Below are 55,503 nucleotides of genomic sequence, written 5' to 3'. Positions count from 1 at the left end.
ACTTTATTCTTTACTCGCAAGAAAAATTTAAAGTTTTTTTTCGATTGTTTTTCGAAGCTAAACTCCTTTTCTCTTAACCAGTATTCCAAATAACTTTACGCATTTTGCGGGGTGCAAATGTAAAACATTTTTTATCCAACTTCCAAACTTTATTTTTAAAAATTTCTTCTTAAATCTTAATTCGTTTCTCAGTATGTTTCTCTGAACGTTTTCGCTGTTGCGGGTGCAAAAATAGCACCTTTATTCAATTACACAACACCTTTTGCAAACTATTTTTAAACTTATTTTTTAATACCCTGATAACAAAGCTTTTCTATTTTAAACCTTTTTTTAGTTTGTAGGAATTTGGAAGGGTTTGAGTCGATTAAGCTCAAAGGACGCAAAGAAGTCACGAAGCAAACTAAGGTTATTCACTATATATAAGTAGCTTTTACCACATACCCCAATAGCTACCAGGATGCTTCTAATAAAAAAAGAGACAAAAACAGTTTTTCAACCATTAAAGTCTCTTAATCTATTTAAATAAAACTCACCTAATCGAAACGTATCGCTTTAACCGGAGTAATTTTAGTAACAATATAAGAAGGAATCAATAAAACAAAAAAACAAACAGCAACCGTCAAGACATTCAACAATATTATATAAAAGACATTTATATAGACCGGCGCCTCGTTTACATAATAATTTTCAGGATTAAGATGAACAACTCCAAAATACTTTTGGATTAACAAAATACTTATACCTATTAAATTCCCCCAAAACAATCCGCGATAAATTAAATATGAAGCATTATACAAAAACGTTTTTCTAATTGACCAATTGCTCGCGCCCAAAGCTTTTAGAATTCCAATCATTTGTGTTCGTTCCAAAATAAGCACCAATAAAGCTACTACCATATTTATGGTTGCCACCAAAATCATCACAATAAGAATTACCACAATATTAAAGTCAAACAACTGAAGCCACTCAAATATATAACTGTATTTTTCTACAATTGTTTGAGAATCCAAAGTTGAACCGGAATACTGATAAACCTGTTCGCCAACCGTTTTTATATTATCAAAATCATTTACAAAAACCTCAAAAGCCCCTACCTGATCCGATTTCCACTTATTAATTCGCTGAATATGCCTAATATCTCCCAAAACAAAAGAAGCATCAAATTCCTGGAAACCGGAATTAAAAATACCCACAATTTTAAATCGTCTAACATTTGGCAATTTACTTTGCCCCTCTTTCATAAAAAAGGTATTAAAACCGTCTCCGACTTTTAATTTTAACCTATTAGCCAAATATTGAGAAATAACCACTTCCGGATTTAATTTTCCCGACAAATCAGGCAGTCTTCCGGAAACCAAATATTCTTTGATGTTATCCCACTTATAATCTGTCCCAACACCTTTAAAAATAATTCCTTCAAAAGCTTCGGCAGTTCTTATAATTCCTGCTTTACTGGCAACAGCCTGAATATGACTTACCTCAGGAACCGAATTAAACTTAGGGTAAAATTTTTGATTTTTAGCAACAGGAACCAAAGTAGCATCCGACTGATTATTGTCATAATTAGCAATAATAATATGTCCGTTAAATGCCGATATTTTTTCTCTAATCTTTTGCTGAAGACCAATTCCTGTAGCTACAGAAACGATCATCATAACCATACCGATGGAAATTGCCGATATAGCAATTTTTATAATAGGCGCCGAGATACTACTTTTATTAGCTTTAGCAGTAATGAGACGTTTCGCTATGAAGTATTCTAAATTCAAGTGACTTTATTTGAAAGTTGGAGCTCAAAAATACAGTTTTATTATTGCTTTTACCAACAAGCCTTTACTACTTATTCTAAAAAGACAATATACCATTTAATTACAATGGCAATTTTCGCTTCATTTCCTCAACAATATTATAAACCGCCGGACAAACAGGAATGTTTTTTAATGTAATATTAGTAATCTGCTGAAACTTTTTTCTGTCGGTATGCGGAAACTCTCTACAGGCTTTTGGTCTGACATCATAAATAAAACAAGCATTATCAGTATCTAAAAAAGTGCAGGGTAATTTTTGTAAAACATAATCATTATCTTCATCAATGCGCAAATACTGATCAATAAATTGCTGTGGTTTTTGTCGTAAATGTTTTGAAATCCGTTCAATATCGGCTGAAGTAAACAACGGACCGGTCGTTTTACAACAATTTGCACATGATAAACAATCTGTTTTTTTAAATTCGGCATCATGCAAATCCTGCATGATGTAATCTAAATTCTTTGGCGTCTTCTTTTTAAGCTTATCAAAATACTTTTTGTTTTCAACTTGCTTATCTTTGGCTAACTTTTGTAGTATGTTCAGTTGTGGATTTGTCAATTCTATTATCTGATAAATGAATTGCAAAATTACACAAAACGATTTTACAAATAACCGAAAACCTAACAAAACACCATGAAAGACCTTTTTGGAAAAGCAATTTTAGATTATCAAACCCATAATTCTCCCGAAAACATCATTACCGAAACTACAATTTCAGAAGAAGATGAAATGGATGTTGCTTATTTGTTTCGCCCTTTTGATGAAATGCCTAATATCGAACAAAAGGCACTGGAATTAGCCAAAGGTAAAATTCTGGATGTGGGTTGTGGAGCTGGAAGCCATAGCTTGTATTTACAAAATCAAAAAAAACTGGAAGTAACTGCGATTGATATTTCTGCAAATGCAGTCAAAGCCTGCAAACTTCGCGGTTTAAAAAATGCTTTTGTTCAGGATATTTTGACTTTAGAAAACGAAACATTCGACAGCATTATACTTTTAATGAATGGAACCGGAATCTTTGGAACTTTAAAAAACACTCCAAAATTTCTTCAAAAACTAAAATCATTATTGAATCCCGGCGGTCAAATTTTGATTGACAGCTCAGACATTATCTATATGTTTGACGAAGATGAGGATGGTGCCTTTGAAGTTCCGGCAAATTCTTATTACGGAGAGTTAGAATTCATAATTCAGTACAAAGGCGAAACCGAAGACAGTTTTTCCTGGCTTTATTTAGATTACAACACTTTACAAAATGCCGCCATTGCCAATGGATTTCAATGCGAATTGATTTTAGAAGGCGAACATTATGATTATTTAGTCCGGCTTTCTATATAAAATATCTTAAAAACAAAAATCCCAAACAATAAAAACTTGTTTGGGATTCTTATTATGGTATATTCAAATATTTATGTGTTTGTAACGAAACCCTCCATTTTGGATTATTCATCACATAATCTACAATTAACGGAGTCATTTCTTCTTTTTTACTCCATTCCGGCTGCAAAAACAATTTAGCGTTTTTATTTACTTTTTCAGCTTGTTCTTCCGCAAAAATAAAATCATGCTTGTTATAAATAATCACTTTTAACTCATCCGCATTTGCATAAACGGTATCAGTAGGTAATTTATTTTTTTTAGGCGAAAGACAAATCCAATCCCAGATTCCCGACAAAGGATAAGCTCCGGAAGTTTCAATATGCACCTTTAAATTTTTCTCTTTCAAACTTGAAGTTAACAGCCCCATATCCCACATCAAAGGCTCACCACCGGTAATCACAATCGTATCGGCATATTTAACTGCATTATCAACAATCTCATTAATTTTTGTAGGCGGATGCAATTCGGCATTCCAGCTTTCTTTGACATCGCACCAATGACAGCCCACATCGCAACCTCCAATTCTAATAAAATAAGCAGCGGTTCCTGTATGAAAGCCTTCACCCTGAATCGTATAAAACTCTTCCATCAAAGGCAACATAGCCCCTTTATTTACTTCTAATTGAATTTCTTTTGCTAACATTTTGATAATTTAGGCTGCAAAGATAACTAATTTGTAAAGAGATTACTCAATTTATCATTAGCTTAACAAAAGCCCATAAAAAAAAGCCGGCAAAAACCGGCTTTTTATTCTATTTTATCCATTCAATTATTGAAGTGTTTTCAATGCCTGAATTGCATATTGATTGGCAGGATCGATAGCAAGAGCTTTATTAAAATGTTCAATCGCTTTTGCTTTATCAAAGTTAGCGTAACCAGCACCCATAGTACTATAAGCCTCAACTAATTTAGCTTTTACATTAGGTTTAGCTAACTCTTCAGGTCCTTTAGCAGTAACATGATCAATGTATTCCTGATAGTATTTAATCATTGCCTGATCATCTTCTAACAAACTATTTGTTCTTGCACGTGAAATATAAGCATCAACTGTCTCAGGAGAAGCTTCTAATACATTTCCATAAGCAATATCAGCTTTTTTCAATGCAATAGTATCTCTTTCAGCTACAGGTTTACCAGCATTAGCAAAATAAATTGAATTCCCTAAATAGTAGTTATCAATTAAGAAAGTTCTGCTCTCTTTGTAAGAAGTTGCAATTTCTAAGATTGCTGCAGCTGCTTTAAACATTTTTTTCTCATAATATTCTTTTCCTAAATCACCTAAACCATCAGCAACAGAAGGCTCTAATTCAACCGCTTTTTTAATAAGTTCAATACCCTCGGCAAATAAAACAGGGTCAATTGCTGTTCCATCATCAATAGTTCCTTTTTTGATTTTAGCCTCACCTAAATACAAATAATCTAATGAAATAACTTTATTTTCCGGATTATCAATAAATTTTTGCAAAGAGGTTATAGCATCCTCATTATGTCCATTTTCAAAAGCAGCATAACCTAAATAACGTAAGATTCTAGGATTAACATTATCCAATTCTTTCATTTTGTTAGCCTCAATTTCTAATGCTTTATAATCTTTAGCCAAGATTAAGAAATCCGCATGACGCATACGCGAAGCCAAAGAATAATCTGTCTTTGTCATGTATTTTTCATAATAAGACAAGGCCTCCTTGATATATTGATCATAACGTCCAGGAACATTTAATGCCCAGTAATAATAGGTTTCAGCTAATTCTCTGTAAACCGGTGCATAATTTGGATTTAAAGCAATTACCTCATTGTAAGCATCAACAGCTTCTTTATAAGCTTTTGCTCCTTTCAATAAAACTCCTAACTGCACTTTCGCTCTAAGCAAAGAATTGTCAGCCTGAAATGCATTACGATATGAGATAAATGCCTGATTTTGATTTTTATCACCATAGTAAGCATCTCCAAAAGCCAAAAGCACCTGTGGTTCAGAACCATTCTTCTCTTTTGCTAATTCTAAAGTTGCCAAAGCTGCTTTGTAATCAGGATGAGAATTATTCATATAAGCTCTTGCAATATATACATATTCCTCGAAATCTTTCTTACGCATTTCACTTTTCACTGATTCAAACTTAGCTTTTGCAGCCGCTAAATCATTTTTCTCTAAATCAATTTGCCCTAATCCAATGTTATTAAAATAAGCATCGTCCTTAGCTTTTAAACCTTGATCGTAGGTAATTTTAGCCGAATCAATTACACTTTGATTCAAATAAATATTACCTAAAAGAAAATAAGCTTTTCCCTCAGAAGGGTTTGATTTTATAATTGATTTTAAAGAAGTCTTAGCATTTTGAAATTGTTCTGCATCAATTTGCTTCTTAACTTCATCAATACTTTGCGCCTGCAAAACAGAAGCGGAAGCAAAAAATGCAACACTTAAAATTTTAAATTTGTTCATTGTAACTTTATTTAATTGATTCATTTTCATTAATTCGTTTCTCGTAACTATTTTATCCTGCTTTTAATCATGATTTTTCTACTTGGCATTGTCGAAGGCAACATTCCCGATTTCAAAACAATTCTTTGACCAATTTCGCCGGCTAAAAAAGAAGAGAATCCCATCCCTAAACCGGAAGACCCCTGACAATTTATAATAAACAAATCACGTGCCAAAGGGTATGTTCCCTCAGCCAGGTTGTTCTGAGTTGGCGCAAAATAAGCATTTTTATCCAAACCTTCAACGCTTAATACGTTAATATTAGTTAAATATTTTCTAATATTTTCCGTAGGCTGCAACAACCAATTAACACCTACTACCCCAATCATCCCTTCATTTTCCGAAACGAACTTAACCACTTCTTCATTCGATTTAAAAGAATAAACTCCGGTTTGAGGCAACTCGCTAATTTTTGCAAGCTGTGTCAAATAACGAACCGTACTTGAATTAGGATTATCAAATACTAAAGCTTTTATTTTCGAATCAGCTCCTCCCTTTAAAAAAGAAATCACTTCTTTTAAAGCAACCAAAGTATCCGAATCTTTCTTGTTCGAAATAAAGGTTATTGCATCGGTAGCAAATTTGGTAATTCGCGGCTTGATTTTAGATTGCTCAAAATATTTTGTCTCACTTTCATCCAAAGGCCTTGACAAAACCACTACACCCGAAGTATCTTTTAAAAACGATTGCAACAATTCTTTTTCGGATTTTGCGACAAGCGTAATTTTAGCATTATATGTACTTTCAAAAACAGCAATCTGATCTTCAATTAAAGGTTTTACGGTTTCATCTACTAAAAGAGTAACCTTCCCTTTAAGAATAGTTTCCTTATCCTTTTTTAGGTTTGAATCTTTGCAGGAAATAAAAAAAATAACTGCAAAAAAACTAAAGACAAACGAGAACAAAACTATTTTTTTCATAACTATTCTTTATTATCATTAATGATTCTAACACAACGAATGAAAGCATACACAATTAAAAGAATTCCAAAAGCAATTCTGTAATTCATTGGCATACGGATTGGGAAATTTTTCATAAAGATGACAATTAACCCCAAAACAAAATAGAGCATAAAAAACAATATGCCTATAAAAAGAAGAAATCGCTCTTTAAGCGATTTCTTCTGAATATTTGTAATAAATTTTCTTAGCATTAGTCTGCACTTTGAATTGAAATCGGCAAAGAGTAAAGTACCCTTACTGGTTTTCCGTTTTGAATACCCGGATTCCATTTTGGACATTTCTGCAATACTCTTATCGCTTCTTTTCCGGTTCCGTAACCAATATCTCTTAATACTTTAATATCAGTTAATGATCCATCTTTTTCAACTACGAAGGTAACATATACTTTTCCTTTCAAACCTTCTTCTTCAGGTGTACGGTAGTTTTTACCCACAAACGAATAAAACTTCTCCATACCTCCAGGGAATTCCGGTTTTACTTCGATACCGGCAGTGTTGTAAACCTGATCATCAGATTCTTCAACTACCTGACTAGTTTTAGGACCTGTTCCAGCTGGTGCTACAGTTAACACCGCATCCGGATCACCTTTGATAGTTTGAGCTCCGATCTTTTTATCCTTGATTTCTTCAATCTTAGGCGGTTCTTCAACTACCTCTTCCGCTTTTGCTACCACCGGTTTTACAAATTTCACCTGATCCACTTTTGGAGGTGGTGGCGGTGGTGGCGGAGCATATTTTTTAGGCTCTTCCAGTTTCTTAGGAGGCAACTTAATTTTAGTAAGCTTTACTTCTCTAATAGCATTGTCTTCCTCGTTTTCTGCTTTAGGAATCAAACTGATTATCAGAGGAGCGCTAACTGCCAAACTAAAAAAGAAAGCACCAATAAGGAGCGCCTTAATTGTAGTTTTACGGTTAGATTTTCTCAACTCGTAAGCGCCATATAGCTTATTACGACCTTCGAAAACAATATCAACCCATTGATTTTTTAATATGTCTAATTTCATTTCTCTTAATTATTAAGTTATTAAGAAAACAAGAATACTCTTATTTTCCTTCTAACAATTTCTCCTCTTCAGGCAAGAAATCATTAACGATTGTATAAGTAGGAATAGCATTAATCGCCATCTCATCTAATATATCAACTACGTTTTTATAATTAGACTTCTTACTTGGTTTGATAATTACAATCATTCCCTGATCAGGTCTCCCTTTTGCAGCAGTATAGGCAGCAACTTCTTTTTTTCTTTTCAATAGTTCTTTACGAATACCGTCTTTTCCGTAGGCAATCTTTTTAGGACCTGCAATAGGATTGTAAATCAATCCCATATAGAAAGTCAACTGATCATTGTCACCTAATATAATGGTCATCGTACGATTTTCATCTACCTTCAAATCCTCAGTTTTATCCTTAGGATCTTTATCTGGCAACCCCAAACTCATCGCTTGTGGCTTAGACAATGAAGTAGTAAGCATAAAGAAAGTAATCAAAAGGAAAGCTAAATCCACCATCGCAGTTAAATCTACCTTAGAATTCTGCTTCTTACTTCTTACCTTGCCGCCTTTGTCACCGCCACTGTCGGTATTTAATTCAGCCATTTTAGTATATTTTTTTTAATTAAAAATCTTTTCCTCTTAATCCGGTAACTAAACTAAAAGTATTAACATTTTGATCTTGCAAAATATCCATAACTTTTCTGATAACCGGATACTCTTCCTTAGCATCACCTTTAATTGCCACTTGTAATTCTCTATCGTTAACTTCGATATTTGCTTTACGGGCATTATAAATCCACTCTTTTAATTGATTATCAAGCGAATCCATTGGCACACCTGGCTGATCTGCTTTCACACGATCAGAAGCTTTCATGTCGATAATTTGTTTAAGACTTCCAATTGGCACACCAAAATCAGTCATTAAAGCAAACTTTTCTTTATCTTCATCTGAAAAGCTCACACCATATTTTTCTGCCATCAACTCAAGTGTTTTTTTACGAACCTCACGGCCTTTTAAGTCAAAAAACACTTTATTCACACCATCTTTCTTACCAATAGAAACAGTAGCCAAATCATTATCCGGCAATTTTACCTGTACTGTTGAAGCTGGCGTATCCACTGGCAATGCCTCCGGAATTTTAGCTGTAGCTGTCAAAATAAAGAAGGTAAGCAAAAGAAACGCAACATCACACATCGCAGTCATATCTGTCGATGTTGACTTCTTTTTCATTTTTATTTTAGCCATTCTTTTTGTTTTTTATTTTGATACAGTAATATCAAAAATGATTATTGTCTCAAACTTCCTCTGAATTTTCTGTATGTATTAACGATAGTTGTACCTGCCTCATCGATAGAGTAAGTCAAATCGTCAATTTTAGAAGTAAAGAAGTTGTAAGCAACAATAGCTAAGATAGAAGTAGAGATACCTGTTGCAGTATTGATAAGTGCCTCAGAAATACCTGTTGCAAGTGCAGCCTGGTCTGGAGTTCCAGCAGATGCTAACGCACCAAACGCTTTAATCATCCCCGATACAGTTCCTAATAATCCTCCAAGAGTTCCTAATGATACTAATGAAGAAATGATAGTCATGTTTTTCTCTAACATTGGCATTTCAAGAGAAGTCACCTCTTCGATTTCTTTATGAATAGTTTCAGAAGCTTCTTCACTGTTAAATCCTTCTTTTTTAACATCTTGATATTTCACTAAAGCTGATTTAATTGCATTTGCAACTGAACCTTGTTGTTTATCACAAGTAGCAATTGCTTCTTCAATGTGTCCTCCTTTAATACTTGCCTGAACGTTTGCCATAAAAGCATCTAAGTTTGCTTTTCCAGCAGCTTTAGAAATTACAAAAAATCTCTCGATAGAAAAAGTAATAACCATTAACAACATCCCTAACAAAACAGGCACAATAAACCCTCCTTTATAAACTTGTCCTAATGTATTAATTGGGTGTCCAGTTTCTGGATTTCCTCCCTCAAAGTTAGCAGGTGATCCCATGATGAATTTCCAAATCACAACTCCTACCGCCACGCATAATAAAATGATGATTCCTGAAATCATTCCTCCTCCTTTTGAACTGCTTTCTTTTTTAACGTTTGCCATTTTTTTTTAAATTTTAATAGTTTTAAATAATTTATATTAGTTATAATTTAACTTGTAGTCCCGCAAATTTATACGTTTCGTTCAAATAAAAAAATTTTTTTTCGTTATATTCAGATTAATCATTTGTAAATTGCCGTTTAAAAAACTTAAACATTGTTTTTTTATCAATAATGCTATAAAAAATCAAAGGTTTTGATAAAATAATTTATTCATTTGCCCTTTTAAACAGCAATATTTCAAGAACCAAAAATATTATTTTAAAAAGATTTTTTTTAGATATTTAACAAAAAAAAAGCGCTAAAATTACAGTAAAAGCTATTTTAACCACATTAAAAAACAATAACACTATAATTTCCAACTTATAAAAACACTCTTTTTATGAACAGAAATGAAAAATTTATCGAAGAAATCAACCAGGGATATGCCTCTAAAGGAGCAAGCATTTTACTTGGAGGAGCTATTTTAGACAAAACCCCCTTAGCTGATGCCCATGTAAAAATCCCTCTAAAAACGCTAAACCGACACGGTCTTATTGCCGGAGCAACCGGGACCGGAAAAACAAAAACAATTCAGGTTCTTTCGGAGCAACTATCCTCATTTGGCATTCCGGTTTTAATGATGGACATCAAAGGAGATTTTAGTGGCATAGCCAAAGAAGGTGAAGAAAAATCATTTATAACTGAAAGACACCAAAAAATCAACATTCCCTACCAAACCGCTAGTTTCCCTGTTGAATTATTAAGCCTATCCGAACAAAGCGGAGTCCGTCTGCGGGCAACCATTTCTGAATTTGGTCCCGTTTTATTTTCCCGAATACTGGATCTAAACGACACTCAGACGGGCGTAGTGGCTATAATCTTCAAATATTGTGACGACAATAAAATGCCGTTATTAGACCTTAAAGATTTCAAAAAAGTCATCAACTATATAAACGAAGAAGGCAAAGAAGAGATCACAGAAAGTTACGGAAAAATATCAACTTCGACAACAGGAATTATTCTTCGAAAGATCATAGAATTAGAACAACAAGGCGGCGAACTCTTTTTTGGAGAAATGTCATTTGATATTAATGATTTAATGCGAATTGACGAAAACGGAAAAGGCTATGTAAACATTCTTCGATTGACCGACATTCAGGACAAACCCAAACTATTTTCTACTTTTATGCTGAGTTTATTAGCGGAAGTTTACCAACAAATGCCTGAAAAAGGCGATGCCGAACAACCTGAGTTAGTAATCTTTATTGACGAAGCACATCTTATTTTTAAAGAAGCCAGCAAAACGCTTTTGGAACAAATTGAAACTATTGTAAAATTAATTCGTTCCAAAGGAATCGGAATTTATTTTATCACCCAAAACCCAATGGATGTTCCCAGTGGAATTTTAGCGCAGTTAGGTTTAAAAATCCAACACGCATTGAGAGCTTTTACTGCCAAAGACCGCCAGGAAATAAAACAAACAGCCGACAACTACCCGACTTCTGAATTTTACAATACCAGCGAAGTTCTTACCAGCCTTGGAATTGGAGAAGCACTGGTTACAGCATTGAACGAAAAAGGTATTCCTACGCCTCTTGCCGCAACCATGCTAAGAGCCCCTATGAGTCGAATGGATGTTTTAACAGAAAGCGAAATTCAGGAAATTAACAACAAATCGAAGTTAGTAAAAAAATACAGCGAAAATATTGACCGCGAAAGTGCCTATGAAATGCTCAACAAAAAAATAGCCGACATAGAAGCTGAAAACAACAAAAAAGAAGCCGAACAACAAGAAAGCAAACAAGCACGAACAACTCAAAGGCAAGGTCCAAGTACAACAGAAGTCGTTGGAAAATCGGTTCTAAAAGTACTTACCAGTACCACTTTTATCAGAGGTGCTTTTGGAATACTTTCTAAAATTCTGAAAAAATAAAACCTTACAAAAGCAATAATCAATTACAATAGCAATGACAATTTCAAATTTGACATTGTCATTGTCATTGATTTTTTGCTATTGAGATTGCAGCAGTTCTAAAATTTTATTTTCAACCGCTGCAGAATCCCAAATCGTTTCAATATTATCCATTTTCAAAACTTTTTCCATGATTGCATTCTGGAAATCACCCAAAGCCAAAGCTTCTACATAAGGACGATCGCTAAAAGTTACCCGACTATATAATGGAATCCACTTATCAGGATGTTTGTCTGAAAACCACTTTTCAATTTTCTTTTGCAACAAAAATTTATCATCAGCCGTTTTGGTTCCCATTTCAACAAAATTTCGATACGAAAGTTCCGCAATAGCATCAGCATTGGGTTTTCTGGATTTTTGGTACTCCGAAAAAACACGCTCCCAATCATCTCCATATTTCAATATCATTTCATTTAAAACGGTAATATCTTCAAAACCGGCATTCATTCCCTGCCCGTAAAACGGCACAATTGCATGACAGGCATCTCCTATTAGCGCAATTTTATCAGTATAAGTCCACGGATAACATTTCATAGTCACCAAAGTACTGGTTGGATTTTTAAAAAAATCTTCCGCTAAATTAGGAATAACTTCTACCGAATCCGGAAAATTCTTTTCAAAAAAAGCCTCTACTTCTTTTCTGTCATTTAAGGAAGCAAATGAATTTTCTCCTTCAAAAGGCATAAACAAAGTACAGGTAAAACTACCATCCAAGTTCGAAAGTGCAATCAACATATATTCACCACGCGGCCAAATATGGAATGAATTTTTATCTAATTTATGAGAACCATCAGCATTTGCCGGAATGTTCAATTCTTTATAACCAATATTCAAAAACTCCTGCGAATAATTAAACATACTCTGACGCTGCATACGATGACGAATTCTGGAAAAAGCACCATCGGCACCAAAAACTAAATCATACTGTCGCTCTTCCCAGGCACCTCTTTCAGTTTCACCAATATGCAAAGTTGCTGTTGTCAAAGTGACATCCCAAATTTTTTGTTCAAAGAAAAAATCAGCACCGGCTTCTTCAGCAAGATCAATCATTTTACGGTTCAAAGTTCCGCGGGAAATCGAGTAGATACATTCGCCTTCCTGTCCGTAATTTTGAAATTTCAAATCGTCAACAAGGTGAATTGCTCTTTTATCCATCGGAATTGCTATTTCACGAACAGCATCACCCACTCCTACTCCATCCAAAGCTTTCCAACCCCGATTTGACATTGCCAAATTAATCGAACGCCCCGAAAATTGAATTTGTCGAATATCCGGACTTCTGTCATAAATATGAACCGTGTGTCCCGCTTTTTTTAAATAAATAGCCAATAATGAACCTACTAATCCGGAACCTACTATTGCTATTTTTTTAGGAGTCTGCATATTTTTTCTATAAAAGTATTAACCAAAATTACTAATTTATTATTTGAACCCCATTGCAAATTCCAAAAACATCAGTACAAAAACAGCATTACATCTAATAAAAAAGCATCGTTCACTTCGTTACCAACATGATATTTATCAGCTTTTAAGCGAATCCTTTTTACAAACTTTGCGCAAATTAAAAATGATTGTATGAACATGACAAAGATTCAAAAACCGCTACATAACTTCCATATTCCGGTAATGGGCCTTGCCTACACCATAGACAGCCCGATTCGCGTAGCGCAATATGGAATTTCCTCGGTAATATCGCTGGCAGATGATGAACTGATTGAAAAAATGAATGCTTTTTATCATCAAAAATTCAATGTACCTTATCAGGAAATTTCAAAAAAAGTTGCCGATTACAGAGCCAAACGCATTACTTCTTATTTAAACTTTGTAGACAAAATAGTAAAAGAGAAATTTGAAAATCTCAAAAATGAATTAGCCGAAAGCAAAGAAGCTTTAGAAAATTACATTGCTATTCTACCTAACAAATCGGAAATTAAAAAAGGACTGCAAGCTTTTCTTGACGAAGGAACAAACTGGAAACAAAACATCCAAAACTATATTGAAAAACAACTTTCAGCCGGTTCGATTGATGTGAACATCATGACGAAATTAGACAAAGATAATTTCGACAAAAACGAACAATTGCCTGTAATTTACAATGATGCTCATGCTGCTTTGAGAGGTTTTGCTAATAGTACCGTGAATTCTTCTATTGTACTTTCGGCCGGAATGAATCCAAGATTATACAGCTATTTTGAAAACTTCGAAGATTTTTTCCCAGATGAGAACAAGAATTTAAAAAAGAAAATTGTACTCAAAGTAAGTGATTTTCGCTCAGCAATGATACAAGGTAATTTCTTAGCTAAAAAAGGACTTTGGGTTTCTGAATACCGAATCGAGTCCGGATTAAATTGCGGCGGACACGCTTTTGCAACCGAAGGATTTTTATTAGGTCCTATCTTAGAAGAATTTAAACAAAAGAAAGCACAACTCATTGAATCATCTCATGAATTGATGATAAAAGCATTAGAACAAAAAGGAAAATACATTCCAAACGAGCCTTTAGAACTAAAAATCACGGTACAAGGTGGCGTAGGAACTGCCGAAGAACACGACTTTTTGTTAGATTATTATCAGGTTGATTCTGTAGGCTGGGGTTCTCCGTTTTTATTAGTTCCCGAAGCAACTTCGGTGGATCAAAATACCCGTAATTTATTAATTGATGCCAAAGAAGAAGATTTATACTTAAGTCAGATTTCTCCTTTAGGCGTTCCGTTTAACACTTTGCGAGGAACAACCAACGAAAAAATAAAACAACGACGCATTGAAGAAAACAAAGCCGGAAGTTCCTGCCCTAAAAAGTTTCTTGCGCTGAATAAAGATGCCGAAGGCAACGGAATTTGTACCGCTTCCAAGAAATATCAGGATTCCAAACTGGAAGAATTAGAAGCAAATAAAAATAATATCTCCTTAGAGAATTATGAAAAAGCCAAACAAAACATTACGGTAAAATCCTGCCTTTGTGTTGGCTTAGCCAATGCTTCCTATTTAGAAAACAACATTAAAATAAAAGGACAGGATCAGGGAGTGGTTATTTGTCCGGGACCTAATATCGCTTATTTTGATCAGGAAGTTTCCCTTTCTAAAATGATTCAGCATATTTATGGAAACGACTCGGTTTTACAAAATCCAAACCGCCCTCATTTCTTTATAAAGGAACTAAAGATGTACATCGATTATTTAAAAAATGACATCCAGGCTATTGGACAAGAAATCAATAATGCTAAAACTAAAAAACTGGAAGCTTTCAAATCCAATCTTTTAGAAGGAATTGGGTATTACCAAAATCTTTTTGCTGTCATTTCGAATTTTGAAACCATCAAAAAAGAAATTTCAAAACAATTTGAGCTTTTAAAAAACGAAATCAACAACATTGAAATACCAAAATTACAAATAGCTTAACCACAAAAAAGTCCCTTGAAAATTAATTCTCAGGGGACTTTTATTTTCTTATAAAATAGCTATTTCTCTAAAATTCCTCTTTTTAATATTTGTCCAAAATTGTACATATCTTCAAAAGAACAATACAAAGGAACAGGCGCCAGGCGAATTACATTTGGTTCCCGCCAATCGACAATCACGCCATTTTTCATTAAGTAGTCAAACAGGCTGCGTCCTTCACCATGCAGAAAAACCGACAACTGACAAGCTCTTTCGAACGGATTAGAAGGCGTAATGATTTCAAAATCCCCTTGCACTTCTTTATCAATTTCGTGAAGAATAAATTCTAAATAAGCTGTAATCTGATCTCTTTTTTCTATTAAAGCTTCCATTCCAATTTCGGCAAACATTTCAACCGAAGCCAGATAAGGAGCCAATGACAAAACCGGCAAATTACTTATTTGCCAACCATCCGCTCCATGAACCGGATCAAAATTAGGTTCCATTTTAAAACGACGTTCTTTATTGTGTCCCCACCAGCCTGCAAATCTGGGCAAGTCAGCATTATGATGATGTTTTTTGTGCACAAAACAACCCGAAGCATTTCCGGGGCCTGCATTCATATACTTGTAACTGCACCAGGCCGCGAAATCAATATTCCATTCATGTAATTCTAATTTTACATTTCCGGCAGCATGAGCTAAATCCCAACCCACATAAGCACCAACCTGATGACCGACTGCCGTAATTGCTTTCATATTAAAAACCTGCCCGGTGTAATAATTGACTCCGCCAATTAATACCAAAGCCAATTCATCACCTACTTCATTGATTTTTGCAATAATATCTTCGGTACGAATATTATGTTCACCCTCCCTTCTATTTATTTCAACAATGGCTTCTTCAGGCTTAAATCCATGAAATTTAACCTGACTTTGCAACATATACTGATCAGAAGGAAATGCTTTTTCTTCACAAATAATTTTGAATCGTTTGGCATCAGGCTGATAAAAAGAAACCATCAACAAATGTAAATTGACCGTTAGCGTATTCATCACCGTAACCTCGGCCGGCTTAGCACCTACAATTTTACTCAAAGGTTTCGAAAATCTTTCCTGATAATCCCACCAGGGTTTTTCGGCATAAAAATGTCCTTCCACAGCCAGATTAGCCCAATCATTCATGATTTCATCTACATAAGCCTTTGTCCGTTTGGGCTGTAAGCCTAATGAATTTCCGGTAAAATAAATAACTTGTTTATCATTCACTTTTGGAAAATGGAATTCATCTCTATATTTATGTAAGTTGTCCTGAGCGTCCAATTGTTGGGCAAAAGCTTTCGTGTTTTCGAAAATCATAATACAGTTTTCTTTTGTCAGGTAAAAATAATTAAAAAAAGAAACAACTGAATTACGAAACACTTACAAATAAAAAAATACAATCAAATTATTACATTTTAATCTTCATTTAATTATATTTGACTGAATTAAAAACATTTAGCTATGATTAAAAACAATTCAGGTGTCATTATTATTGCCTTAGCCATTGTAATATCAGCTTACTTATTTTCAAATGCTTTTCAAAATCGTAATAAAAACACTGATACGATAAGCGTTACCGGATTAGGAAAAACTGATTTTGTTTCCGATTTAATTGTTTGGAGCGGATCTTTTTCACGAAAAAGCACCACTTTAAAAGAAGCCTACGCTTTACTGGATATTGACAGGGACAAAATCAAAAGTTATTTAGCCGGCAAAGGAATTAAATCAAATGAAATTGTTTTTTCGGCAGTAAATTTCAATAAAGATTTTGAGACCACTTACAACGAAAACGGAACTCTAAGACAAAGTACATTTACTGGTTTCACATTAACGCAAAGCGTAAGTATACAGTCTAAAGAGGTTAATAAAATTGAAGAAATATCCCGACAATCCAGTGAATTAATTAATTCGGGAATTGAATTTTATTCTAATGCTCCCGAATATTATTATACTAAACTGGCTGAATTAAAAATAAAAATGATAGCCGAAGCGACTAAAGATGCCAGCACCAGAGCCAAAAGTATTGCCGAGAATGCCGATGCTAAGCTGGGAAATCTAAAAAAATCAGACATGGGTGTTTTTCAAATTATTGGTCAAAATTCCTCTGAAGATTACTCTTACGGCGGTTCATTTAACACCCAATCTAAAAATAAAACAGCTACCATTACAGTAAAGCTGGTTTATCAGGTAAACTAAAAATAATTTCTATAACAACAAAAAAACCCGTCAAGAATGACAGGTTTCTTTTATGAATTAACCTTTTATAGTGATTATAGAATTAACATTGCGTCACCGTAAGAATAGAATTTATACTTTTCTTTGATGGCTTCTTCATAAGCTTTTTTCATTAAATCATGACCGCAAAATGCCGAAATCATCATTAACAAAGTTGACTTTGGTGTATGAAAATTAGTCACCATACAGTTAGCCACACTAAAATCGTGTGGAGGAAAGATAAATTTATTAGTCCATCCTTCATACGGATTCAAGGTGTTTTGTGAAGAAACCGAACTTTCAATAGCACGCATAGAAGTGGTTCCTACTGCACAAACACGTTTTCTTTTGGCTTTAGCCTCATTTACAATATCACAGGCTTCCTGAGTAATTTTTAACTCTTCAGAATCCATTTTGTGTTTTGATAAATCTTCAACCTCAACCGGATTAAAAGTCCCTAAACCTACGTGAAGTGTAACTTCGGCAAAGTTCACGCCTTTAATTTCCAGTCTTTTCAATAAATGCTTAGAAAAATGTAAACCTGCCGTTGGCGCAGCCACAGCTCCTTCTTCTTTAGCATAAATCGTTTGATAACGCTCAGCGTCCTCAGGAGTTACCTCTCTGTTGATGTATTTAGGAATTGGAGTTTCTCCAAGTTCAGTCAATTTATTTCTGAATTCTTCGTAAGAACCATCGTAAAGAAAACGTAGTGTTCTTCCGCGGGAAGTAGTATTATCAATAACCTCAGCCACTAACGAATCATCATCACCGAAATATAATTTATTTCCAATTCTGATTTTACGGGCAGGATCTACTAATACATCCCAAAGACGTTGTTCAGCATTTAATTCTCTTAGCAAAAACACTTCAATTCTTGCCCCTGTTTTTTCTTTGTTACCGTATAAACGAGCTGGAAAAACTTTGGTATTATTCAAAATCATTACATCTCCATCATCAAAATAATCGATAATGTCTTTGAACATTCGGTGTTCGATAGTTTGTTTTTTTCTATCAATTACCATTAAACGAGCTTCATCTCTGTTTTCAGCCGGAAATTCAGCTAAAAGTTCTTTTGGTAAGTCAAAATTAAAATGTGATAATTTCATTCAAAAAAGTTATATGTTATGAGTTATAAGTCTTAAGGTTTGATTCTTAATATTATAATCGGCTGCAAATATACGATTGTGAAATAGGCGATGTCAAGTATTTTGCTGTTTAATTTAAAATTAAAACAACAAACCTCCGAAGCATCAGTGTTTTAGAAATATAAAAGCTTTTTTTAACCTATTAAATCGGAAACTTTATAACCTAATTTTTCCATATCTGCCCAAAAATCAGGGTAAGATTTAGAAACCACATCGGCATTTTCGATAATAATTGGCACTTTTAAAGCTAAAGGCGCAAAAGCCATTGCCATTCTATGATCGTTGTAAGTTCCTATTCTTATATTCGGATTAATCTCTGAAGTAGCGACCAAAGTCAAACTGTCATTGGTTACAGAAATATTAGCTCCTAACTTGCTCAACTCAATTCGCAAGGCTTCCAATCGATCCGTTTCTTTAATTTTTAAAGTATGAAGTCCCGTCAAATGACATCCGATTCCTAAACCAAGACAGGTTACCACAATAGTTTGGGCAATATCCGGGGTATTATTCAAATCAAAAGTTACATCTTGAAATTTGAACTTTTTATTTTTAGTTAAGGTAATGCTATTGCCGTTGAATTGCGTTTCCACACCCATTTCTTTATATATTGAAACTAAGGCCGAATCTCCCTGTAAACTGGATTGTTTGTAACTGCTTAGCGTAATATTAGCTTCATCAGCAAGTGCCGCTAAACTAAAAAAGTAAGAAGCCGAACTCCAGTCGGACTCAACGGTCATTTCTTTCGATTCTACTTCTTGTTTTGGATACACTTTAATCACATTGCCTTCAAAACTGGTTTGAATATTCAAATCATTTAGCAAAGCCAAAGTCATTTTGATATAAGGAATAGAAGTAATCTCTCCTTCTAAAGTCAACTCAATTCCGTTTTCTAATTTTGGTGCTACTAATAACAAAGCCGAAATATACTGACTGCTCACATTAGCTGCCATCGTTACTTTAGATTGGGTGATTTTTTGTCCTTTAATTTTAATCGGCGGATAGCCTTCTTCTTTCAGGAAAGAAATATCAGCGCCTAACTGACGTAAGGCTTCCACTAAAATTTTAACCGGACGTTCCTGCATACGACTGGAACCTGTTAAAATTACTTCGCGTCCTTCTTTTACAGCAAAAAATGCGGTAAGAAAACGCATCGCTGTTCCGGCGTGATGAATATCTACTACTTCTTCATTACCACTCAAAGCCATTTGCATTACCTCACTATCGTCAGAATTAGAAGTATTGCTCAAAGTAATATTAGGAAATAATGCCTGTAACAACAACAATCTGTTGGTTTCACTTTTAGATCCTGTTACTTCAATTTGAGCATTTAGATTAGAATGGGTTGTTTGTAGTAGTAAATTCATTTTAGAAAATTATTAGGTATGAATTATAATTATTCCTGCGTTTTTAACATTCATAATTTTGAAGGCGCAATTTAGCACTCCCAATTCACAATTCATAATTCGCAACTGATAATTATTTCAATTTTTCGTTGTTTTTGTGACGGTCTTTATCGCGTACCGATTTTAGATCCATTTTTTTATCAAAAGCAGCCTGCAAATCAACTCCGGTTTGATTCGCCAGACACAGAACCACAAAAACCACATCGGCCAGTTCTTCGCCTAAATCTTTATTCTTATCACTTTCTTTCTCAGATTGTTCCCCATAACGACGGGCAATAATACGGGCTACCTCACCTACTTCTTCTGTAAGCTGAGCCATATTAGTCAATTCATTAAAATAACGAACACCGTGTTCTTTTATCCAGGTATCTACGTTTAATTGAGCGTCTTTAAGATTCATTTTATATTTTTTTAAGTACTATTTTTTCTTTTTCTTTATCTACTATTTTTTGATAAAAATCTTTAAGCATTGAATAATCTTCAGCAGAAACCATAGTCTTTTTAAATTCAGTTTGTACTGCTATCTGAATTCTGTTATCATTTTTAACCAAAAAACATTTAAAAGTCAAAGCTCCATCTCCAGCCGACAAATTTATTCCATTTGGAATTGATTCCACTTCAAAACCTTCAGGAATTTCAAGATTAATCATGTATTTCTTTTGAGTTGGATATCCAAAATAAACCGGCATTTTTCTGTTTTCCTGAAGAAAAGGGTTTTTATTCATTGTAAAAAACAACATTGGATTAATAAAAAACTCTTTTCCAATAATCTCTGTATGATTCACAGATTGAAAAGTAAAACTCTCATCCACAGGCTCTAACAAATCTTCGTTCTTATTTTTCACTTCATAGTTACTAATTTCAACACCGTTATAAGAATTTTCGATTCTCTCTACATAATTATCCGTATTTGTCTGAGCGAATTTTTCTCTGTAACTATAAGCCTCATAATTGGTTTTACGGCTTCGCAAATCACCCGTTATCTTTCCCGATGCATCTATTTTTGCCATTACATTACAATTTACTACTGATGGAACAGAAGGTAACAAATTAACTTCTTGAGAAGTTCCATCGGCTTTTATTAACCGTCCGGTCCAATTTAAAGCATTCAGCGGCAAAATATTCTGAGTTGTATATTTATGAGTTGCATCCAGCAATATTAGTTTACCATCAATATCAACCATTGCAACTACATAATTAAAAACAGTCCTGCCTGGAAATACCGGAATTCCGTGATTTATTGTACTTATTAAAACCGGGTTAGCTTCAACACCTGCCAATCTCAACATCGATATCAAGATAAAATTAATTTCTGCCGCATTCCCAGTTCTTTCTTCATAAGCCTTAACAACACCTTTATCTGCATAATAACCATATTCCTGATTCCAATTCATTTTTTCCTGAACAAACTTAAAAATCTTCTTAAGTCTTTCATCCTTAGAATCTTCACTTTTTAGAAGTAATTTAACATCATTAACTAAATAATTAATTTCTGCTAATTGGTTTCCAAAATTTTTATTCTCAAAAATAGTTTTAGCAACCCCTTCCCAAGTAACAGAATAATCTTTAACAGGCTGCTCGGGAAATCGTGTTCTTTCTAATTCATTATGAAGAGAGCATTGATAATTCCTTATATTATCAACAAATTCTTCCTCTTTCAAGGCAGGAACATCTTTAGCTATATAACTACTGCTAATTTGCTTGTAGGTCATCAATCTGGTTTGCCCATATTCATTAGCAAAACTAACAGAACCTTGATTTACTTTAGAATCTGATTTAACATCAACATATCCTTTTAAAATGGTTTTATAAATATAATATTCAGGTATTTCTGTTTTATATTCTGCATAATTGACAGGAATAGTATATTGGAAATCACAAACAGGAAATCTAACCAGATTTTCAGACTTAAGCAAATAACTAAACTCAATAACCGAACCTGCTTTTACATTTGGCATGGACAATTTTGCCATTTTCCAGTCATCATTAATTTTAGTTTTAAAAACACCCTCACTATTTAATTTAGTTTTTATAACATCTCCATTTTCCAAATTATACGTAACCGCATCAGAAAAACTCAACATTTCATCACTTAAATTTTCATACCCTATATAATAAGGTACTTCAAAATTAGCCCAACTTAGTCCTCCTTTCTTGTAAATTTTTATTCTATAAGTAAACTCATGATTCATCACAAAGCCCTTCTTAATATCATAAGTAAAAAAAGTTCTGCCCTTTTTATACAAAATCGCTGCCGGAGCGCTGGTATCAATTGGATGTTTTTTTTCTTGCAACTCTAAAACAGAAATCCTACCTGTTTTAAATTCTTGTGCTTTCATAGAAGTTACCATTAAAAATGCTACAAGAATTACCTTAAGACGAAACAACTTCATATACTTAAATCTTTTTTAGTACTATTTTCTCATTTTGTTTCTCTATACTTTTTTGAAAAAAATCTTTCAAAGTAGCATAATATTCGGGCGTAACGATAGAAGAGTAAATATCAGAAGTGGAAACAATTTGAATCTGACCATTATTATTTGCAATTACGAACCTAAAAAAGCCTATTTTCTCCCCTCCATCAACGGTCATTGATTTAGGCATAGACTCCACCTCATAACCTTCAGGAATCTTTAGACTAATAGTATATTTCTCCTGAATTGGATAACCAAAATCAACCGGGTATTCTCTTACTTCCTGCTTAAATGGATTTTCTTTTACAGCAAAAAAAGCCATAGGAGACATGTAAATTTTTCCGTTTATCACTTCAGATGTTTTATTATCTCTAAATGAGTAATTTTCAATTACAGGTTTTGACAAATCCAACTCATTTTCTCTTTCATAATCATCAATCTCAATATTACTATTTCTACTTTCCAAAGATTCTAAATAATTATCTTTATTGGTAAGCAAATGTTTTTGTCGAAACTTTAAAGCTTCATGATTTACATGATATTGTTTTACTTTACCATTAATAACCCCTTCAGAATCAATAGCAGAAATAACTGATACAAATTCTCTGGAATTAATTTCAGGCATTAAATTAACATTTTCAGAAGTACCATTTTTACGTATTAATCGACCAAACCAATTCAAATCTCTTAATGGTAAAATATTAGGAACCGCATATTTTTCAGTGGCATCTAACAAAATCAAGCCTTTATCTGTTTCCACTGCAGCTATAACATAATTAAAAGCAGTTCTATTAGGGAAAAAAGAAATTCCATTAGAACGGGTACTCAATAAAACAGGATTAGCGTTTAAATCAGAATAACGTAACATAGCTGTGAGCATAAGGTTAATATCGGCTACATTACCTGCTCCATTTTTATAAGCTTTCCTTACTCCTTCTTCACAGGAATAACCATAATAACCATTCCATTTTACCTTAGTCTTAGCAAAAGTAAATATTGCTGCTATTTTTTCTTCCAAAGTAGTTACTCCTTTAAGAATCTGATTTAAATCGTCTTCAAAATAACCTGTCTTATTCAATTCAGGTCCAAAATCATCATACTTGTAAATTGTTTCAACGACGGCATCCCAATTAGTAGAATACATTTTAGGCATCGAATTAGGGAACTGAGTCATTGACAATTCCTGTTCTAAAGAAGTTGTGTAATTTTTAATATTATTAACAAAAACCTCTTCTTTAATTGCCGGCATGTTCTCCGCTAAATAAGTCGTTCTTGTTTCGGTATAATTTATATTATCGCTTGTAAAATTAGTACTTACTGCCCCACCAAAACCATTTGTTACCCTTTCCTTAGAATCAATTCTTATTGACTTAGTATTCTTAACAACATTTATTGTTGGTCGTATGAATCCTTTCACATTAGTATTAAAAATAAAATATTCCGGAACAAGAGTAACATACTCTGAATAATTTACCGGAATATCTGATTGAAAATACCAATCTCTTGGATTACCTATACTGGGTGTGTGTAAAGCATATTCATATTCAATAACAGAACCTTCCTTCACATTTGGCAGAGCAATTTTCTTCTGTCCCCAATATTTATTAATTACTTCATCGAATTCTCCATCACTTTTCAATTTAGTTTTTTCTATTTTCCCATTAACAAGATTATACGTTGCCACATCAGAAAAAACGACTTTTTCTCTTAAGCTATTTTCCAAATAATAACGTACAGCTTTGTTAGCCCATTCATAACCTTCTTTCTTATAAATTTTTATTCTTGCCTTAACAACAAGCTCAATCTCAAAACCACTAGTTTGATTGTAGATCAAATTACTTACTCCTTTTTCAAAAAGAACTGCCGCAACGGCAGATGAGTCTTTTGGATGCACTTTTTCCTTTAATTCTTCAATGGAAACTTTTCCTAATCGAAAATCTTGCGCTTTCATACTGTAAGTACACAAAAACAATATAATAATAGAAATTAAAATTTCAGACTTCATTGGTTTTAGGTTTTGGTTAGTATTATTTTGGCATTGTCGTTTCTTGAAATTTGTTCTATAAAAAGACGGTATTCATCGTATTCCATATTAGTATATACTCCTTTATTAACAAGTAAAAAACGTTTATAGATCAAGGAACCGTCTTCTGTTTTTACAATTTCAGTTTTATATTCTCCGAATTTAGTTTTCAAATCAAAATTATCAGGCAAAAACTCAATTTCGTACCCCTTAGGAAGAACAATATTTATTTCATCAGTATCTAAATAACCTCTTTGAATTTCAAAAGGATATTTTCGATTTCTAATCCGTTTTATAGCATTTCCCTGTTGATTATATACATTTATCGAAAAAAGCAACTTATTTCCTGAAATATTAGCATAATTTGCTGCATTAATAGAAACATCCTCTAAAAAGGTTACCTTGTCCTTATCATTAGTAAAAACAATCTTCCCCAGTTTCAAATTATTTATATTACTCCAATATTCTTTATAATGCGCCTCCTTTTCATCGGGGTGAACATGTTCTAACCTGGCTTTATTACTATATTGCGAACCTTCTGAAACAATCGATATATTCCCTGACAAACTCCCTTTCTCATCTAAAAGATAGGTTCCTTTACTTTTTTGCAAATTCCCTTTGTCTTCATAAATCTTAGTATGTACAATCTCACCACCAGTTGGTTTAATAATTAAAACAGTTCTGTCATCAGTGAACTTTCCCTGATAACCAAAAGGATCATCCTGACTGGTACATTCTAACCACACATAATCATTTTTATAAGGAATAGCTAAAATCATGTGATTTCCCTGTATGGAAACAAAATCCGACTGAATATTTCTCTTGTAAGAATCTCCATATAAAATAGTATTATACGAAGGCACACCTACTAATTCTAAAAGTGCTCTGGTGTAATTTGTAAGAGCTTTACAATCACCATAACCCAATCGATCAACATCAGCGGCCAACATCGGTTTCCAACCTCCAATACCTACCTGAACACTTACATATCTTGATTTCTTTTGTACATAATCATAAACAATTTTTGCCTTCTTAATAACATCTGTTTCAGTACCTACCAGATTTTTAATTTTTGCTTCCGTCTCCGGAGTTAATTGAACTGTCCCGTCCAAAATTTCATCATAATACCACTTACCAAATTCTTTCCATGATTTTGCATTTCCATCCTTGCCTTCCAGATTAAAACTGTCTAAACTCATGAGTAATCTTGGAAAAACCATTGTTGGTGCACAATAAGGTTCTTGTTTTTGAGCCAAAATAAATTTTGCGGTATATTTTAATTGAGTTGATGTATCTGTATTTTTTTCAATATTAAAGCCATTGAAATTAATTTCCTTTTTCTTGAAACCAAGATTTCCAGAAACGTTAACAGTTAAAACACTTAACTCAGTACCCACAAAATAATTCTTAAACGGATACCAACTAGGTATAAAAGCTGTATTAGAACTTTCAATTTCACTATCAAAAACAACAGTAAAAGGATATTGTGTAGGAGTATAATCTAAATAAATATATCGCGCATCTGAAAAAAGTGTACTTCCACTAATAGCACTAACATCTTTAAAGTCTTTTCGCTTTATTTTCTTAATCTCATTACCGAATACATCAAGAATTCTAGCTTCAATATTTTTAATCGATATTTTTTTATCATAATTTTCAAAAGCATCAATTGCAGAAAGTCCTTTTTCATTAAATACCGTAATTACCCTTTGGCTTTTTATATTCATACTTCTTTGTGAAACAATGTTTATATCAATTTGATTTAAACGAACAACTGCATCGGCATTTTCTTTTAAACTATCAGGAATCTGCGAAAACAGATATTCTTTTTTTTGTGCCTGTAGCTGTGACATCAAAAGACTGAAAACAATTAAAACTTTTATTTTAAAAATTTGCATAAGCTTTTCAAGAATTAAAATTAGCTAAAAAGAAAAATCAAAAAATCTTAATCTAGTGATTTCTAAAGATTAAATGGTAACTTTTTAAACAATCGAAAATCTCAAAAATAAAACAAATCATACAAAAACCAAATAAAAATTTTAGTTTTTTTTAACAGGTTTTTTTTCGTAACAAGATGTAAAAATGATTAATAATCTTGAAGAAGAGATTACTTCAAGATAAAACAATACTAAAACTTTATAAACTATTATTTATTCGCAATCAAATCAATAATTGCTTTATAAAGTTCCTCTGCTTCAAAAGGTTTTGAAAGATATTTATTGATACCTACTGCTTTACAGGCTTCGGTAACCGAAGAAGTAACCACTGCCGAAAGAGCAAGAATAGGAATATTTTTTTTCGAATGATTTTTCAATGTACGAATAGCCGAAGCAGCTTCATAACCATTCATATCTGGCATCATTAAATCCATCAGAATCAAATCAAAATCCTGATGCAAAAGTGCTTCCAGTGCCAATTTCCCATTAGCTACCACCACACAATCAATATTGTATTTCGACAATACTTTTTGTACTAAAATCTGATTGATATGATTATCCTCAGCCAAAAGTACTTTTATTTTTCTATCGATATCCAGCTCTGCTTTTCGGGATTCTTTTCTCCCAAAAACCGCTTTAGAGCCTGACAAATCATAATCATTTTTAAAAAAAGGTAAGGTCACAGTAAATTTAGTCCCTACATCCGGCTTACTTTTTACTTCAATCTCACCATTCATAATGTCGACAATTTTCCGAACAATGGCTAGCCCTAAACCTGTGCCACCGTATCTTCTCGCCTCATCATTACTAAGCTGAACAAAAGGATTGAAAATATCTTCAATTTGATGAGAAGGAATACCAATTCCGGAATCTTTAACTATAATTTTAACCACATAAGCATCTTCTTCTTCATCTTTGAATTTAATTTTTAAATAGATTTTGCCTTTAGCTGGTGTAAACTTAATGGCATTACCAATTAAATTAAAGAGAATTTGAGAAATTCTTACCGAGTCTCCATTCAAAACAACGGGTAATTCTTTATCAATAGTAATTTTGAAATCAATTTCTTTTTCGGCAGTTTTTATCGAAAATGTATCCCGAATTAAACGAATTAACTGATTCAGGTTAAAAGGTTTATTCAAAAGAGCAATTTGTCCCGATTCGATTTTGGCTAAATCCAAAATATCATTTACAATAACCAATAAAATATCTCCCGACATTTTAATGTATTCCAATTGTTTCTTTCTTTCCGAATCTAATTCAGGACTGTTGAGCAATAAATCGGTAAAGCCTAAAATTCCATTAAGCGGCGTTCGGATTTCATGGCTCATATGGGACAAAAACTGATCTCTTGTCAGCACTAATTGCTCCGTTTGCTCTTTTTCATCGACTAATTTTTCATTAATAGTTTCTGTTAATTTTTTAGAAACCATTGCTGCTTTTAATTCTTCGATGTAGGTATTAAATCCCATACAAAAAACATCCAGCTCATCATGCGCCTCTGAAATGGGTAAATAATTAAAAAAATCTCCCGCAAAACAATTTGATATTTGCTCGATAATTACTCCTGTGCGTTTCTTTTTAGATTCTATTTTTTCAGCTAAAAACAATAACTCTTCATAAACATCATCTAAACTATCTCCATGAGTTAATTGCTCCTGAAACTCATCTTGGTTTATGGAACGTACTAAGGCTAATATTTTTTCTAGTTTAGACATTTTATTCTTTTATGTTCAATATTGGATAGTAATTATTTTTTTTCTCTACCCTAACGAAAAAGTAAAACAATTATTACGTATCAAAGATAAATATAAGAAATATCTTTTAAAAACAATTCTATTAATTATTAAATTAAAAATATATTTCTACAGCTATTTTTACATTCCTTTTTCTTTAACCTCTAACAACCATCCCAAAGCTTTCTTTTTATTGGTAAAAACAAAGAAAGGCATAATAGGTTTTTTTAATTTAATATAGGTATTAAAAATAAACTTTGTTATATGAGAATTCACTAATACTGCTACAGCATGCAAATAATTTTGACCATACTGATCCGCATAATCGCGGGCTTCTTTAGTAATAAATTTCACTCTTGTAATATCATATAACCAATATTGATTTACTCCACTTGAAATTTCTTCTCTAAGCTTAACTGCCTCTTTCATCCTCTCAACATCAACCTCCACGCCTCCCTGAAATCTTGAAAACAGAATTCCATCTTCCTGCCAAAATTCAATATACTCATTCTTAATAAAATTCTCTTTCATAATATCTCAAGCTATTATGGATGTTATTAATCCAAAATTAACACTCATTACTTCTTCTGCCATAACCAAAAAACTGTGGTAATCATGCTCCATCCTTTTTTATAATCAAATATAAAATCTGGACATACATTTGATTTGATTTATACAAACTTATTATTGATTATTCTTTTTCTTCAATTCGTTTAACCATTGAACGGCTTCACTTTTTTTGGTAAAACCTTTTAAAGGAACAACGGGATTTTTTAATTTCATAAACATATTCAAAATAAATTTTGTTACATGAGAATTTAGCACTACAGCACAGGCATACAAACTTGCTTGTCCGTATATATCAGCATAATCACGTGCCGCTTTTTCAAAGGATTTAATTCCGTTAAAATCATAACACCAATATTGTTTCTGACCAATTGATATCTCATGACGTAAATCAATGATGGTTTTTATATTTTTTAAAGTCCCAATAGTTGGTTTCTTAAATTGAGAATAGAGAATATCATCTTCTACACAAAATTTAATAAAATCATTCTCAACTGTTCTCATTTTAGCCTAAAATATTTTTTTCATTTTTTGACTTTATTTCCAACAACCATTTAACTGCTTTTTCTCTATCGGTAAATACCTGAAAAGGAAAATCAGGTGATTTTAATTTCACATACATATTAAATATAAACTTTGTAACATGTGAATTCACCATCATTGCATTTGCAAAAATAAACTCCTGACCATATTTTTCCGCATAATCCCTGGCTTCTTTATTGACCGAAACTAATTTGGTGCCATCCATACACCAATATTGATGCTTATTATTCGAAATTTCATGTCTTAATTCTATTAATTTAGACATAATTTCTAAATCAACTTCAATAGGTTTTTTAAGCTCATTAATTAATATCCCATTTTCAAACCAAAATCGCGCATATTCATTTTCTACCATTTCCATTTTTCACATATTTAAATAAGAATTAATAACCTCAGAATTGTATGTATCCTGAATTTTCAAGTATGCAAATGTAGGAACAGCAATTGCGCCATATTTTTGCTTCTCAAAATCCGCAGAAAACCCACAAAAAACTGTTTCTTTACCTAATACTCTTGCTCTTTTATTTATTTGATAAACAATTTGCTGGTATATTTTATGTGATTTAATATACATATCATTTAATCCCACAATCATAGGGGAAGAGTGCAAAGGACCATTATAAATCCAAGCTGAAGCAATAATTTCGTTTTGACCTCTTAAACGAATAAGAATAAATTCATAATCATCATATTTAGATAAAACGTTAGTTATTTTTGATGGATAACTAAAAAAATTGAACCCGAAATTTCTAACTTTCACATTTAAAAATAACTTGTAACAAGTTTCAGCTTCTTCAGTGGTTAAATTATTTTTGATAGATATATCAAACAACGATTCTTTTTTCAATGCATAATACCGAATTCCTTCTCTTTTTTTACTTGACGGAATAGATGCCAGCATTTCATCCTCCGTATTCCAAGTTATATTTTTCAATTGCAATGAATTCGGCATATTCACTTTTACAAAACCTTCGTCTTCAAAACGCTCATGATACTGAAAATCTGAATAAAAATCTCTTAGAATAACGACAGCTGATTGGGTTTCTTTTTTTAATTTTTCTACTTTGACAAAAAACTCATTTAATGCAATTTTCACTAAAGGATGCTCACTCTTAATATATAAATGCTCACCTTCTGAAAATAAAGACCCCATCGCTAATGTTTTTGAACATAAATAATAAGGATTGTTTTTACGCACTTCTTCTATTTGTTTTGATACATTTTCTAAAGCCAACATATCGTCTTTATAAATAGTACTTGTAAAATATGTTGCCAAAATTATTTTACCATCATTATCTTTAACTATAATATAATGAAAGCTCCAATTTTCTTCGGGTTTCTCATTATTAGAAAAAATCTCTTCCATTGCCTGCATTGCCGAATGTCCAATGTTTCCTCTATCCTTAAACATCAAGTCCCAATCAACAGCATTGATATCATGAATTGTTGTGTATTCTTCGACGATTAAGTTCGAATTTATTGGCTCAACTAATAATTCATCTTTTTTTTGCTGCAAATGATATCCAAACTCTTTATAAACCCTTTCAATACTATCGCCTTCTTCTTCAATAGCCTTAGATAAATGATATGCCATTGCATCAGTTAATAAATCAATATCCGCTTTTGTATTGTGACGGGTCAATGTAAATCGCAAACCGGATTTATCATTAGGAACGACCGGAAATGTAGCTGTATTTACATAAATCCCTTCTTCCAAAATGCGATGAACAAAATTACGGGTTACTTTATTCAAGCCACTTCCGATAAAATAAATAGGAGAATCAGAAGAAGAAATATTTGTCAGATTTTTTTCTTCCAATCTCATATTCATGTAATTCATCAATTCTTTTAATTCCGACTGATAATTGTAAATTTGGTCAGACAAATGAATTTTAGCCGAAGCGATAGCAGCACCCGCATTTGCTGGAGATAACGGATGTGAATAACTCAATGGCCCGCCAAAAATATCGGTTCTTCGGTACATTTCCGAATCGGCAAAAATGGCTGTTCCGCCTACACAACCAAAACCTTTAGCTAAAGTTGATATGATAACAATACGCTCGCTAACTCCTAATCGATCGTAAATATAGCCTGCTCCATTTTTTCCAGCCCAACCCATACCGTGCGCATCATCAAAATACAAATACAGTTTAGGATATTTATGAAGCAAATTTTTCAAAATAACCGTATCCGGTAAATCGCCGTGCATGGAATATACACCATCAGCCATATACCAAATACGGCTGTATTTATTATAATTCTCCCGAATCATTTCCTCAAGCATTTCATAATTAGAATGCCTTACCATTTTTACTTCAGTCCCTTGTAATTTGGTGTTTTTACACGGAAACTGCACACTAAAATGCACCTGTTGGTCGAGTATAATTAAATCATCCGGTTTTATAATTGTAGCAATAACCGAAATATGAGCATTAGATGTTGAAGTATAGCAAATCACTTTATTGCCATCAAATATCTGAGACATTAACTCTTCCAACTCCTGAATGTAAGTCGGCCGAATGTATGCTCTGGACATCGATAATTGTGTTCCAAATTTCTTTGTTAATTCAATTGAACCGGCTATCAAATCAGGATGCGTTTCTAAACCTAAATAACCACAGGTTCCGAAATTTATTAAATCCCTTCCTTTGATTGTAAATTTTTCACCTTTAAAACTTTGCTCCTCAGAATTAATATGCATAATGCCTTTATCCTTTGCAGAGGTCCAAACATTGTCAACAACATCCAGATAATTATTATGTTTTATCTTTGCCAAAATATTAAATATCAAAAAAAATTAACAAACAATTTCATATAAATATTTTTTCAGGTTGCCAAAAACGACATCCTAAAAAAAAATAAATACAAAACTATCCGGGGCAAAATAGCATTGATTTACTTCGACTCTCAAATTAAAAGTACATTATCAAATATAGAAAAAAAAGTACAGCTCATTGAAGTTTATTGAACTTTGAAATAACTTTTATTCTCTGTTTTTACTATCAATCATTATAGTAACTGGACCGTCGTTAAGTAGACTTACTTTCATATCGGCTCCAAACTGACCTGTTTGTACTTTTTTGCCGATTTCCTGTTCTAATTTTCGAACAAAATTTTCATACATCGGAATGGCAATTTCAGGTTTGGAAGCTTTTATATAAGAAGGACGGTTTCCTTTTTTAGTGCCGGCGTGAAGTGTAAACTGACTTACCACAATTATATCGCCGTCGACATCCTGAACCGATAAATTCATTACATTATTTTCATCACCAAAAAGTCTAATTTTAGCCACTTTTGCCGCCAGCCAATCAATATCTTCCTGAGAATCGGCATCTTCAATACCTACAAGAACCAATAAACCTTTTTGAATCGAAGCTACTATTTGAGAATCTATAGTAACTGACGCTTCAGAAACTCTTTGAACTACAACTCTCATTAACTTCTGGATTTATCACTGTTTTTTCGATCCTCGTCATAAATATCGGTGCGATAATTCTCTTCATCACCTTCTAATATTTTAAGATAACTATTGTAACGCGACCAGGAAATTTCTTCTTTTTCCAAAGCTTCTTTAACCGCACACTTAGGTTCTTCCTTATGCAGACAGTTATTGAACTTACATTGGTCTTTCAGTTTGAAAAATTCCGGAAAGTAATCACTGATTTCTGCTTTTTCCATATCTACCACACCAAAACCGCGAATTCCCGGTGTATCGATAATTTGAGCTCCAAAAGAAAGGTCGAACATTTCGGCAAAAGTAGTAGTGTGTTGCCCCTGTGAATGAGAATCGGAAATTTGTTTGGTTTTCAAATTCAACGAAGGTTCAATCGCATTGACCAAAGTAGATTTTCCCACTCCGGAATGTCCGGAAAACATACTCACTTTTCCTTTCATCAAATCGATTAACTTATCCAAACCTTTACGTTCCTGAGCCGAAACACGTAAACATTGGTAACCTATTTTTTCGTAAGTATATTGCAAAAACAGCTGTTCATCTAAGGCGGCTTCATCAAAAGTATCAATTTTGTTAAAAACCAAAACAGCTTCAATTCCGTAAGCCTCAGCAGTTACCAAAAAACGATCTATAAAACTGGTAGTCGTAGGCGGATTATTAATAGTCACCAACAGGAAAACAATATCAATATTAGAAGCAATAATATGGGTTTGTTTCGAAAGATTGACCGACTTCCTCACAATGTAATTCTTACGGTCATGAATTGCATTAATAACCCCCGTAATTTGATTATTGGATTCTTCTAATTCATAATCAACACGGTCGCCCACAGCAATAGGATTGGTACTTTTAATACCTTTCATTCTGAATTTTCCTTTTATTCTGCAGTCCACAAAATCCCCTGATTCAGATTTTACCGTGTACCAGCTTCCTGTTGATTTATAAACGATTCCTGTCATGAGGCAAAGATAAAATTTTGTTTCTTGTTTAAAGTTGAATGTTAAAAGTTTTTGTTAATCAATAAAAATAGAAAAATCCCTTCAACTTAAACAAGGTCAAAGGGATTTCAATTTATTTAGAAAATGAATTATCCGTTGATAATTTTTTCTTGGTGCTCGATACTTTCCTGGTGAATTGATTTGAACAATTTAGTGATAAATTCTGCCGACAATCCTTTTTTAGCACCTTCAGCAACCATTTTCTCCTGGATTTCGTTCCAACGGCTGTTTTGCAATACAGCTACGTTATTTTCTTTTTTCACCTGACCAATTTCGTCAGCAACTTTCATTCTTTTTCCTAAAAGCTCTAATAAATTAGTATCTAAAACGTCGATATTAGCTCTTAATTTTGTCATTTTGTTTTCAAAATCACTATCACCGCTTACTTTTCTAATTTTCAAATCTTTCAAAATTTGTTTCAAAGCATCCGGAGTAACTTGTTGCGCAGCATCAGACCAAGCGTTATCAGGATCATTATGCGTTTCGATAATCATACCGTCATAGTTCAAATCTAAAGCTTCTTGCGTTACTTCAAGAATCATATTACGATTTCCTGTAATGTGAGATGGATCGATGATTAATGGTAAATCAGGGAATTTGTTTTGCAATTCGATAGCAATTTGCCACTCAGGAATGTTTCTGTATTTCGTTTTCTCATAAGTAGAGAAACCTCTGTGAATAACTCCTAAATTCTTGATTCCAGCCATGTGTAAACGTTCAACACCACCTAACCATAAAGCCATATCAGGGTTTACAGGGTTTTTAACCAAAACAATTTTGTCAGTTCCAGCCAATGTATCAGCAATTTCCTGAACCGCAAATGGATTAGCGGTTGTACGAGCTCCAACCCATAATACATCGATATCATATTCTAAAGCTAATTTACAGTGAGCAGCTGTAGCAACCTCGGTTCCCATCAACAATCCTGTTTCTTCTTTCGCTTTTTTCAACCATTTCAATCCTATTTCTCCAATTCCTTCAAATCCTCCCGGACGAGTTCTTGGTTTCCAAATTCCTGCTCTGAATACGCTTACATCTGAATTTTTCAATTCGTGAGCAATTTTCAATACTTGCTCTTCAGTTTCAGCACTACAAGGTCCTGCTATCACAAATGGATGATTTAATTTGAAAGCATCCAACCAATTTCTCATTTCTTTCTTGTTTTCCATTTTTTACAATTTATTGTTGTTTTTATTTTAATTCTTTTTACTCTTTCTTTTTATTTTTTAACGCTTATGCCGTTTAATATTTCTCTGATTTTATTCACACTTGCCATTTCTTCAAAAATAGCATTGTAATCATCCTGTGCCAACAAATTTTTAAACTGCGTCAAATTCGAAATATATTCTTCTAACGATTCTAAAACCTGCGCTTTATTTTGTTCAAAAATTGGCGTCCACATCGCCGGCGAACTTTTAGCTAATCGCACCGTACTTTCGAATCCGGAACCTGCCATATCAAAAATATCCTGTTCGTCTTTTTCTTTATCAATCACTGTTTTTCCCAACATAAAGGAACTAATATGTGAAAGATGCGAAACATAAGCAATATGCTTATCATGCGATTTTGGATCCATATACCTAATACGCATTCCCATTGCTTTAAACAAATCCAGCGCTTTTTCCTGCAATTTAAAAGCGGTTTTTTCTACTTCGCAAATGATATTTGTTTTTCCTCTGAACAAATCTCTCAATGCTGCCGAAGGCCCTGAAAATTCCGTTCCGGCAATTGGATGCGTTGCAATAAAATTTCTTCGCTTCGGATGATTGGCAATAGCTTCACAAATCGGATTTTTAGTCGAGCCTACTTCAAAAACAATCGTATTATCTTTCACCAAATCCAGTACCTGAGGCAATAATCCTAAGGCAACATTCACTGGCACTGAAACAATCACAAAATCGGCCTGATCTAAATCTGCCATAGTCGCCGCAACATCAATAACGCCTAACTCTAAGGCCTGTTGCACATGTTTCTCGTTAGAATCTATTCCGCAAACTGTAGCTTCAGGATACAGTGCTTTGATGTCTAAAACCATCGAACCACCTATTAAACCTATTCCTATTACAAATACTTTCATTTTTTCAATTTCAATATCAATGACAAAAATCAATGACAATTATAATCTAAAACCTATCAATAGCTTCCTGTACTTTTTCCTCCTTCACACATAATGCAAATCGAATATACCCTTCACCATTGGAACCGAAAATAGTTCCCGGTGCAATAAAAATATATTTCTCATGCAAAACTTTATCTATGAACTTTTCCGACGAATCAATCCCCTGCGGTAATTTAGCCCAAACGAACAATCCAACTCCTTCTTTATACACTTTACAGCCTAATTTTTCAGCTAATTGTTCTGTTAAAACACGACGTTTTTTATACACTTCATTCATGGCATCAAACCATGATTGATTACTCTTTAATGCTTCGATAGCGCCTTTTTGAATCCCGTAAAACATTCCGCTATCCATATTGCTTTTTACCCTTAAAACAGCATCAATTAAATCGGCACTTCCTGAAACCATTCCTACACGCCATCCTGCCATATTAAAAGTTTTACTCAAAGAATTCAACTCTAAAGCCACATCTTTAGCCCCTTCCACCTGCAACAAACTCATTGGATTGTCATTCAGAACAAAACTGTACGGATTGTCATTTACAAGCAGAATTTGATGTTTTTTGGCGAAAGCCACTAATTTTTCAAACAAAGTCAAACTTCCTCTGGCACCCGTTGGCATGTGCGGATAACCAATCCACATTAATTTTACTTTCGATAAATCTAATTTCTCCAAAGCTTCAAAATCAGGCTCCCAATTATTGGCCTCTGCCAAATCATAATAAACCGCTTCTGCTCCAACTAAATTTGTTACCGAAGTATAAGTTGGATAACCCGGATTAGGAATTAAAACCTGATCTCCTTCATTCAAAAAAGCCAATGAAATATGCATAATCCCTTCTTTGGAACCCATTAAAGGCAAAATCTCATTGTTTGGATTTAACGTTACCTGAAAATTATTCCAATAAAAATCGGCCATACTTTTACGCAATTCCGGTAATCCCTGATAACTTTGATAACCATGTGCGTTTTCATCTTGTATTGCCTGTGCTACGGCATCAATTACAGCTTGTGACGGCGCTAAATCAGGACTACCAATTCCCATATTAATAATTGGTTTCCCTTCTGCTGCTAACTGTCTTACCTCTCTTAATTTTGACGAGAAATAATATTCTTCAACTGTATTTAATCTGTTTGCTGTTGTAATCATTTTTATTCTTAGGCTTTTGAACTATTTCCGACTTTTCCCGAAGGACAAGCTATCTTATTTTCTTTGCTTATTAAAATTATACTGGTTTCGTATTTGGATATTCTCCTAAAACTTTAAAATATTCTGCCATGATTGACACTAATGATTTTGCTTTAGCATAATCTTCATATTTTTCAAAAGTGACATCCACAAAAAACGAATATTTCCAAGGCGTTTCAATTTTTGGCAACGACTGAATTTTGGTCAAATTCATTTTACAATCACTCATCACATTCAAAACCGCAGCCAAACTTCCTCTTTTATGATCCAATTCAAATTTTAAAGAAGCCCGGTTTATCTCATTTTCCGGCACAAACGAATTTTCTTTTTTAATAATCACAAAACGGGTCATGTTATTTTTTATCGTTTGAATTTCAGGTGCCAAAATATCCAATCCGTACATTTCGGCTGCCACTTTACTGGCAATGGCTGCTACACCTTTTAATTGGTTTTGCTGAATTCTTCGGGCGGTTTCTGCCGTATCTTTATCTTCTACCAATTTAATATGCGGATATTGCTTTAAAAAATCCATACATTGCAACAAAGCCATCGGATGCGAATACACTTCTTTTATATCTTCAATAGTTTGTCCGCCAAGAGCCATTAAATTTTGATGAATTCGCAAATAATGTTCCCCAATAATGTGCAAATTATTCTTATCAATTAAAGCATAATTAGGAATAATTGGCCCTGCAATAGAATTCTCTATAGCCATTACCGCCTGAGATGACTTCCCCGCAAGAAGACTATCAATTAATTCCTCAAAAGACAAACACTCATCGACAACCACATCTTGTCCATAATATTCCTGAGCCACCTGATGATGAAAAGAACCTATTATCCCCTGTATCGCAATTTTTGTTTCCATTTATTCAAAAAAAAATCCTGATTTTCATCAGGATTGTATATTAGTTTTATTTGTTTTATCTATTTTTCAAATTACCATAGCACAATCCTTATCTCTCGCTAAAGAAATAAAAAGAAAAGCTAAAATAGAAACGGTTATTTGACATCTTGATTAAATATTATTCTCTACGAACTATTATTTTTAACGCTGGCAAATATATGACTAATTTCCAATTATACAAAAAAATATTCTGGTTTTTTTTCAAAAAAAACAAAGCAAAACTTTTTCTGTTTACTTTTGCATACAAATAAAAGTATATGTCAATAGAGGTCAAAAATATTTCCAAAAGTTACGGCAGTCAAAAAGCTTTGGACAACATTTCATTTTCAATACAAAAAGGAGAAATCGTTGGTTTTTTAGGTCCAAACGGAGCCGGAAAATCTACCTTAATGAAAATATTAACCACTTATCTCGCCTCTGACGAAGGAACAGCGACAGTTAACAATGAAGATGTAAGCCAAAACCCCAAAGCTGTACAGCGGTCCATTGGCTATTTACCGGAACACAATCCATTATATTTAGATTTGTACGTTAGAGAATACCTCGCCTTTAATGCTGATGTATATAAAATTCCTAAATCACGCATCAATGAAGTTATTGAACTCACCGGTTTAAATCCTGAAAGTCATAAAAAAATAGGAAAACTTTCTAAAGGCTATCGCCAAAGAGTAGGACTGGCTAATGCATTGCTGCACAATCCCGATGTTTTAATTTTAGACGAACCTACAACAGGTTTAGATCCGAATCAGATTTTAGAAATTCGAAACCTGATTAAAAATGCCGGAAAACACAAAACTGTTTTTCTTTCTACACACATCATGCAGGAGGTTGAAGCCATTTGCGATCGTGTCATTATCATCAACAAAGGAAAAATTGTTACCGATAAAAAATTAGACAACCTCGTAAGTGAACAAAATGAACAAGTTATTGAGGTTGAATTTGATTATAAAATCGAAGAACAGCTTATTGCTAAAATTGAAAACTTAATTTCTTTCAAAAACATTCACGACATGACCTGGGAACTGGTTTTTAAAACCGACAAAGATATGCGCCCGGCAGTTTTTGATTTTGCCAATGAAAACGGATTAAGAACTCTTCAACTGAATCAAAAGAATAAAAATCTGGAAGCAGTATTTAGAGAAATTACTAAATAAGTATTCAGAATTCAGAATTTAGTATTCAGTTTACAGCAACAAAAAAGCATCGCTCCTACTAAGAACGATGCTTTTTCAGTTTATTATTTTAGAAAAACTAAAAAACCTGACTGGCAATCTGATAAATATTATCTGATTTTCCCATCGAATAATAATGCACACAAGGCACTCCAAATTCAATCAGCTCTTTCGATTGCTGTATTGCGAACTCTACACCTATCTGACGAACAGCAGCATTATCTTTAGCGTTTTCAATAGCATGAATTAATTCCTGTGGCATATCCAGCCAAAAAACCTGTGGTAACAATTGCAAATGGCGTTTCACCGCAACAGGTTTAATACCTGGGATAATTGGCACATTAATCCCTATAGTACGAGCCGCTTCCACAAATTTAAAATAACGCTGATTGTCAAAAAACATCTGGGTTACAATATAATCAGCACCTGCATCTACTTTTTCTTTCAATCTTTTCAAATCAGCTTCTAAACTAGGTGCTTCAATATGTTTTTCAGGGTATCCCGCCACACCCACACAAAAATCAGGTGCATTAGCAATAGGCAATTCACCATGCAAAAACTTTCCAGCATTCATCGCTTTGATTTGTCTAACCAAATCCACTGCGTAATGATTTCCGCCCACAGTTGGCTCAAAATATTTCTCCCCTTTCATTGGGTCTCCACGTAAAGCAACTAAATTATCAATACCTAAATAATGACAATCCACCAATAAATATTCTGTTTCTTCCTTAGTAAACCCTCCACACAACACATGCGGAATAGCATCTACACCATATTTATGCTGGATAGAAGCACAAATCCCAACTGTTCCCGGACGCATTCGAGTAATACGACGATCAAAAAGTCCGTCTTTTTCAATATACACATACTCTTCTCTCGAAGTAGTTACATCTATAAAAGGAGGTTTAAACTCCATCAACGGATCGATATTTACATACAATTCATTAATGTTACTCCCTTTTTGTGGCGGGACAATTTCAAATGAGAATAAAGGTTTCCCTTTTGCTTTTTCTAAGTGCTCTGTTACTTTCATTTCTTTATAGTTGGTCGTTGATGGTTGATTGTTGATAGTTAAAACCACAACTACACATCATTAACTAAATTTTACTCTTATAATAATTTATAAATCCGTTTAATAATTTTTTTCAATTCTGAATCTGTTCTATAGCAACATTAAAATTATAAACATCAATATAATGCTGATCTAAAGCTAAATAATATTGAGTCTCTAACTCATATAATGAACCCCTTGAAATATGTAAAAACTGCAATGTATCTTTAGATATTTGCCTTCCACATCCTTCAGCTATATTTGAGGGTATCGAAATAGCAGCTCTCCGCATTTGATTAGTTAAACCAAACATTTCTTCTTTTGGAAATAACTTAGAAGATTCATACAACAGATTGACAAGTTTTCTTGCTTCAATCCAAACTTCTAATTTATTATAATCCATATTTGTAGTTGTTAGTTGATTGTTGCTGGTTGTCCGTTTTAATCTATCAACTAAAAACGCGAACAACCAGCAACTAATTTAATCTGCTATATTAGGACTTAGCCATTTTGAGGCCAGGTCAGTTGAAATACTTCTGCGTTTGGCGTAATCAACTACCTGATCTTCTTTTATTTTTCCAAGTCCGAAATACCTACTACCCGGATTGGCAAAATAATATCCGGAAACTGATGCTGCCGGCCACATTGCCATACTTTCGGTCAAAGTTACTCCGATTTTTTCTTCGACATTTAAAAGCTTCCAAATCGTTGGTTTTTCCAAATGATCCGGACAGGCCGGATAGCCCGGAGCAGGACGAATTCCTTTATAGTTTTCTTTGATTAATTCTTCATTAGTCAAAGATTCTTCGGCATCATAACCCCAAAATTCTTTGCGCACTTTTTCATGCAAATATTCCGCAAAAGCTTCAGCCAAACGATCCGCCAGAGCTTTTACCATAATCGAATTGTAATCATCCAAATTATCACGGTACTCATCAGCCCATTCGTCAACTCCAAAACCAGTTGTCACACAAAAAGCCCCCATATAATCGATCACTTCATTGTCTTTTGGCGCAATAAAATCCGCCAAAGCAATATTTGGTGCTCCTTTAGTTTTTTGGGATTGCTGACGCAAAGTCAGGAATTTTTCCAATTCTTTTCCGTTTTCATCATACAATTGGATATCATCATCATTTACCTGATTCGCCGGATAAATTCCGTAGATTCCTTTGGCTACAAATTTTTTCTCTTTCAAGATTACTTCTAACATAGCTTTTGCATCCGCAAAAACTGAAGAAGCTTGTTCTCCTACTACCTCATCTGTCAAGATAGCCGGATATTTTCCGTATAACTCCCATGTTTGAAAAAATGGCGTCCAGTCAATATAAGGAACCAAGACATCCAAAGCTACTTCCATGCTTTTAGATCCAATAAAATTTGGTTTTTTAGGCGCATAATCTGCCCAATCCAATTGTAATTTATTTTTACGGGCATCTTCAATCGACAAGAAATTTTTATCTCTTGAACGATTTAAAAATGACTCTCTAAAAACATCATACTCTTGTCGAATACCGTTCATATAAGCTTCTTTATTCTGATCCAATAAATTTCCTGCTACCGTTACTGCTCGCGAAGCATCGTTCACATGTATCGCAGTAGCCCTGTATTGTGGTGCAATTTTCACGGCTGTATGTGCACGCGAAGTAGTTGCTCCACCAATCATTATTGGGATTGTCATGTTTCTTTTATCCAGTTCTTTGGCTAAAAACACCATTTCGTCCAGCGAAGGTGTAATCAGTCCGCTCAAACCGATAATATCCACTTCATGTTCTAAAGCTGCAGCAATAATTTTTTCAGGCGGAACCATCACCCCAAGGTCAATGATTTCGTAATTATTACAAGCCAATACCACCGAAACAATATTTTTTCCAATATCATGCACGTCCCCTTTTACGGTTGCCATTAATATTTTTCCGTTTCCTTCTTTATCACCGGCCTGTTTTGAAGCTTCAATAAATGGCAATAAATAAGCCACGGCTTTTTTCATTACACGTGCCGATTTTACCACCTGTGGCAAAAACATTTTTCCACTTCCGAATAAATCCCCAACAACATTCATCCCCGCCATTAAGTTGATTTCGATTACTTCGATAGGTTTTGTTGCTGCTAAACGGGCTTCTTCCACATCTTCTTCAATAAAAGCGTCAATTCCTTTTACTAATGAATGCGTAATTCGTTCCTGTACCGTTCCTGAACGCCATTCCTGCACTTCAGCTTCGGTATTTTTAGAACCCGTTCCTTTTACACTTTCAGCAAAATCCAATAAACGTTCCGTAGCATCATCACGTCTGTTCAAAATTACATCTTCAACATGTTCCAATAAATCTTTTGGAATATCATCATAAATAGTCAACATCTCCGGATTCACAATTCCCATTGTCATTCCGTTTTTGATAGCATGATACAAGAAAACCGAATGCATCGCTTCACGCACCACATCATTTCCTCTAAAAGAAAAAGAAACGTTACTCACTCCTCCACTGATGTGTGCATGTGGTAAATTTTCACGAACCCATTTAGTTCCTCTGAAGAAATCCAAAGCATTCAAACGGTGTTCTTCCATTCCGGTCGCAACTGGAAATATATTCAAATCGAAAATAATATCCTGCGGCGGAAAGTGAACTTTGTTTACCAAAATATCATACGAACGTTGACAGATTTCGACTCTTCGATCGTAATTATCAGCCTGACCTACTTCGTCAAAAGCCATCACAATTACCGCCGCTCCATAGCGTTTGATTAATTGGGCGTGGTGAATAAAAGCTTCTTCTCCTTCTTTTAACGAAATCGAGTTTACCACACATTTTCCCTGTACTACTTTCAATCCGGCTTCAATAATGTGCCATTTCGAACTGTCAATCATAATAGGTACACGGGCAATATCCGGTTCGGCAGCAATAAGGTTTAAGAATTTCACCATTGCATATTCACCATCAAGCATTCCCTCATCCATATTAATATCGATGATTTGTGCTCCACCTTCTACCTGCTGTCTGGCGATATCTAAGGCTTCATCGTATTTTTCTTCTTTGATTAAACGAAGAAATTTTCTGGAACCTGTTACATTGGTACGCTCACCTATGTTTACAAAAACACTCTCCGGCGTAATAATTAACGGTTCTAATCCCGATAAAACTAAATTTCTTCTTGCTTCTGCTTCTGCCATTTTATTTTTTTATTTTTATTCGTCCAAGTCATTGCGAGTTCCGATAACTATCGGAACGAAGCAATCTCACTATCGACATCATCTTTTTGTCTTCCAAGACAAAGCTGACTTTTATATTTTTTTCATGCAGTCCCGATAACTATCGGGAGCAGATAGAGCAAATTTCTTATCTGCTAAAATCAGCTGAATCTGCGTGATTTATTTTATAATTTAGCGAAAAAGCAAAATATCTTTTATCTCCAAAAATATATTATAATCACTTAAACCTAAATTCTTTAAATTTTCATTTATTATACTCTTCATTTCATAATAATTATCATGATATGTTTGAGATAATATGATAATCTTCTTATTGTTTTTTACTAAATATAAATATTCATAGTCTTCATATTTCCCTTTTAAATGTCTAATTTGAAAACCATCAAAATCTTGAAAGCGAAACATTTCCTTAAACTTAAAAAAAGTTTTTTTTTTCAATTTTATTTTTAACAATTGTAATCTCAACTACTTTATTTCTAAATTCATGTAACAAACCTAAAGCAAATGCTAAACACATAAATACAGGCAGATATATTTCATCTAAAATATTTTCCTTAATTGGTTTCATTAACACATCAATTAATCCAACTAAACCAACTGAAAAAAATACAAATAAAATTGATGGAATTAAAAATGCTCTGTAATTAAATTTGGTTTTATCATATTAAACTCAAAATATTTCTTACTAGAATTCATTAAAAAAGTAATTATTAAATATTCTTCATCAAAAGATTCTAAATTGAAAAAATTACAAACTCGCCGTCGAAACCCTTGGTTTATAATCCTTAGCGATATCTGCAATTAATCGGATATGATCTGGCGTTGTACCACAACATCCTCCAATAATATTCACTAAATTATCATCCAGATAACTCTTAATTTGTGCCTGCATTTCCTGTGGTGTTTCATCATATTCACCAAAAGCATTTGGCAATCCTGCATTAGGATGTGCTGAAACGTTAAAAGATGTATGTGAAGACAAGGTTTGTAAATAAGGTTTCAACAAATCGGCTCCTAAAGCGCAATTGAAACCAACACTCAACAACGGAATATGGGATACTGAAATCAGAAAAGCTTCCACCGTTTGTCCGGAAAGTGTTCTTCCTGAAGCATCGGTAATCGTTCCTGAAACCATGATTGGAATATCAATCCCTCGTTCTTCTTTTACTTCTTCGATAGCAAAAAGAGCTGCTTTGGCATTTAAAGTATCAAAAATCGTTTCTACCAATAACAAGTCGCATCCTCCATCCATCAAAGCTTCAACTTGTTGTTTGTAAGCAATACGCAAATCATCAAAAGTTACGGCTCTGTATCCCGGGTCATTCACATCTGGCGACATCGATGCTGTACGGTTTGTTGGTCCGATAGAACCTGCTACAAAACGTGGTTTTTCAGGATTCTTAGCAGTGAATTCGTCAGCTACCTGGCGGGCAATTTTTGCCGATTCGTAGTTCAACTCATAAACCAAATCCTCCATGTGATAATCGGCCATACCAATTGTTGTTCCGGAGAACGTATTGGTTTCCACAATATCGGCGCCTGCTTCAAAATAAGCAGCGTGAACCTCTGCGATGGCTTTAGGTTGGGTCAGCGACAATAAATCGTTGTTTCCTTTTAAAGGATGTGGAAAATCCTTGAAGCGCTCGCCTCTAAAATCTTCTTCCGAAAAATTGTAGCGTTGCAACATGGTTCCCATTGCTCCGTCGAGAACGAGTATTCTTTTTTTGATTTCTTCCTGAATGCTTGGCATAACTTATTTTTTTGCCGCAAAGGCTCTAAGGCACTAAGCTTTGTTTTTTATCTATTTCCTTAAAATCACTTCTGTTAGCTCTTTAGCCCTGATGGAAGCGATTATCCTATTGTATTGCGACAAGCGAATACAATAGATAGTAGCGAACAGCAGGAATCCATCTTTACTGAAAAATCCTTATGTTTCGCTCCTAATTATTTTCCAAATTTGGAAATGCAAAGTAAAGCAATAGCCTTACCACTTGCAAGTGTTTTTTTTAAGTTGCTATCCCGAAATTTCGGGACTAAGTAGCTGAGATTCTAAGTAAAAAAGGTTCTGAATTTCTAACTTAGAAACTCAGAACCTCAGCAACTTAATAACTTTTATCTTAGTTTATCGCTTTTACAACCGCTTTTGGTGCTTCTTTACGAGTTCCGTCAAATCCGTCAACTCCTGATACGGTAGTATATTTCAATACATAACGTTTTCCAGGGTTAACGATTTGGTAAGCTGCCTGACACATCAAAGTTGCTTCGTGGAAACCACAAAGGATTAACTTCAATTTCCCCGGATAGGTATTGATATCTCCGATAGCGAAGATTCCAGGAATATTCGTTTGATAATCCAAAGCATTGTTTACTTTGATGGCGTTTTTCTCGATTTCTAATCCCCAGTTTCCGATAGGTCCTAATTTAGGAGTCAATCCGAAAAGCGGAATAAAATAATCACATGGAATGTTACGGTGTGCTCCGTTTTCATCTAAATCTACTGATTCTACGTGCTCTGCCCCGTTGATTCCTACTACCTCAGCAGGAGTAATCAAGTGAATTTTACCTTTATCTTTTAATTCCTGAACTTTTTCAACAGAATCCAAAGCCCCACGGAATTCATTACGACGGTGTACTAAAGTTACTTCTGAAGCTACATCAGCTAAGAAAATACTCCAATCTAAAGCTGAATCTCCTCCTCCGGCGATAACCACACGTTTGTCTCTGAATTCTTCCGGATTCTTGATAAAGTATTTTACTCCTTTATTTTCGTAGAATTCGATATCCTCGATTAACGGTTTACGAGGCTCAAAACTTCCTAAACCACCCGCAATAGCAATTACTTTGGCATGGAATTCAGTACCTTCATTTGAAGTTACGATAAACGAACCGTCTTCTTGTTTAACAATAGTTTCAGCACGTTCTCCCAAAGTAAAACCTGGTTCAAACTGCTTAATTTGTTCCATTAAGTTATCTACTAAATCTCCTGCTAAAACCTCTGGAAATCCAGGAATATCATAGATTGGTTTTTTAGGATACAACTCAGCCAACTGACCTCCGGGTTGTGGCAAAGCATCCAGGATATGACATTTTAATTTCAATAATCCTGCTTCAAAAACGGCAAATAAACCAGTTGGACCGGCTCCTATTATAAGGATATCTGTTTCAATCATTTTTCAAATTATTTATAATCATTCTCGATAACAACAAAGAAACGAATTTTATTAGACCTAATAAATGACAATAATCATTAGTTTCTAAGAAATTATCTTTTTTTATTTATTTTTTTAAACTAGCGGTGATTTCATTCATTTTTTGAACCTTGTCTTCAAAATCACCTTTTAAGGTTTTTCGATATTCGTTGAGATTTTGCACCATTTCATTGATGTCCTCCGGAATTACTTCTTCAAAAAACTCTCTCAAACGCTTGGCCGTTGTAGGCGATTTTCCATTAGTTGAGATGGCAATTTTTACATTTCCTTTGGTTACAATACCTCCTAAATAATAATCACATAAATCAGGGGTATCGGCAATATTGCAAATTAAATATCTTTTACGCGACAATGTATAGACGCGTTTATTGACCTTTAAATCATTGGTACAGGCAATGACCATATGGCGCTTTTTGAGCATTCTTTTCCTGAACTTTTTCTCGGTAAGCCTGACCCTAGGATGTGCTTCGGCAAGAGAAACCAATTCAGAAATAAACGTTGGAGCTACCACTTCGACCTTTGCATTAGGACTCGATTTAAGCAAAAAAGATAACTTTTCTAAACCCACATTTCCGCCGCCTACTATCAGCACGCTTAGGTTATGCAGTTTCAAAAATATCGGATACAACTCGTTGCGTTCCTGCTCCTGAGATTGTAAATCGGCCTGATTGTTATCTGTTTTCTCGCTCATGATTTTTCAGGATTATGCTTTGGCTAAATCTTCAGCACGGTAAGCTTCAATAGCTTCAAAAAACGAAGCGGCACTTTGAATGTATTGTTTTGCAAAGGCTTCTGTTGGCTCATTTTTATTGATTTGGTACACTAATTCTCTGAAAGTAGTTCCCAATTCAATTTTATTTGATTCAACAAAAACGCTATCAAAAGAATCTACGATTCCGGCATGCGTATTTGTTTTTTGTTTTTCTGCCAACAATAAAGCTTTAGCTCCGTTTACAAATCCGGCATAAGCCAAATAAATAGCATCTGCCCATTTTTGCTCGTTGAAAGCTTCGTTAGCAAAATCGATTTTTTCTTTAGCTTCGAATAACAAAGTAGCTACTAAGTCGATTACTACTCCGGCACATTCTCCAACACCAACAGCTTTTACATAGTTGTCGGCATTACCCCAATCCACAAAATCAGCTTCGGTAAGATTGGTTACATCTGCTAAAGGTTTCAAGAATTCGTAGAAATATTTTTCTCCTTTGGCATCATAATAATCTAAGAATTTAGCTCCGTTAGCATTGGCTTCAAAATCATTTAAGATTAAACGCAAAGCTTCAGGACCACGACGGCTAGGAATTTTGATTACTTTATCGGCAAAACGACCGTTTCCGTTTTCTAAATTTCCTCCGCCTAACAACACTTGTAAAGCCGGCGCTACTAATTTCCCTGAATTGATTGACATTCCCTGGAAACCAATTTCAGCCATATTATGTTGTCCACAGGCATTCATACACCCACTAATTTTGATAGCGATGTCAGTATTATTAAGGTATTGTGGATATTCTGTTTTCAACACTCTTTCTAACTCATCAGCGATACCCGTGCTACTGGCGATACCCAAATTACAAGTATCTGTACCCGGACAAGCTGTAATATCACCAATAGTATTGTAACCTAAAGAAACCATATCTAATTTGGCTAATTCCTGATAGAAGAATGGTAAATTTTCTTCTTTAATATTACGGATTACAATATTTTGACGTAATGAAAAACGCAATTCATTAGCTCCGTAGTTTTTAATCAAATCAGCTAATAATCTTGCTTTATCAATGTAAAAATCACCTAAAAGTATTTTTACACCTATCGCCACATAACCAGCTTGTTTTTGAGCAATCACATTCGATTTTTTCCAGGCTTCATAAGCTGCAACATCTTCGATAGTTACTGTTGGCACTTCTAATAAAGGCTCAGTAATTGGTCCTTCGAAAGCAGTCGTATCAATTTCGTAAGAATGGAAAGGCAAAGCTTTTTTCTCTTCTTCTACCAAACGTAAAAATTCGTCACGACCTAAATCTTTGATTAAGAATTTCAAACGCGCTTTTAATCGTTTTGCTCTTTCACCATAACGATCAAAAATACGAATTACACCTTCAGCAGTTGGGATAATTTGATTCACCGGAACGAACTCAGAAAGTAATTCAGCGTGAGAAGGCTGAGAACCTAATCCTCCACCTAACATTACTTTGAACCCTTTTTGTCCGTCAACAATTTTAGGAATAAATCCTAAATCGTGTAAATAACTCAAAGCAGAATCTTTCTCTGAAGAAGAGAACGAAATTTTGAATTTACGTCCCATTTCCTGACAGATAGGGTTACGCAATAAATATTGGAACAAAGCGTGCGCATAAGGAGTCACATCAAATGGTTCATCAACATCTACGCCTGCTAATTCACTTCCTGTAATATTACGAACGGTGTTTCCACAAGCCTCTCTTAAAGTAATATCATCTTTAGCCAAATCAGCCCAAAGTTCAGGAGTTCTGTCTAAACTCACGTAGTGAATTTGAATATCCTGACGTGTAGTAATATGTAAACGACCTGTAGAATATTTTTCTGAAACATCCGTAATTCTTCTTAATTGCTCACTGGTAACTTTTCCGTAAGGCAATTTGATACGAATCATTTGTACACCTTCCTGACGTTGCCCGTAAATACCACGAGCCAGACGAAGACTACGAAAACGCTCGTCATCTATTTTTCCTCCTCGGAAGGCGTGAATTTTTTTCTCTAAATCGATAATCTCTTTTTGGACAATCGGATTTTCTATTTCTGTTCTAAAACTTTCCATTTCTTTTTCTTTTACCATTTACTGCTCATACCTTCAGCGCATGGTTATTAATTTTACCTGCTAAAATTATCTAATAAACCCTACTCCTGCAGTTGTATTAGTTGTTGGATCAATTAAGATAAAAGCTCCGTTTGATTTGTTTACATCATAAGCATCAAAATACAAAGCTTTGCTTAATTTAATACTTACTTCTCCAATTTCATTAATAGCTAATTGTGAAGCCGGAGTAGTTCCTGAATAATCAGTAGCAATTACATTATTGATACTGTCCACCTTCGCCAACACTCTATTTGTATTATGTTGTACCAAATATTTAGTTCCGGGAACTAATTTTTTGCTGTCCATCCAGCAAACTGTTGTCGTGATTTCTTTCTCTACTCTTGGCAATTCGTTTGATTTTACAATCATATCACCACGAGTTACATTGATATCATTTTCTAATTCGATAATGATTGAAGAACCAGCAGCTGCTTCATCAAATTGTTGATCAAAGAAATGAATGTTACTCACCTTAGATTCTGTCAAAGAAGGCAAAACAGTTACTGCATCACCCACTTTAATATTGTTTCCGTATAATTTTCCGGCATAACCTCTAAAGTCATGGTATTCTTCCGTTTTAGGACGAATAACCGTTTGAACAGGGAAACGAGTTTTTCCGGTATCATAAATATCTTTTGATTCTAAAGCTTCTAAGTGTTGCAAAATAGTTTGTCCAGTGTACCAAGGCATTTTCCCTAATGAATCCACCACGTTATCTCCTGTTAAAGCACTTAAAGGAATATAGCTAACGTTTTGCTCTTTATAATCACTTTTTGCATTCAATGCCTGGAAGTCGGCTTTGATTTTGTTGAACACTTCTTCTGAATAGTCCACTAAATCCATTTTGTTTACCGCAACAATCACATCTTTTACTCTCAATAAATTATTGATAAAAAAGTGACGATAGGTTTGCTCAATTACTCCTTTACGGGCATCAATCAAAATAATAGACACCTGAGAAGTTGAAGCTCCTGTAACCATGTTACGCGTATATTCTACGTGCCCCGGAGTATCGGCGATAATATAACTTTTCTTAGCTGTAGAAAAATAAATATGCGCTACATCGATAGTAATTCCTTGCTCTCTCTCGGCAACTAATCCGTCAGTTGCCAAAGAAAAATCTAAATAATCATATCCTTTTTGCTTACTGCTTCTTTCGATTGCTTCTAATTTATCCGTTGTTAACGATTGTGTATCGTATAATAATCTTCCGATTAACGTACTCTTCCCGTCATCTACACTTCCTGCTGTTGCTATTTTTAAAACTTCCATCTTACTTTTTTGTTTCAGGTTTAAAGTTTCAGGTTATTTGAAAACTTAAATCTGTATATTTTTTTGATTCTTCTAACTTCTAACTCTTAACTTCTAACTTCTAACTTATTAAAAGTATCCTTGTTGCTTTCTTTTCTCCATCGCTGCTTCTGAACGTTTGTCATCAATACGTGCTCCACGCTCAGAAATAGTAGATTGTCTGATTTCCCCAACAACCTCTGCGATAGTTCCTGCATAAGATTCAACAGCAGCAGTACAACTCATATCTCCTACAGTTCTAAAACGAACCACTCTTTCTTCTACCACTTCATCTTCATCCTGATAAACGAATGGTGAGTGAGACCAAATCATTCCGTCTCTTACAAATACTTTACGTTTGTGAGAGAAATAAATAGAAGGAATTTCAATTTGCTCCTGCTCGATATAACTCCAAACGTCTAATTCTGTCCAGTTAGAAATTGGGAATACACGAACGTTTTGCCCCAATTCAATTTTTCCGTTTAACAAATCAAATAACTCCGGACGTTGATTTTTCTCATCCCATTGACCAAAATCATCACGAACCGAGAAAATACGCTCTTTAGCTCTAGCTTTTTCCTCATCACGACGCGCTCCACCAATACAGGCATCAAATTTAAATTCTTCGATAGCATCTAAAAGTGTTGTAGTTTGCAAACTGTTTCTACTGGCGTAACGCCCAGTTTCTTCTACTACTTTACCTTGATCGATAGCATCCTGAACATTACGAACGATTAATTCTAATCCTAATTCTTCAACTAATTTATCTCTAAAAGCAATAGTTTCAGGGAAGTTGTGTCCTGTATCTACGTGCAACAATGGAAAAGGAATTTTTGCAGGGAAAAAGGCTTTTTGTGCCAATCTCACCAAAGTAATCGAATCTTTTCCTCCTGAAAAAAGCAACACCGGCTTCTCAAATTGAGAAACTACTTCTCTAAATATGTAAATTGCTTCACTTTCTAAAGCATTTGTTTTTAAAACTGAACTTATCATTATGTTTATTTGGTAATTTGTTTATTTGTTTATTCGCATTTGATTTTAAACGATTAAACACACAAACGATTAAACTTCTATTTTTGGTGTAACCCGCATTCTTTGTGACTTTGTTCCCAATACCATCTTCCGGCTCTGATATCTTCTCCTTCTACGATAGCTCTGGTACATGGCGCACAACCGATACTTACAAAACCTTTTTTATGCAAACTGTTTTGAGGAACATTATGGTCATCAATATATTTTTGAACTTCCTCTAATGTCCATTTTAATAACGGATTGAATTTTAAGATTTCAAAATTAGCATCATATTCGAACAAATGCAAATTACTTCTGTTTTCCGATTGCTCGGCTCTCAAACCTGTTATCCACATTTTGTTACCAGCCAAAGCTTTTTTCAAAGGCACTACTTTACGGATAAAACAACATTCCTTTCTGTTTTCTACAGATTCAAAGAAACTATTAGGACCTTTTTTCTCCAGCAATTCCTCTACCGCTTTTGCCTCAGGAAAATACACTTTTATAGGTGTTTTGTATTTTTTTTGTGTTCTGTGAAAAACATCATAAGTCTCCTGAAACAAACGTCCTGTATCTAAAGTAAAGATCTTTACAGCAGCCCCGCTTTTTTCAATCAAATCAGTAATTACCTGATCTTCCTGACCAAAAGAGGTTGAAAAAACCACCTTATCTTTATATTCGTTTGCCAAAAAAACCAAAGTCTCTTCTATTGAAAAGTCTTTTGTTTTTTCTGTCAATATTTTAACTACATCTTCGCTCATCGCTTCTCTTTCTTTTTAATAAAACTTATTACCCTATCGGTTTAGTAGATTACTCCGCAAAAGTAATACATTTTTTCAAATTACAAAACTTATTTTGATTTTTTTCGCAAGCCAAAAATCAGGATTCTAAAACATAAAACACTACATACCAACACAAAAGAGTAAATAATAAATTTACCCCAAAAGGAAAACCACGGAGACCTTAAAAACAACTCTAACAAAATTAAATCACATTAAAAGAAGACCCGTAAAATCAGTAAAACCTATTTCAACCCGAAGCCAAAAATATTTTTTCTTAATAATTTTTTATAAATTCTACTAAATCCATAGGATTATTATAAAATAATTGTACTTTTGCATCATATAAATTTTATCATGGATATTGAAATAGGTTTTGTAATCGCCGGATTAGTAGTAGGTTTTATTGTTGGAATGACAGGTGTAGGCGGAGGTTCCTTAATGACTCCCATTTTATTATGGTTTGGTATTTCACCCACAACGGCCGTCGGAACTGATTTACTGTACGCAGCATTTACAAAAATAGGTGGTGTTTTTGTACATCATAAAAAAAACAACATCAACTGGCAAATTACAGGATGGCTTTCACTGGGAAGTGTACCAGCCGCCTTCCTTACTTTATGGATTCTTGAAAGCGTAAAGACAGACATTTCACAAATCAACACTATCATTAAATTTAGTTTAGGCTGGGCTTTACTTTTTACTTCTGTTGCTGTTTTATTTAAAAAGAAACTTTTAGTTCTTTCGCAAAAACATGCCGGCGATAAATTTCACAGTCAAAGCAGAACCCAAAATCTTTTAACTATTGCCATCGGAGTTTTACTGGGCTCAACAGTAACACTTACCTCTATTGGAGCAGGAGCTTTAGGAACAGTAACTTTATTTTTCTTATATCCACTTTTACCAACTCCAAGGCTTGTAGGAACTGAAATTGCTCACGCCGTACCCTTAACTCTTGTTGCCGGACTGGGACATGCTTCGATGGGAAATTTAGACCTTACTTTACTAAGTCAATTATTAATGGGGTCACTTCCGGGAATTTTCATCGGAAGTATGTTAAGCGGAAAAGTTCCCGACTTATTACTTAGAAATGCCATTGCAGTAATGTTATTTTTTGTGGGATACAAACTGGTTTTCTAAAATTCCATACAATCATAAAAAAAGAGCGGATTTCTCAATACAAAGAAATCCGCTCTTTTTTATAGCTATTCCATCTAGAAAGCAATATCTGCCAGACTATTATTTTCTAAAATCATCAGTGTATTATCACGTACTTCGGTCATCAGCCTTCTTACCGCACAAGTTGCTTCGTCGGTACAATCATCGCATGGCTCGTAGAAATTATGACTGGCACAAGGTAATAGCGCAATAGGCCCTTCCAGAATGCGGTACACCTTTGCCATATTAATATCCTTAGGTTCTTTGATTAAATAATAACCACCGCCTTTCCCTTTTTTAGCACCTAAAAAACCTGAATGACGCAAAAGTAACAAGATACTTTCTAAAAATTTTATCGAAATATTTTGAGACATTGCAATGTCAGCAATAGCCACAGGAGTTTGATCTTCCTGGCGCGCCAAAAAAGTCAAGGCTTTAATTCCGTATTTTGTTTTCTTTGAAAGCATTTTGATTTTTGATTGCTAAATAGCGATAATAGATTTCGGTTTTAAAAAAACGGATTTAACCATTGCATAAAAACAAAAATATGTTTTTTAAATTAATAAACATAAAAAAACAAATTTTGATTTTAAGAAAATCTAAAATCAATCCCGATAGCTCCTATGTTTGCGTTGTAAAAATAATTTGATCTCGAAGATGTATATTTGGATATAATGAAGTGAAAAGGATGAGAGCATACCGATGGCTAAATAACTCCAGAAGTATATTGTCCGATAGATAATGCCTCATTCTTTTTATCTTTTAGAGTCTGAACAGAATGTAAGGAACTACGCAAGTCGTATTATCCAGAATATCCAACCAGGAGAAAAGACGAAGGAAGATTCATCACTTTATAATATTATATTTAAAATTAAGAAGTTATGAAACTTTTAAAACAGGTATTAGGAATTGATGTAGCTCAAAAAGAATTAGTGGTCACATTAGGGAGGCTGTATGAGGATCTGAAAATCGAATTATACGCCTATAATGTTTTTAAAAATACCGAAAATGGATTTTTAAAACTTTCAGAATGGGTAAGTAAGCTAACAGACAAAGAAATAAAAGTACTTTATGTTATGGAAGCCACAGGTGTTTATCACCAAAAGTTTGCCTATTATCTCGATGAAAAACAAGAGGATTTGAGTATTGTGTTGCCTAATAAAATCAGTAATTATATGAGAACATTAGACATCAAAACAATTACAGACAAAACGTGTTCAGAGGCAATCGCTAGATTCGGATTGGAAAGAAAATTAGAGAATTGGAAAAAACCAAAAGATATACATAGAGTACTAAAGCAACTTACACGTGAACGTCGTCAAATTACAGACGAGAGAACAATCGTAAAAAACCAATTACATGCAGAAGAAACCGAAGCAATACCTCATTTTTCTACTATTGAACGGTTGAAAAAAAGAATATATTTTCTGAATACACTTGAAAAAGAAATTAAAAATGAGATTAAAAGTATTGTAAAAGAACATAAGGAGCTTACGATTGATATTACTAATATTTGTACAATTCCAGGTGTTTCAATATTGACAGCGGCAACTGTTATTGGTGAAACTAACGGATTTGAGCTGATACGAAGTAAAAAACAATTGACCAGTTACGCAGGATTGGATGTGGTTGAAAAACAGTCAGGAACGTCTGTAAAAGGCAAACCGAAAATATCGAAGAAAGGAAATCGATATTTGAGAAGTGCTTTACATTTACCGGCACTTAGCACGATAAAATGGAATGATAACTTTCGAGATCAATACGCAAGAATAGTAGCAAAACACGGAATTAAAATGAAAGCATGCGTGTCTGTACAGAGAAAATTATTGGAACTGATATATGTTATTTATAAAAACAAAACAGTATATGACAAGGGGTATGAATTAAAAAAAAAATAGCGTGCTAGCACAAAAGGCATAAACACGCTATACAGTCTGGCTCTAAGACCGACTTAGACGACAAAATTAAGAATATTAAACATAGAAAAGGCTTCCCGATGAAAATAAAATTTAGTTTTATTAGGAAATCAACACAGAATCTATCGGGACG

Annotated in this window: 48 protein-coding genes; 7 read left to right on the top strand and 41 right to left on the bottom strand. The window is 33.9% G+C overall.

Annotation, left to right across the window (positions count from 1 at the left end):
• Positions 1–533: 533 nt before the first annotated feature.
• Complete coding sequence (locus H599_RS0116230; RefSeq protein WP_026715091.1) at positions 534–1,769, bottom strand: ABC transporter permease; 1,236 nt, start codon at positions 1,767–1,769, stop codon at positions 534–536.
• A 100-nt stretch (positions 1,770–1,869) separates the two neighbouring features.
• Positions 1,870–2,367 carry a YkgJ family cysteine cluster protein gene (locus H599_RS0116225; protein ID WP_162174270.1) on the bottom strand — a complete coding sequence of 166 codons (498 nt, stop codon included), beginning with the start codon at positions 2,365–2,367 and terminating at the stop codon, positions 1,870–1,872.
• Positions 2,368–2,442: 75 nt separating this feature from the next.
• On the opposite strand from H599_RS0116225, the gene H599_RS0116220 reads away from it, so the two are divergent.
• Complete coding sequence (locus H599_RS0116220) at positions 2,443–3,147, top strand: class I SAM-dependent methyltransferase (RefSeq protein ID WP_026715089.1); 705 nt, start codon at positions 2,443–2,445, stop codon at positions 3,145–3,147.
• A gap of 52 nt (positions 3,148–3,199) precedes the next feature.
• Here H599_RS0116220 and H599_RS0116215 read toward each other — a convergent pair whose 3' ends face one another.
• From H599_RS0116215 to H599_RS0116180, 7 genes are all read right to left on the bottom strand, one after another.
• Positions 3,200–3,832: a 7-carboxy-7-deazaguanine synthase QueE gene (locus tag H599_RS0116215; RefSeq protein WP_026715088.1), complete on the bottom strand. Its 633-nt coding sequence runs from the start codon at positions 3,830–3,832 to the stop codon at positions 3,200–3,202.
• Positions 3,833–3,958: 126 nt separating this feature from the next.
• A complete protein-coding gene (locus H599_RS0116210; RefSeq protein ID WP_026715087.1) occupies positions 3,959–5,629 on the bottom strand; it encodes a tetratricopeptide repeat protein in 1,671 nt (556 codons plus the stop codon).
• Positions 5,630–5,676: 47 nt separating this feature from the next.
• Positions 5,677–6,588, bottom strand: coding sequence for a PstS family phosphate ABC transporter substrate-binding protein (locus H599_RS0116205; protein ID WP_026715086.1), 912 nt, complete (start codon positions 6,586–6,588; stop codon positions 5,677–5,679).
• Positions 6,589–6,820: 232 nt separating this feature from the next.
• A complete protein-coding gene (locus tag H599_RS0116195) occupies positions 6,821–7,633 on the bottom strand; it encodes an energy transducer TonB (protein WP_026715084.1) in 813 nt (270 codons plus the stop codon).
• Positions 7,634–7,673: 40 nt separating this feature from the next.
• Positions 7,674–8,225 carry an ExbD/TolR family protein gene (locus tag H599_RS0116190; RefSeq protein WP_026715083.1) on the bottom strand — a complete coding sequence of 184 codons (552 nt, stop codon included), beginning with the start codon at positions 8,223–8,225 and terminating at the stop codon, positions 7,674–7,676.
• 19 nt (positions 8,226–8,244) lie between these two features.
• Complete coding sequence (locus H599_RS0116185; protein ID WP_026715082.1) at positions 8,245–8,868, bottom strand: ExbD/TolR family protein; 624 nt, start codon at positions 8,866–8,868, stop codon at positions 8,245–8,247.
• Between the two features lie 41 nt (positions 8,869–8,909).
• Positions 8,910–9,728: a MotA/TolQ/ExbB proton channel family protein gene (locus tag H599_RS0116180; RefSeq protein WP_026715081.1), complete on the bottom strand. Its 819-nt coding sequence runs from the start codon at positions 9,726–9,728 to the stop codon at positions 8,910–8,912.
• Between the two features lie 378 nt (positions 9,729–10,106).
• Here H599_RS0116180 and H599_RS0116175 point away from each other — a divergent pair, with 378 nt between their 5' ends.
• Complete coding sequence (locus H599_RS0116175; protein ID WP_026715080.1) at positions 10,107–11,639, top strand: helicase HerA-like domain-containing protein; 1,533 nt, start codon at positions 10,107–10,109, stop codon at positions 11,637–11,639.
• Positions 11,640–11,717: 78 nt separating this feature from the next.
• On the opposite strand, the gene H599_RS0116170 is transcribed toward H599_RS0116175, so the two are convergent.
• The gene (locus tag H599_RS0116170) at positions 11,718–13,061 is read right to left on the bottom strand and encodes an FAD-dependent oxidoreductase (protein WP_026715079.1); all 1,344 of its coding nucleotides are present in this window, start codon (positions 13,059–13,061) and stop codon (positions 11,718–11,720) included.
• Between the two features lie 198 nt (positions 13,062–13,259).
• Here H599_RS0116170 and H599_RS0116160 point away from each other — a divergent pair, with 198 nt between their 5' ends.
• Positions 13,260–15,077, top strand: coding sequence for a hypothetical protein (locus tag H599_RS0116160; RefSeq protein ID WP_026715078.1), 1,818 nt, complete (start codon positions 13,260–13,262; stop codon positions 15,075–15,077).
• A gap of 59 nt (positions 15,078–15,136) precedes the next feature.
• Here the strand turns inward: H599_RS0116160 and kynU are convergent, their stop codons facing one another.
• The gene (gene kynU / locus H599_RS0116155; protein ID WP_026715077.1) at positions 15,137–16,414 is read right to left on the bottom strand and encodes a kynureninase; all 1,278 of its coding nucleotides are present in this window, start codon (positions 16,412–16,414) and stop codon (positions 15,137–15,139) included.
• 144 nt (positions 16,415–16,558) lie between these two features.
• Between kynU and H599_RS0116150 the strand changes: the two genes are divergently transcribed.
• Positions 16,559–17,293, top strand: a complete 735-nt coding sequence (locus H599_RS0116150; protein ID WP_081810588.1) for an SIMPL domain-containing protein — start codon at positions 16,559–16,561, stop codon at positions 17,291–17,293.
• Positions 17,294–17,367: 74 nt separating this feature from the next.
• Here H599_RS0116150 and queA read toward each other — a convergent pair whose 3' ends face one another.
• The 17 genes from queA to H599_RS0116065 all read right to left on the bottom strand — a co-directional run bounded on the left by queA (position 17,368) and on the right by H599_RS0116065 (position 37,707).
• A complete protein-coding gene (gene queA / locus H599_RS0116145) occupies positions 17,368–18,417 on the bottom strand; it encodes a tRNA preQ1(34) S-adenosylmethionine ribosyltransferase-isomerase QueA (RefSeq protein ID WP_026715075.1) in 1,050 nt (349 codons plus the stop codon).
• Positions 18,418–18,590: 173 nt separating this feature from the next.
• A complete protein-coding gene (gene aroA, locus H599_RS0116140) occupies positions 18,591–19,820 on the bottom strand; it encodes a 3-phosphoshikimate 1-carboxyvinyltransferase (RefSeq protein WP_026715074.1) in 1,230 nt (409 codons plus the stop codon).
• A gap of 112 nt (positions 19,821–19,932) precedes the next feature.
• Positions 19,933–20,259: a nucleotide pyrophosphohydrolase gene (locus tag H599_RS0116135; protein ID WP_026715073.1), complete on the bottom strand. Its 327-nt coding sequence runs from the start codon at positions 20,257–20,259 to the stop codon at positions 19,933–19,935.
• Between the two features lies 1 nt (position 20,260).
• Positions 20,261–22,198 (bottom strand): DUF3857 domain-containing protein, encoded by a 1,938-nt coding sequence (locus tag H599_RS0116130; protein WP_245600536.1) that lies wholly within the window; start codon positions 22,196–22,198, stop codon positions 20,261–20,263.
• A gap of 58 nt (positions 22,199–22,256) precedes the next feature.
• Positions 22,257–24,278: a DUF3857 domain-containing protein gene (locus H599_RS0116125; RefSeq protein WP_026715071.1), complete on the bottom strand. Its 2,022-nt coding sequence runs from the start codon at positions 24,276–24,278 to the stop codon at positions 22,257–22,259.
• 5 nt (positions 24,279–24,283) lie between these two features.
• A complete protein-coding gene (locus tag H599_RS0116120) occupies positions 24,284–26,194 on the bottom strand; it encodes a DUF3857 domain-containing protein (protein WP_035141787.1) in 1,911 nt (636 codons plus the stop codon).
• A 248-nt stretch (positions 26,195–26,442) separates the two neighbouring features.
• Positions 26,443–27,951 (bottom strand): ATP-binding protein, encoded by a 1,509-nt coding sequence (locus H599_RS19955; protein ID WP_051590779.1) that lies wholly within the window; start codon positions 27,949–27,951, stop codon positions 26,443–26,445.
• Between the two features lie 159 nt (positions 27,952–28,110).
• Positions 28,111–28,500, bottom strand: coding sequence for a DUF7793 family protein (locus tag H599_RS20425; RefSeq protein WP_051590778.1), 390 nt, complete (start codon positions 28,498–28,500; stop codon positions 28,111–28,113).
• Positions 28,501–28,653: 153 nt separating this feature from the next.
• Positions 28,654–29,040 (bottom strand): DUF7793 family protein, encoded by a 387-nt coding sequence (locus H599_RS0116105; RefSeq protein WP_026715069.1) that lies wholly within the window; start codon positions 29,038–29,040, stop codon positions 28,654–28,656.
• A gap of 1 nt (position 29,041) precedes the next feature.
• Entirely contained in the window at positions 29,042–29,440 is a 399-nt protein-coding gene (locus H599_RS0116100) for a DUF7793 family protein (protein ID WP_026715068.1), read from the bottom strand.
• Positions 29,441–29,443: 3 nt separating this feature from the next.
• Positions 29,444–31,855 (bottom strand): aminotransferase class I/II-fold pyridoxal phosphate-dependent enzyme, encoded by a 2,412-nt coding sequence (locus tag H599_RS20420; protein ID WP_051590777.1) that lies wholly within the window; start codon positions 31,853–31,855, stop codon positions 29,444–29,446.
• 207 nt (positions 31,856–32,062) lie between these two features.
• A complete protein-coding gene (dtd, locus tag H599_RS0116090; RefSeq protein WP_026715067.1) occupies positions 32,063–32,515 on the bottom strand; it encodes a D-aminoacyl-tRNA deacylase in 453 nt (150 codons plus the stop codon).
• Positions 32,515–33,492, bottom strand: coding sequence for a ribosome small subunit-dependent GTPase A (gene rsgA / locus H599_RS0116085; protein WP_026715066.1), 978 nt, complete (start codon positions 33,490–33,492; stop codon positions 32,515–32,517). Before rsgA ends, dtd begins: the two co-directional genes overlap by 1 nt.
• 128 nt (positions 33,493–33,620) lie before the next feature.
• Complete coding sequence (locus H599_RS0116080; protein ID WP_026715065.1) at positions 33,621–34,700, bottom strand: bifunctional 3-deoxy-7-phosphoheptulonate synthase/chorismate mutase type II; 1,080 nt, start codon at positions 34,698–34,700, stop codon at positions 33,621–33,623.
• A gap of 50 nt (positions 34,701–34,750) precedes the next feature.
• On the bottom strand, positions 34,751–35,608 hold the full coding sequence (locus H599_RS0116075; protein WP_026715064.1) for a prephenate dehydrogenase: 858 nt from the start codon (positions 35,606–35,608) through the stop codon (positions 34,751–34,753).
• Positions 35,609–35,654: 46 nt separating this feature from the next.
• Entirely contained in the window at positions 35,655–36,800 is a 1,146-nt protein-coding gene (locus H599_RS0116070; protein WP_026715063.1) for a pyridoxal phosphate-dependent aminotransferase, read from the bottom strand.
• Between the two features lie 76 nt (positions 36,801–36,876).
• A complete protein-coding gene (locus H599_RS0116065; RefSeq protein WP_026715062.1) occupies positions 36,877–37,707 on the bottom strand; it encodes a prephenate dehydratase in 831 nt (276 codons plus the stop codon).
• Between the two features lie 296 nt (positions 37,708–38,003).
• Between H599_RS0116065 and gldA the strand changes: the two genes are divergently transcribed.
• Positions 38,004–38,900 (top strand): gliding motility-associated ABC transporter ATP-binding subunit GldA, encoded by an 897-nt coding sequence (gene gldA, locus H599_RS0116060; protein ID WP_026715061.1) that lies wholly within the window; start codon positions 38,004–38,006, stop codon positions 38,898–38,900.
• Positions 38,901–38,997: 97 nt separating this feature from the next.
• Here the strand turns inward: gldA and metF are convergent, their stop codons facing one another.
• The 12 genes from metF to H599_RS0116000 form a co-directional block, all read right to left on the bottom strand.
• Positions 38,998–39,951 carry a methylenetetrahydrofolate reductase [NAD(P)H] gene (gene metF / locus H599_RS0116055; RefSeq protein WP_026715060.1) on the bottom strand — a complete coding sequence of 318 codons (954 nt, stop codon included), beginning with the start codon at positions 39,949–39,951 and terminating at the stop codon, positions 38,998–39,000.
• Positions 39,952–40,063: 112 nt separating this feature from the next.
• Positions 40,064–40,372, bottom strand: a complete 309-nt coding sequence (locus H599_RS19940) for a four helix bundle protein (protein ID WP_051590780.1) — start codon at positions 40,370–40,372, stop codon at positions 40,064–40,066.
• A gap of 78 nt (positions 40,373–40,450) precedes the next feature.
• A complete protein-coding gene (gene metH / locus H599_RS0116045) occupies positions 40,451–43,135 on the bottom strand; it encodes a methionine synthase (RefSeq protein WP_026715059.1) in 2,685 nt (894 codons plus the stop codon).
• 210 nt (positions 43,136–43,345) lie between these two features.
• The gene (locus tag H599_RS0116040; RefSeq protein ID WP_026715058.1) at positions 43,346–43,612 is read right to left on the bottom strand and encodes a hypothetical protein; all 267 of its coding nucleotides are present in this window, start codon (positions 43,610–43,612) and stop codon (positions 43,346–43,348) included.
• Positions 43,590–43,742: a hypothetical protein gene (locus tag H599_RS20820; protein WP_155960805.1), complete on the bottom strand. Its 153-nt coding sequence runs from the start codon at positions 43,740–43,742 to the stop codon at positions 43,590–43,592. Before H599_RS20820 ends, H599_RS0116040 begins: the two co-directional genes overlap by 23 nt.
• Positions 43,743–43,922: 180 nt before the next feature.
• On the bottom strand, positions 43,923–44,924 hold the full coding sequence (locus H599_RS0116030; protein ID WP_026715057.1) for a homocysteine S-methyltransferase family protein: 1,002 nt from the start codon (positions 44,922–44,924) through the stop codon (positions 43,923–43,925).
• 367 nt (positions 44,925–45,291) lie between these two features.
• A complete protein-coding gene (locus tag H599_RS0116025; protein WP_026715056.1) occupies positions 45,292–46,344 on the bottom strand; it encodes an NAD(P)/FAD-dependent oxidoreductase in 1,053 nt (350 codons plus the stop codon).
• Between the two features lie 106 nt (positions 46,345–46,450).
• Positions 46,451–47,074 carry a precorrin-2 dehydrogenase/sirohydrochlorin ferrochelatase family protein gene (locus H599_RS0116020; protein ID WP_051590776.1) on the bottom strand — a complete coding sequence of 208 codons (624 nt, stop codon included), beginning with the start codon at positions 47,072–47,074 and terminating at the stop codon, positions 46,451–46,453.
• Positions 47,075–47,086: 12 nt separating this feature from the next.
• A complete protein-coding gene (locus H599_RS0116015; RefSeq protein ID WP_026715054.1) occupies positions 47,087–49,177 on the bottom strand; it encodes a HEPN domain-containing protein in 2,091 nt (696 codons plus the stop codon).
• A gap of 66 nt (positions 49,178–49,243) precedes the next feature.
• Positions 49,244–50,488, bottom strand: a complete 1,245-nt coding sequence (locus H599_RS0116010) for a sulfate adenylyltransferase subunit 1 (protein WP_026715053.1) — start codon at positions 50,486–50,488, stop codon at positions 49,244–49,246.
• 108 nt (positions 50,489–50,596) lie between these two features.
• Complete coding sequence (gene cysD, locus H599_RS0116005; RefSeq protein WP_026715052.1) at positions 50,597–51,496, bottom strand: sulfate adenylyltransferase subunit CysD; 900 nt, start codon at positions 51,494–51,496, stop codon at positions 50,597–50,599.
• Between the two features lie 80 nt (positions 51,497–51,576).
• Positions 51,577–52,278: a phosphoadenylyl-sulfate reductase gene (locus tag H599_RS0116000; RefSeq protein WP_026715051.1), complete on the bottom strand. Its 702-nt coding sequence runs from the start codon at positions 52,276–52,278 to the stop codon at positions 51,577–51,579.
• A 375-nt stretch (positions 52,279–52,653) separates the two neighbouring features.
• Between H599_RS0116000 and H599_RS0115995 the strand changes: the two genes are divergently transcribed.
• On the top strand, positions 52,654–53,436 hold the full coding sequence (locus tag H599_RS0115995; RefSeq protein WP_026715050.1) for a sulfite exporter TauE/SafE family protein: 783 nt from the start codon (positions 52,654–52,656) through the stop codon (positions 53,434–53,436).
• 74 nt (positions 53,437–53,510) lie between these two features.
• Here the strand turns inward: H599_RS0115995 and H599_RS0115990 are convergent, their stop codons facing one another.
• The gene (locus tag H599_RS0115990; RefSeq protein ID WP_026715049.1) at positions 53,511–53,921 is read right to left on the bottom strand and encodes an RrF2 family transcriptional regulator; all 411 of its coding nucleotides are present in this window, start codon (positions 53,919–53,921) and stop codon (positions 53,511–53,513) included.
• 414 nt (positions 53,922–54,335) lie between these two features.
• Here H599_RS0115990 and H599_RS0115985 point away from each other — a divergent pair, with 414 nt between their 5' ends.
• Positions 54,336–55,352: an IS110 family RNA-guided transposase gene (locus H599_RS0115985; protein ID WP_026712830.1), complete on the top strand. Its 1,017-nt coding sequence runs from the start codon at positions 54,336–54,338 to the stop codon at positions 55,350–55,352.
• The last annotated feature ends 151 nt before the right edge of the window (positions 55,353–55,503 follow it).

The organism is Flavobacterium daejeonense DSM 17708, from assembly GCF_000425425.1.
Classification (GTDB): domain Bacteria; phylum Bacteroidota; class Bacteroidia; order Flavobacteriales; family Flavobacteriaceae; genus Flavobacterium; species Flavobacterium daejeonense.
The sequence above is the reverse complement of the archived record's forward strand: the minus strand, read 5'-3'. Positions and strand labels throughout refer to the sequence as shown.

What these genes read in the sequence shown, in the direction of transcription:
- H599_RS0116220 (WP_026715089.1), top strand. Translation starts at nt 2,443, where the DNA reads ATGAAAGACCTTTTTGGAAAAGCAATTTTAGATTATCAAACCCATAAT.
- H599_RS0116215 (WP_026715088.1), bottom strand. Translation starts at nt 3,832, where the DNA reads ATGTTAGCAAAAGAAATTCAATTAGAAGTAAATAAAGGGGCTATGTTG.
- H599_RS0116210 (WP_026715087.1), bottom strand. Translation starts at nt 5,629, where the DNA reads ATGAACAAATTTAAAATTTTAAGTGTTGCATTTTTTGCTTCCGCTTCT.
- H599_RS0116205 (WP_026715086.1), bottom strand. Translation starts at nt 6,588, where the DNA reads ATGAAAAAAATAGTTTTGTTCTCGTTTGTCTTTAGTTTTTTTGCAGTT.
- H599_RS0116195 (WP_026715084.1), bottom strand. Translation starts at nt 7,633, where the DNA reads ATGAAATTAGACATATTAAAAAATCAATGGGTTGATATTGTTTTCGAA.
- H599_RS0116190 (WP_026715083.1), bottom strand. Translation starts at nt 8,225, where the DNA reads ATGGCTGAATTAAATACCGACAGTGGCGGTGACAAAGGCGGCAAGGTA.
- H599_RS0116185 (WP_026715082.1), bottom strand. Translation starts at nt 8,868, where the DNA reads ATGGCTAAAATAAAAATGAAAAAGAAGTCAACATCGACAGATATGACT.
- H599_RS0116180 (WP_026715081.1), bottom strand. Translation starts at nt 9,728, where the DNA reads ATGGCAAACGTTAAAAAAGAAAGCAGTTCAAAAGGAGGAGGAATGATT.
- H599_RS0116175 (WP_026715080.1), top strand. Translation starts at nt 10,107, where the DNA reads ATGAACAGAAATGAAAAATTTATCGAAGAAATCAACCAGGGATATGCC.
- H599_RS0116170 (WP_026715079.1), bottom strand. Translation starts at nt 13,061, where the DNA reads ATGCAGACTCCTAAAAAAATAGCAATAGTAGGTTCCGGATTAGTAGGT.
- H599_RS0116160 (WP_026715078.1), top strand. Translation starts at nt 13,260, where the DNA reads ATGACAAAGATTCAAAAACCGCTACATAACTTCCATATTCCGGTAATG.
- kynU (WP_026715077.1), bottom strand. Translation starts at nt 16,414, where the DNA reads ATGATTTTCGAAAACACGAAAGCTTTTGCCCAACAATTGGACGCTCAG.
- H599_RS0116150 (WP_081810588.1), top strand. Translation starts at nt 16,559, where the DNA reads ATGATTAAAAACAATTCAGGTGTCATTATTATTGCCTTAGCCATTGTA.
- queA (WP_026715075.1), bottom strand. Translation starts at nt 18,417, where the DNA reads ATGAAATTATCACATTTTAATTTTGACTTACCAAAAGAACTTTTAGCT.
- aroA (WP_026715074.1), bottom strand. Translation starts at nt 19,820, where the DNA reads ATGAATTTACTACTACAAACAACCCATTCTAATCTAAATGCTCAAATT.
- H599_RS0116135 (WP_026715073.1), bottom strand. Translation starts at nt 20,259, where the DNA reads ATGAATCTTAAAGACGCTCAATTAAACGTAGATACCTGGATAAAAGAA.
- H599_RS0116130 (WP_245600536.1), bottom strand. Translation starts at nt 22,198, where the DNA reads ATGAAAGCACAAGAATTTAAAACAGGTAGGATTTCTGTTTTAGAGTTG.
- H599_RS0116125 (WP_026715071.1), bottom strand. Translation starts at nt 24,278, where the DNA reads ATGAAGTCTGAAATTTTAATTTCTATTATTATATTGTTTTTGTGTACT.
- H599_RS0116120 (WP_035141787.1), bottom strand. Translation starts at nt 26,194, where the DNA reads ATGCAAATTTTTAAAATAAAAGTTTTAATTGTTTTCAGTCTTTTGATG.
- H599_RS19955 (WP_051590779.1), bottom strand. Translation starts at nt 27,951, where the DNA reads ATGTCTAAACTAGAAAAAATATTAGCCTTAGTACGTTCCATAAACCAA.
- H599_RS20425 (WP_051590778.1), bottom strand. Translation starts at nt 28,500, where the DNA reads ATGAAAGAGAATTTTATTAAGAATGAGTATATTGAATTTTGGCAGGAA.
- H599_RS0116105 (WP_026715069.1), bottom strand. Translation starts at nt 29,040, where the DNA reads ATGAGAACAGTTGAGAATGATTTTATTAAATTTTGTGTAGAAGATGAT.
- H599_RS0116100 (WP_026715068.1), bottom strand. Translation starts at nt 29,440, where the DNA reads ATGGAAATGGTAGAAAATGAATATGCGCGATTTTGGTTTGAAAATGGG.
- dtd (WP_026715067.1), bottom strand. Translation starts at nt 32,515, where the DNA reads ATGAGAGTTGTAGTTCAAAGAGTTTCTGAAGCGTCAGTTACTATAGAT.
- rsgA (WP_026715066.1), bottom strand. Translation starts at nt 33,492, where the DNA reads ATGACAGGAATCGTTTATAAATCAACAGGAAGCTGGTACACGGTAAAA.
- H599_RS0116080 (WP_026715065.1), bottom strand. Translation starts at nt 34,700, where the DNA reads ATGGAAAACAAGAAAGAAATGAGAAATTGGTTGGATGCTTTCAAATTA.
- H599_RS0116075 (WP_026715064.1), bottom strand. Translation starts at nt 35,608, where the DNA reads ATGAAAGTATTTGTAATAGGAATAGGTTTAATAGGTGGTTCGATGGTT.
- H599_RS0116070 (WP_026715063.1), bottom strand. Translation starts at nt 36,800, where the DNA reads ATGATTACAACAGCAAACAGATTAAATACAGTTGAAGAATATTATTTC.
- H599_RS0116065 (WP_026715062.1), bottom strand. Translation starts at nt 37,707, where the DNA reads ATGGAAACAAAAATTGCGATACAGGGGATAATAGGTTCTTTTCATCAT.
- gldA (WP_026715061.1), top strand. Translation starts at nt 38,004, where the DNA reads ATGTCAATAGAGGTCAAAAATATTTCCAAAAGTTACGGCAGTCAAAAA.
- metF (WP_026715060.1), bottom strand. Translation starts at nt 39,951, where the DNA reads ATGAAAGTAACAGAGCACTTAGAAAAAGCAAAAGGGAAACCTTTATTC.
- H599_RS19940 (WP_051590780.1), bottom strand. Translation starts at nt 40,372, where the DNA reads ATGGATTATAATAAATTAGAAGTTTGGATTGAAGCAAGAAAACTTGTC.
- metH (WP_026715059.1), bottom strand. Translation starts at nt 43,135, where the DNA reads ATGGCAGAAGCAGAAGCAAGAAGAAATTTAGTTTTATCGGGATTAGAA.
- H599_RS20820 (WP_155960805.1), bottom strand. Translation starts at nt 43,742, where the DNA reads ATGAAACCAATTAAGGAAAATATTTTAGATGAAATATATCTGCCTGTA.
- H599_RS0116030 (WP_026715057.1), bottom strand. Translation starts at nt 44,924, where the DNA reads ATGCCAAGCATTCAGGAAGAAATCAAAAAAAGAATACTCGTTCTCGAC.
- H599_RS0116025 (WP_026715056.1), bottom strand. Translation starts at nt 46,344, where the DNA reads ATGATTGAAACAGATATCCTTATAATAGGAGCCGGTCCAACTGGTTTA.
- H599_RS0116020 (WP_051590776.1), bottom strand. Translation starts at nt 47,074, where the DNA reads ATGAGCGAGAAAACAGATAACAATCAGGCCGATTTACAATCTCAGGAG.
- H599_RS0116015 (WP_026715054.1), bottom strand. Translation starts at nt 49,177, where the DNA reads ATGGAAAGTTTTAGAACAGAAATAGAAAATCCGATTGTCCAAAAAGAG.
- H599_RS0116010 (WP_026715053.1), bottom strand. Translation starts at nt 50,488, where the DNA reads ATGGAAGTTTTAAAAATAGCAACAGCAGGAAGTGTAGATGACGGGAAG.
- H599_RS0116000 (WP_026715051.1), bottom strand. Translation starts at nt 52,278, where the DNA reads ATGAGCGAAGATGTAGTTAAAATATTGACAGAAAAAACAAAAGACTTT.
- H599_RS0115995 (WP_026715050.1), top strand. Translation starts at nt 52,654, where the DNA reads ATGGATATTGAAATAGGTTTTGTAATCGCCGGATTAGTAGTAGGTTTT.
- H599_RS0115990 (WP_026715049.1), bottom strand. Translation starts at nt 53,921, where the DNA reads ATGCTTTCAAAGAAAACAAAATACGGAATTAAAGCCTTGACTTTTTTG.
- H599_RS0115985 (WP_026712830.1), top strand. Translation starts at nt 54,336, where the DNA reads ATGAAACTTTTAAAACAGGTATTAGGAATTGATGTAGCTCAAAAAGAA.